The following is a 57,671-nucleotide window of genomic DNA, read 5'->3' on the forward strand; positions in this document are numbered from 1 at the left end:
GCGGAGGTCGGCGCCTACGCGGAGGCGCTGCGCGCCGCCGGGTGGCAGGTGGAGGCGGACACGGGCCGGTGCGCGCACGTGCGGGTGCCCGGCTCCGGCCGGGGGTGAGCCCGGACCGGGCCTCTACCTGCCCGATGACCAGCCCCCATTGCCTCCCTCCCGCGAAGCGCGCACCGGCCACGTCACCCCGCCGGGACGCCTCCCGGCCGCCGCCCCCGGAAGCCGCGCCGAACCCCCGGAACGCGTCGGGACACGGCCCTGGGGCCGGGCGCACACGCAGCACTCCAGCCGCACACGAGGCGGTGCCCCTCCCCGCCGGGGGAGGGGCACCGGTCCCGCACGCGCCGCCCCGGGCGGGCGCCTCCGGGAGAGGGCGGGGGAGTGCGGTCCCCGCTCAGGCCGCCGCGGCCCGGATGTCGCGGGGCTCCGCCTCGGGAAGCCCCCGCCCGCACCGGCCGCACTCGGACCGGCGCCGCACCAGGTAGGCGGCGGTGGCCACGCCCAGGGCCGTCCCCCACAGCCCCATGGAGGAGAACACCACCACGTGCACGGTGCTGGAGCTCAACATCGACCCGGCCCCTCCGGCAAGGACCTCGGTGACGCTGCTGCGGCCCATCGCCACCAGGGCCACCGCGACCAGCGTCGCGGGCACCACCGCCAGCGGCACCGGCACCCGGCGCCCGGCAAGGCCCGCGGTCCACCGGGGGAACCGCACGCCCCAGCGCTGGACCAGCCCCAGCATGAGAACGGCGCCGACGATGCCGGCCGACCCCAACCCCACGCCGATGACCAGCGTGAACGGGTCGGCGGAGAGCACCGCGAAGTCCTCCCGGCTCATCCCGACCGGGACGCCGAACAGCCACGGGATCCTGATGGACGGATAGACCAGGGCGGTCGCCGCGCCCACCGCCACCGCGATCCGACCCACCCTCAGCGCCCGCGCCCGGGTCCCGCGCTCCACGGCGGCCGACCACCGGGGGCTCCTGCCGCACCGCGCGCAGGAGCGGCGCCCCGCCCGGCGGCACGTGAGGGCCGCGAGCACCCACACCCCCACACCGGCGGTGAAGAACAGGCCGGTGAGGCTGTCGGGCGCCAACAGCGCGGTCACCCAGGTCTGGACCAGGCCGGGCACGATCCAGCCCACCACCGGCATGATCATCGTGTAGCCGAACAGGGCCAGCAGGTTGCCGTCCACGAACACCAGCAGGATGAGGACGGCCAGGGCCCAGGCGCCCGCCTGGGCCGTACGGGGCCCGCCGCCCCGGAGCATCAGCACGGAGCACACGACGCCCACCGCGCCCATGGCCAGTACGAGGACCACCGGCAGGGCCTCGCCGCGCCCGGCGAAGAGCGAACCGAACCCCTCCTCATCGGCCACGCTCAGGGGCAGCACCCCCGACAGCCAGCCCAGGCCCAGCGCCAGGGCCGCCGCCGACCACGCCAGCGCGGCCCAGGGCACCGCCGTCGCGCGGTCGTGCCGTTCGTGCCCCGGATCTGCGGGGGGTGCGGGAAGGGGTGGCAAGGCGGTCATGGCGTGCTCCCGGAGTGGTGCGGAGTGGATACCTCCACCCTGGCGCGCGCACCCCCGGGCACACCTCCCCCACGAGCGGGAGCGGGCTCCCCCCTGAGGGGGAACCCGCTCCACCGCCACCGGCCCGGTCTCCGGCTCGGGCGCCCCGGGGGCGCGCCCGGACCGCCCGCCGGCGGTCTAGGCCGACGCCGCCCGGTAGGCCTTCTCCAGGGCCGAGGCGAACACCTCGACGGGCTGGGCGCCCGAGATCCCGAAGGCCCGGTCGATCACGAAGAACGGCACGCCGTTCCCGCCGAGGCGCTGCGCGGCGGCGCCGTCCTCGCGCACCTGCGCGGCGTAGTCGTCGCCCTCCAGCACCCGGCGGGCCTCCGCGGCGTCCAGGCCGATCTCCACGGCCAGCTCCACCAGGGTGGCGGTGTCGGAGAGGTCCTTCGCCTCCACGAGCTGGGCGTGCATGAAGCGCTCGTGCGCCTTCGTGCCCAGCCCCCGGCTCTGCGCCAGGTGGACGAGCCGGTGCACGTCGAAGGTGTTGACCATGAACCCGTTCTCGAAGTCGTACTCCAGTCCCACCTCCGCGGCGACCTTCTCCACCTGCGCGGTCATGGCGCGCACCTGCTCGCGCGAGGCGCCCGTCTTCGCGGCCAGGGCGTCACGGACCGGTTCGCCGCGCCCCCGCGGGTAGGAGGGGTCGAGCTGGAAGCTGCGCCAGAGGACCTCGACCTGGTCGGCGTGCTCGAACTGCTCCAGGGCCGTCTCGAAGCGCCGCTTGCCGATGTAGCACCACGGGCACACGATGTCGGACCACACCTCGACCTGCACGGACAATCCCCTCACTCACCAGCACGTTCCGTCCGAGCACGCCGGCGCGTCCTCGGTTCCCAGCGACACCAGTCCGGTGACCGCGTCCAGGGGGAGCTCCTCCTCGGCGGGCCGGTCCGCCTCCCGCGGCTCGGCCCCCTGCTCCGGGCTGCTCACGCTCACGACACCCCTTGCATACTTATTGTGCGTAACAACATTATCAGTCAGTATGAGGTGGGCCCAGGCCAGGCACAAGGAGGCACATTGACGTCCCGAACGCACACCGGTGTTCCCTCCACCGGGCACACCGACGAACGCGCCCCCGAGGACTGCCCGGTCCGCGAGGTCCTGGACCGGGTCGGCGACAAGTGGAGCGTGCTCGTCATCGTCATGCTGGGGCGGCGCACCCACCGCTACAGCGAGCTCCACCGCGCCATCGACGGCATCAGCCAGCGCATGCTCACCCTGACGCTGCGCGCCCTGGTCCGCGACGGCCTGGTCGACCGCACCGCGCACGCCACCGTCCCTCCCCGCGTGGACTACGCCCTCACCGACCTGGGCCGCACCCTCCTGGAACCCCTCAACGCGCTGGACCGCTGGGCGATCCTGCACCGCGACGACATCCGCGCCGCCCGCGAACGCCACGACCGCGCCAGGGACCCCCGCCCGGACGGCACCTGACCCCCCGCCCCTCCCGGGCGCGCCGGACCCCGGCACGGGTCCGCCGCGCTCAGCCCTCCATCGCCCATCCCGGCAGGGGCTCGGTGCGCTCGGCCCACTCCGCGGGAACCCGGCCGCCCGGCAGGCCCGCGCCCAGGATCCCGCCGACGATCGCGCAGGTGGTGTCCACGTCGCCCCCGGCTGCGGCGGTCGCCCACATGGCCGAGGCGAAGCCCGACCGGTACCGGGCCGCCGCCCACAGGGTGAAGGGCACCGTGTCCAGGGCGCTGACCCGCGAACCGTTGCCCAGGGCGCGGGCCGCCCCGACCGGATCGGCGGTCACCAGCAGCAGGCGCGCACCGCGCACCGCCTCGCGCATCCGCCCCGGCGGAAGGCGCTCGAGCACCCCGTCCAGCAGGGGCCCGGGCGCCGCCGCCCCGCCCCCCGCCACCAGGGACGCGGCCACCGCCACCGCCACCGCGCCGTCCACCGCCTCGGGGTGGGTGTGGGTGACGCGCGCCGTCACCGCCGCCTGCACGGCCGCCGCGTCCGGGTCACCGGCGAACCAGGCCCCCAGCGGGGCCACCCTCATCGCCGCCCCGTTGCCGAAGGAACCCGACCCCCCGAACAGCCCCGCGGCCAGATCCCGCCAGTCACCGCCCTCGCGCACCAGGCGCAGCAGGCGCCCCGTCGCCGGACCGTACCCCCGGTCGAAGTCGTGGTGGCGGGCGAAGGAGGACGCCAGCCGGTCGGGGTCCACCGCCCCGCCCCGGAGCACCTCGGCGTGGACCGAGGCCGCCATCTCCGTGTCGTCGGTCCACTCCCAGGGCCCCGGGGGCAGCTCGCGCTCCTCCAGGAAGCGCAGGTTCGCGGGAACGAAGAACTGGGAGCCGAAGGCGTCGCCGACGGACAGTGCGGACAGGGAGGACAGGGCGCGCGCCCGGCGCGGATCAGGGATCGTGTGCATCACCGGCCATCCTGGCCGACCCCGCCACCGCTGTCCACGCACCGGCCCCGGCGCCCGGCGCCCGGTGTGACCGAACACCCATCCGCGCCCCCGCGCCGCCCGCACCCGCCCCGGGCTGGCCCTTCTCCGCCCCCGGCACGAATCACGCACCCCCCACCTGCGGTGACAGCACATCGAAACAACCGCGACACACGAGGCTGACCCGCGGGTAACACCCTGCGGGTTGCCTGAGAGGCGTCCGACCCCGCAGCAGGAGGAGCCGCGCACCATGGAAGAACTCGTCGTCATCGGCAACGGCATGGTCGGCCACCGACTCGTCGAGGCCCTCCACGACCGCGACAGCGACCACCGCTGGCACGTCACCGTCGTGGGCGAGGAGCCCCGCACCGCCTACGACCGCGTCGCGCTCTCCTCCTACTTCGACGGCGCCAGCGCCCAGGACCTGTCCCTGGGCGACCTGTCCGGACCCCACGTGGACGTCCACGTCGGCGAACGCGCCACCGCCCTGGACCGCGAGGCCCGCACCGTCACCACCGCCTCCGGCCGCACCCTGGGCTACGACCGGCTCGTCCTGGCCACCGGATCCACCCCCTTCGTGCCCCCCGTCCCCGGCCACGACCTGCCCGGCTGCCACGTCTACCGCACCATCGAGGACCTGGACGCCATCACCGCCTCCGCCCGCCACGCCCGCACCGGCGTGGTCATCGGCGGCGGACTGCTCGGCCTGGAGGCCGCCAACGCCCTGCGGCTGCTGGGCGTGGAGGCCCACGTCGTCGAACTCGCCCCCCACCTGATGCCCGCCCAGATCGACGAGGGCGCCGGCGGCCTGCTCCGCAGACTCGTCACCGACCTGGGCGTGCACATCCACACCGGCGCGGCCTCCACCGCCGTCGAGGCCGGCGCGGACGGCCGCGTCCGCAACCTCCTCCTGGGCGACGGCACCCGCCTGGACGCCGACCTGGTCGTGTTCTCCGTGGGCATCCGCCCCCGCGACGACCTCGCACGCGCCGCCGGCCTCCGGGTCGGCGAACGCGGCGGCATCGTCATCGACGACACCTGCACCACCTCCGACGACCGCATCCACGCCATCGGCGAGGCCGCCGCCCACCGCGGCACCGTCTACGGGCTCATCGCCCCCGGCAACGCCATGGCCGAGGTCGTCGCCGACCGCCTCCTCGGCGGCGGCGCCACCTTCACCGGCGCCGACACCTCCACCAAGCTCAAGCTCCTGGGCGTGGACGTGGCCAGCTTCGGCGACGCCCACGGCCGCACCGACGACTGCCTGGACGTGGTCGTCAACGACGCCGCCGGCGGCCGCTACGCCAAACTCGTCCTGTCCGACGACGCCACCACCCTCCTGGGCGGCATCCTGGTCGGCGACGCCTCCGCCTACGCCACCCTGCGCCCCATGGTCGGCTCGCCCCTGCCCGGCGACCCGCTCACCCTCATCACCCCCGAGGGCGGCGCGGCCCTGGGCACCGACGCCCTCCCCGACTCCGCGCAGATCTGCTCCTGCAACGCCGTCACCAAGGGCGCCCTCACCGACGCCGTCCACACCCAGGGCGCCTGCGACGTCGCCGGCCTCAAGGCGTGCACACGGGCGGGCACCAGCTGCGGGTCGTGCGTGCCCATGCTCAAGCAGATCCTCTCCCAGGCGGGCATCGAGCAGTCCAAGGCCCTGTGCGAGCACTTCACCCAGTCCCGCGCCGAACTCCTGGAGACCGTCCGCGCCACCGGCACCACCACCTTCTCGGCCCTCATCGAGAACCACGGGACCGGCCAGGGCTGCGACATCTGCAAGCCCGCCGTCGCCTCGATCCTGGCCTCCCTGGGGGGCGGGCACATCCTCGACGGCGAACAGGCCACACTCCAGGACACCAACGACCGCTACCTCGCCAACATGCAGCGCAACGGCACCTACTCGGTCGTGCCCCGCATCCCCGGCGGCGAGATCACCCCCGACAAGCTCATCGTCATCGGGGAGGTCGCCCGCGACTTCCAGCTCTACACCAAGATCACCGGCGGCCAGCGCATCGACCTGTTCGGCGCCCGCCTCGAACAGCTCCCCGCCATCTGGACCCGCCTGGTCGAGGCCGGGTTCGAGTCCGGCCACGCCTACGGCAAGTCCCTGCGCACCGTCAAGTCGTGCGTGGGCACCACCTGGTGCCGCTACGGCGTCCAGGACTCGGTGGGCCTGGCCATCCGCCTGGAGGAGCGCTACCGGGGCCTGCGCTCGCCCCACAAGCTCAAGTCCGCCGTCTCCGGGTGCGCCCGCGAGTGCGCCGAGGCCCGCAGCAAGGACTTCGGGATCATCGCCACCGACCAGGGCTGGAACCTGTACGTGGGCGGCAACGGCGGCTTCACCCCCCGCCACGCCGAACTCCTCGCCTCGGACCTGGACGAGGAGACCCTCATCCGCTACATCGACCGGTTCCTGATGTTCTACATCCGCACCGCCGACCGCCTCCAGCGCACCGCCCCCTGGATCGAGGCCATGGACGGCGGCCTGGACCACGTGCGCGACGTCGTCGTCCACGACACCCTGGGCATCGCCGAGGAGCTCGAGGCCGCCATGGAACGCCACGTGCACTCCTACACCGACGAGTGGGCCGCCGTCCTGGCCGACCCCGCCAAACTCGCCCGGTTCGAGTCCTTCGCCAACGCCCCCGGCACACCCGACCCCACCATCAGCTTCACCACCACACGCGACCAGCCCGTCCCGGGCGCCGCTCTCGACCTCGGCATGCCCGCCCCCCGCCCGCAGGAGGCCACCCGATGACCGCCACCACCACCCACGCCCCGCCCGCCCTGTGGATCGACGCCTGCCCCGCCCACCGCCTGGGCGCCGACGACGGCGTGGCCGTCCTGCTGCCCGACGGCCGCCAGGCGGCCCTGTTCCGCACCCGCGACAACCGCCTGTTCGCCGTCGACAACATCGACCCCTTCACCGGGGCCGCGGTCATCTCGCGCGGAATCGTCGGCGACCGCCGTGGCGAGCCCACCATCGCCTCGCCCATGCTCAAGAATGTGTTCTCCCTGCTGACCGGACAGAGCCTGGAGGACCCCCAGGTGCGCCTGCGCACCTGGGCCGTCCGCGACACCGGCGCCACCGTCCAGATCAGTGCCCGCGCCGAAGAGGAGTCACCTTGAGCACATCCGCGTCCGCGCCGTCCTCCCACACCCCGCCCCCCGCCGCGGGTCCCCACCGGGACCGCGCGAGCGGGGCCGGCGGCACGGGGGCGGAGGCCGGCGCGCCCGCGACCACCGCGCCCCTGGCCGGGTTCACCGTGGCCGTCACCGCCGCCCGCCGCGCCGACGAGCTCAGTGCCCTGCTCCAGCGCAAGGGCGCCCAGGTCATCGCCGCCCCCGCCCTGCGCATCGTCCCGCTCAGCGACGACCAGCGCCTGGCCTCGGTCTCCGACGAACTCGCCCGCCGCCCCGCCGACGTCGTCATCGCCACCACCGGCATCGGCTTCCGCGGCTGGATCGAGGCGTGCGAGACCTGGGGCACCGTCGAACCCCTCCTGGCCAGCATGCGCTCCTCGCGCCTGCTGGCCCGCGGTCCCAAGGCCAAGGGCGCCATCCGCGCCGCCGGGCTCACCGAGGAGTGGTCCCCGCCCTCGGAGTCCTCCGCCGAGGTCCTGGACTACCTCCTCGAACAGGGCGTCACGGGCCTGCGCGTGGCCATCCAGCTGCACGGCGAACCCCTGCCCGACTTCACCGCGGCCCTGCGCCTGGCCGGCGCCGACGTCGTGGAGGTCCCCGTCTACCGGTGGACCCAGCCCGAGAACGTCGCCCCCCTGGACCGGCTCATCGAGGCCGTCACCTGCGGGGGAGTGGACGCCGTCACCTTCACCAGCGCCCCCGCCGCCGCCGGCCTGCTGGCCCGCGCCCGCACCACCGGCCGCACCGGCCCCCTGGTCGAGGCCCTGCGCGGCGACGTCCTGGCCATGTGCGTGGGACCGGTCACCGCCCGCCCCCTCATGGCCCACGACATCCCCACCGTGTGGCCCGAACGCGCCCGCATCGGCGCCCAGGTCCGCAAGCTCGCCGAGGAGCTGCCCGCGCGCTTTCCCACCCTGGGCGTGGCGGGACACCGGCTGCGCCTGCGCGGCCACGCCGTCCTGGTCGACGGCACCGTGCACACCCTCTCGCCCACCCTGATGCGCCTGGTGCGCGAACTCGCCCGCCGCCCCGGCCAGGTCCTGGACCGCACCCGCCTGCTCACCTGCCTGGGCGAGGACGCCGACGCGCACGCCGTGGAGACCGCGGTGGCACGCCTGCGCACCGCGCTGGGCGACGCCAGGATCATCCAGACCGTCGTCAAACGCGGCTACCGCCTGGCCCTGGACACCCACGACTGCGCGCCCGAGCTCTGAGCCGCCCAACGGCGCGCCCCACCGCACACGCACTCCCACACCCGAGAGCCATGAACAGACACCCCACCCTGCTGCTGGCCGTCCACGGCACCCGCAACCCCCACGGCACCGCCGTGGCCCACTCCCTGGCCCTGCGCGTGGGGGAGCTGACACGGCGCCCCACCCGCCTGGCCTTCGCCGACGTGCTCGCCCCCACCGTCGGCGAGGTGGCCGCCGACACCCCGGGGCCCCTGGTCGTCGTGCCCGCCTTCCTGGCCTCGGGCTACCACGTGCGCACCGACATCCCCGACCAGCTCCTGCGGGCCGGGCGCGCCGACGCCGTCCTCACCCCCGCCCTGGGCGCCCACCCCGCGGTGCTGGACACCGCCGTGCGCCGCCTGGCCCAGGCCGGGTACCGCCCCGGGGACGCCGTCGTGCTGGCCTGCGCCGGAACCACCGACCCGCGCGCCGGCGCCGAGCTGTCCCGGGCCGCCGCCCGCCTGGCCCGGCGCCTGGGAGCCCCGGTCACGACCGGTTTCATCGCCACCGGCCGCCCCACCGTCGCCGAACAGGTCGCCCGCCTGCGCGCCCGGGGCCACCGACGCGTCGCGGTGGCCAGCTGGCTGCTCGCACCGGGCCTGTTCCACGACCGGCTCGCCCTGGCCGGGGCCGACGCGGTGGCGCGTCCGCTGTGCCCGGACCCGGCCGTCGCCCACGCCGTGGCCGACCGCTACCACCGCGCGACCCTTCCCCAGCACGCCTGAGCGGCCCCCGGGCGGGGCGGCCCGCCGGCCGGCCCCGGCCCGGAGGCCGCAGGAGTCGAGCGCCGGCCCCGCACCGGCAGGGGCCCGACGGGGGAGGGCACCGGCCGTACCGCCCCCGGCCGACGAACGGCCCGGCCCGCACCGCCGGGCCCCGCCCCTCCACAGGCGCCCACGCCGCTCCGCACCGGACCGCCCAGCCCGGGCGCCCTTCCGCGCACCCCGGCCGCCCACCGGGTTCCCCACCCGGCTCAGGAGCCCTGCGCGCAGCCACCGGTGTACACCCCCCGAACCCCGGATGGCCACAACCGGCAACCCGTGCGCAACACCGGGCCCCCGCGGGAAGACCACCCCTGGGACACCAGTCCGCACCAGACCGCAGCGCCCACGAGGACGGCCATGTCCGCAGTACCCGCCCCCGCACCCGACTTCCACGACCCCGCCGCCGACCGGTCCATCGGCGCGATGCTCGGCGCGCCCGTGGCCGCCGCGCTGGTGGGCGCCCCCGCCGCGCTGACCCGCGGGTTCACCGAGGCCTCCGCGCGGCTTCCCCGCCTGATCCGGACCGCGCTGACCGAGCTGACCGCCACCGCGCGCACCCCCGCCCCGCCCGCGGACCCCACCGAACAGGCCTGGGCGCAGGTCCTGCGCAGCACCGCCCGCACCGGCACCCCGCCCGGGTCGGCGCCCGCCCTGGAGCACACCACCGCCGACGACCCCCTGGGCGCCTCCTGGCGGGCCCTGACCCGCACCCCCCGCCCCGCCCACGACCCCGCGAGCGGGTCCTTCGCGTGCGCCCACCTCGTCGACGCCGTCTGGTCGGCGTACACCGCCGCCGGGGACGACGCCGCCATGCACACCGGCGCCCTGGCCGGAGCCCTGTGGGGCGCCTCCGCCGTGCCCCTGCACGCCCTGCGCCGCATGTCCGAGACCCTGGACCCCCACGCCCTCACGACCGCCGCGCTGACGGCCGTACACGGCACCCGCCCCGGCGCCTGGCCCGAACACCCCGTCCTGCTCCAGGAGCCCCGCCGCCTGCCGCCCTTCGCCGTCCCCCACCCCCTGGACCCCCAGGTGCTGCTCGGCAACCTCGACCACCTGCGCCACCACCCCGAGAGCGTGGACGCGGTCGTCTCCCTGTGCCGCACCCACCCCCAGGACGCCCCCCACCTGCCCAACTCCGACTGGGTGAGGGTGTGGATGCACGACCGCCCCACCGCCAACGCCAACCTGCACTTCACCCTGGACGAGGCCGCCGCGACCGTGGCCGCCCTGCGCGCCGAGGGCAAACGCGTCCTGCTGCACTGCTGGGCGGGCGCCTCGCGCACCCCCGCCGTGGCCACCCGCTACGCCGTCGCCTCCCTGGGCGCCCCGCCCCTGCCCACCCTGGCCGCCATGATCCGCGCCGTGGGCGGACACCTGGACAACCCCTCCCTGTCCCAGGCCGTCGCCCAGCTCAGCGGGGTGCACCTGCCCGACCCCGCCCTGCGCCTGTTCCCCGACGGCGTCCCGCCCCGGCGCCCCGAACTGCCCGAACCCCACATCACCGGGTGACAAGTTCCACAAACCCCCGCTTTCCGGTACCGTTACCCTCGCGTTACCCCTAAGCTCTGCGCCCAGACCCCGTGCACCGCCACCGGCGGTCCCGGCTCCGCGCCCGTGCCACGCCCTCCCGCACCCGTCCGGGGCGTCGCACACACCCCGCACCAGGAGCGGGCCGCCACGCCCTGTTCCCGTTCGTAAGGACTCCGCCGTGGGCAAACACGAGCCCCAGACCCCGCCGGTCGAAGACGACCGCACCGACGCCCCCGCCGTCGGCCCCCGCGTCGCCGCCAAGCGCAGCCGACGCAAGCGCACCATGATCCTGGCCTCGGCCACGGGTCTGACCCTGCTCGTGGGAGGGACCGCCACCGCGGCCGTCATCGCCTCCGGCGCCGACCCCGAGACGGCCGCCAACGCCGCCGGGATCCCCGAGGCCGACCCCGACCCCCTGGTCGCCGAGGACGCCGCGCCCCAGGCGGGGGAGGACGCCCTCCAGCGGGCCCAGGAGGCCGTCACCTCCGCCACCCAGAGCACCAGCACCGACGCCTCCGACGTCCTGGAGGAACCCGAGGAAGAGGAGGAGGCCGAGGAGCCCGAGGCCGACACCGGCGGCGGGGGAGGCGAGGCCTCCGGCGACGGCGGCACCTGCCAGGCCTCCTTCTACGGCGCCGACCTGGCGGGCAACTCCACGGCCAACGGCGAGACCTTCGACCCCAGCGCCATGACGGCCGCGCACAAGACCCTGCCGTTCAACACCCAGGTCCAGGTCACCAACCCCAGCAACGGCAAGTCGGTGACCGTGCGCATCAACGACCGCGGCCCCTACATCGACGGCCGCTGCCTGGACCTGTCCACGGCCGCCTTCGACCAGATCATCGGCACCGGGGCCGGTGTCGGCCAGGTTGAATGGCAGGTCGTCGGCTAGCCGACCCCTCCACACGGACCCCGTGCGCCCCGCCCCGACACCCCGGGGCGGGGCGCACCCGTCTGCGCCCGACCGCCACCGCAGCAGACGCTGCGGATCCGACGGCCCCGCCACCGCCCGCGGCGGTCCCGCGGGACCGCCGCAGCAGAAGGGCCCCGGCTCAGTCCTGCCAGGTGAAGTCGAAGGTGGCGGCGTCGCCGGTGTGCTCGACGTAGGTGACGGTGTAGCCGCCCACCTCGGCGGAGTCCCCGGGCACCAGAACGGCCTCCTCCGACTCCCGGTACGCCCGCTCCTGCACGCTCACCCGCACGTCGGCCTCCTGGTCCTCGGCCAGGAGGATGCGGTACCCGATCGTCGTGTTCCCCTGCTCCCACAGGTCGCCGGTGCCTTGGTCCCCGCTGACGGTGACCTCGCAGTCCCGGCTCTGGCAGGAGGTGGTGGCGGACCTGACCCCGCTGCCCGACGTCACCTCGCACGAGGCCGAGGACGCCAGCACCAGCAGCGCGTTCGCACCGATCACCGCAAGACTCCGCGGGAACACCATGGGGATCCACTCCTTCCGGGCCGCCGGTGCGGACACCTCTTCCGGTGACCGATCCGCGCCGACCACCGGTGAGGACGCCCCCCGCGCCCCTCCGGTTCCCCCGACCCGCGTCACGTTCGCATCACCGGCCCCGGTGGGGCCGCCTCGGAAGGGGCCGGTCCCCGGCCGGGCAAGGGCGCGCCCCGACACCCCGTGGCGGGGCACACGCGCGTGTGAGACCCCACACGTCACCTCGACGTGGAACAATCCCCAGCACCCACCCACCACCGACACACAGGGAGCAGGGGCGTTGTTCCGCACCACCACCGGCTGGGTCGTCTCGCCCACCGACCTCGTCGACACCCTGGAGTGCGACCACCGCAGCGCCCTCAAGACCGCGCTGGCCGCACGCCTGGAGGGCGCCCCCGCCCCCGACAAGGTCGACCCCCTCGTCGCCCACCACGGCCACGTCCACGAGCAGGCCGAACTCGACCGGCTCACCGCCCTGTTCGGCGAGGTCGTGCGCATCGAGGAGCCCCGCGCCGACGACGCCTCCCTCGCGGCCGCCGCCACCGCCACCGCCCAGGCCATGGCCGCCGGGGCGCCCGTCATCTACCAGGGCAGCTTCCACCACCCCCTGACCGCGGCCACCCCCACCGCCCCGGCCGTGGCCTTCCACGGCCGCGCCGACTTCCTCATCCGCTCCGACCTGGACCCCGCCACCGGCGAGCGCCGCGACCCCGCACCCGACCCCTGGTCCTACGAGCCCTGGGACACCAAGCTCGCCCGCCGCCCCGGCCCCGGCGCCGTCGTCCAGCTCGCCGCCTACGCCCACGCCGTCGCCGTGGCCACCGGCCGCACCCCCGACCGCATGCACCTGCTCACCGGCGACGGCCACACCCACACCCTGGACACCGCCGACTTCGCCCCCATCCTCACCACCGTCACCACCCGCCTGCTGGACCGGCTCGCCCAGCCCCCCGCCCTGCCCGCCCCCACCTGGGGCGAACCCCGCCCCGGCTGCGAGGGCTGCGGCTACGGCACCTGGTGCTCGGGCGGGCGCACCGCCGCCCGCCACCTGTCCCTGGTCGCCGGGCTGCGCACCGACCAGGCCGCCAAACTCACCGACGCCGGCCTGGACACCATCGACGCCCTGGCCGGCGCCGGCGACGACCAGCGCCCCGCCACCCTGCCCCGCCGCTCCTTCGACCAGCTGCGCGCCCAGGCCGCCCTCCAGGTCCGCCAGGACACCACGCGCACCCCCCACAACCCCCAGGGCACCGTCACCGCCGAGGTGTTCTCACCCGACGGCCTGGCCGCCCTGCCCGCCCCCAGCCCCGGCGACGTGTTCTTCGACATGGAGGGCTACCCCTACCACTCCCGCGACGGCGGACGCGGCCTGGAGTACCTGTTCGGCGCCACCACCGAGGACGAGCACGGCGCCGAGACCTTCCACACCTTCTGGGCCCACGACCGCGCCCAGGAGAAGAAGGCCCTGGAGGACTTCGTCGACTTCGCCTGCGCGCGCATCGACGCCGACGAGAACGCCCACGTCTACCACTACGCCTCCTACGAGGTGGACCGGCTCAAACACCTCAGCTCCGAGTTCGCCACCCGCGAGGAGGAGGTCAACCGGCTCCTGCGCGAGAACCGGCTCGTGGACCTGTACACGGTGGTCCGCAAGAGCCTGCGCGTGTCCCAGCGCTCCTACTCCATCAAGTACCTCGAACCCCTCTACCTGGGCGCCGCCCGCTCCGGCGACGTCACCACCGCCACCTCCAGCATCGACGCCTACGCCGCCTACCTGCGCGCCGCCGAGCACGGCGACCACGACCGCGCCGCCCGGGTGCTCGCCGACATCGGCGCCTACAACCGCGACGACTGCCACTCCACCGCCCGCCTGCGCGACTGGCTGGAGGACCACCGCGTCCGCCAGGGCATCACCGACCGGCCCCCCGTCCAGCTCGAACTCACCGAGGAGGAGGCCGAACGCGCCCGCAAGCGCGCCGAGAAGCTCGCCCGCCACGCCGCCCTGACCGAACCCCTCCTGGCGGACCTGCCCGCCACCGCCGAGGAGCGCGGCGAGGAGGACCGCACCCGCGCCTCCCTGGCCGCCCTGGTCGGCTACTACCAGCGCGAGAACCTGCCGCCCTGGCGCGAGCACTACCGCCGCACCAGCGCCCCCCTGACCGACCTGGAGGCCGACACCGACTGCGCCGTGCCCTGGCAGGTCCACACGGGGGAGTGGGCCGAACCCACCGGCCGCCAGCGCAAGGCCCGCCGCGAGCTGTCCATGCGCCTGGACGCCGCCCACCCCCACCCCTTCACCACCGGCCAGGACGTCCACCTGCTCTACCCCGGCGCCCCGGGCAGGCCGGCCACCGCCGTGCCGGCCAACGTCGCCCGCGCCGACGCCGACACGCTCACCGTCACCGAGACCAGCGACCCCGACGACACCCGCTCCCGCGCGCCCGTGGCGGTCCTGCCCGGCTCGCCCGTCAACCCCCAGCCCAAGGACGGGGCGCTGGAGTCGGTCGCCCGCACCGCCGTCGCCGCCCTGCCCCGGTGGCCCCACCACCCCGGCCTGGACGTGCTGCGCCGCGTCCCGCCCCGCCTTCGCACCCCCGGCCCCCTGCCCTCCCCGGACGAGCACGGCGGCGACCTCATCGCTGCCACCATCGCCGCCGTGGACCGCCTGGACGGCTCCTACCTGGCCGTGCAGGGCCCGCCCGGCGCCGGAAAGACCTACCTGGCCGCCCAGCTCATCACCCACCTGGCCCGCCAGGGCCGCAACGTGGGCGTGTGCTCCACCAGCCACAAGGCCGTGGAGAACGTCATGGGCGCCGCCCTGCGCGCCGCCGAACAGGCCGGGGTGTCCCTGGCCGCCGCCAAACGCGCCAAGGGCCGCGGCAAGGACGCCGTCGACCCCGACCTGCCCTGGGACCAGCCCACCAGCCCCCAGGCGCTGATGGGCTGGCGCGCCAAGCGCACCGCCGACAACCAGCCCGTCCTGATCGGCGGCACCGCCTGGGCCCTGTCCAACGCGGCGATGATCGCCGACCCCCTGGACGTGCTCATCATCGACGAGGCCGGCCAGTTCGCCCTGGCCGACACCCTCGCGGTCTCCGCCGCCGCCCACAACCTCGTCCTGCTCGGCGACCCCCAGCAGCTGCCCCAGGTCGTCCAGGGCACCCACGGCGAGGGCGCCGACGCCTCCGCCCTGCAGCACCTCATGGCCGGACGCCAGATCATCGACCCCGCCCGCGGCTACTTCCTGGACCAGACCCGCCGCATGCACCCCGACGTGTGCGCGACCGTCTCGGCCCTGTCCTACCAGGGCCGCCTGCACGCCCACCCCTCCACCGCCGAACGCGCCCTGTCCGCCCTGGACCCCGGCGTGTACACCCTGCCCGTCACCCACCACGGCCGCACCACCCACAGCCCCGAGGAGGTCGAGGCCGTCGTCGCGATCGCCACCCGCCTGGTCCAGGACAAGCTCACCCCCGGCCCCGGCCTGGAGCCGCGCCCCCTGACCGGCGAGGACATCCTGGTGGTGGCCCCCTACAACCTCCAGGTGCGCGCCCTGCGCCGCGCCCTGGCCGCCGCGGCCCGCACCGACCCCGCACTGGAGGGGGTGCGGGTGGGCACCGTCGACCGCTTCCAGGGACAGGAGGCCGCCGCCGTCATCTGCTCGATGACCACCTCCAACGCTGCAGAGGCCAGCCGCGGCACCGCGTTCGTCCTGGACCGCAACCGCCTCAACGTCGCGCTCTCGCGCGCCCAGCTCCTGGCGGCCGTGGTCCACTCGCCCGACCTGCTCACCACGGCCCCGCGCAGCATCGACGAACTCCGGCTGCTGGCCTCCTTCACCGGCCTGGTCGGGGGCGCCCGCCCCTGGCCCCCCGCGCTCTGAGGGCCCGCCCTCGGGTTTCGGACGCCCCCCAGGTGGAGTACGTTTTACACAGCACCGCACTCGACCCGGCGCGCCCGCGCCCGGGCGGATGCGGGCCGTCCCCGACGGACCCACCCACCCCGCGCCCCCGGGCCCGGGCATGCCCCCGTCCGTCGACGCCCTGGCCCGCCGCCCCGTTCTCGAAAGGCACCACGGCCCCCGTGTCTGACCGTCCCTCCGCCCCTGGCGGTGGCCGCAACACCAGCCACCCCACCGGCATCCGCGTCGTCGTCGCCGTCCTCGCCCTGTTCGCCCTGGTGTTGGGGCCCGTGGGCTACCTGATGGGCGTCGACGCCCACTCCCACGCCGGCTCGGCGGCCGAGTGGTTCACCCTCGCCTTCGGCGCCGCCGTCGGCATCCCCCTGCTGGCCGCCGCCGTGGCCACCGTCGCCGGGGACCGCAGAGCCGCCCTGTGGGCGCTGGCACTGCTCGCCTGGCCCGTGGTGTTCGTGTCGGCCATCCACCTGACCCCGCTGGGCGGGTAGGCTCCGACTTCCCGGCCGCGCCCGCCCGCGAGGACCCCGGGCCGGGTGCGGCGACCAGCGAACCCACCCCACCAAGGACAGGCGCGTGTCACCCAAGAAACGCAAACGCCGCAAGGACCGGCCCACCGCCCCCGTGTCCGCCGCCGCCCCCCGCACGCGGGAGGCCGACGCGCCCCCGGCGCGCACCGAGGGCAGGATCAGCCGCACCCCGGTGGTCGTGGCCGACCCGCCCGACCGCAGGATCACCCTGCTGTGGGTGGTTCTGACCCTGGTGTGGGCCCTGGGCACCTTCCTGGCCCTGGCCAACCTGCTGTTCACGGCCATGGACCTGCAGGACGCCGCCGTGGCCGCGGCCGACCCCACCGCCCCGGCGCCGCAGGAGGCGATGGACGCGGTCGGCAACGCCCTGGTGTGGGTCCTGGTCCTGGCCCTGGGCGTCCCGGCGGGCGGCGCTGTCACCGCCCTGGTGCTGCGCCGCAGGATCGCCGCCATCGGGTTCACGGCCGCCCTGGTCCTGTCCGCGGCGCCCCTGCTGTGGGTCATGCCGCCCGCCGAGCTGTGGGACGCCCTGCGCGCCCACTTCGGCGGCTGAGCCGTGGCCCCCGACACACCGCCCCCGCGCGCGGGACCGGACCGGCGGCGCTGAGGACACCCGGTACACCAGCCACCACCCCCGCACGCCCCCGTGCGTCGCGGTGCCGCCCGCACCCGCGCCTGGGCCATCATGGATAACCGTGAACACACCCACCCCCTCCCAGGACCCCGAACCGGCCGACGAGGCCGCCCTGCCCGCGACCGTGCGCGCCCGCCTGGAGCGCGTCACCCACAGCGTCCTGGTGGACACCCGCGCCCTGGCCCGGGTCCGCGAGCGCTTCGACGACGAGCAGGCCCGGGCCCTGGGCCGGTACCTGGCCAGCGCCCAGTCGCCCAACACCCTGCGCGCCTACCGCGCCGACTGGACCTCCTTCACCGCCTGGTGCCTGGCCGAGCACCGCCAGTCGCTCCCGGCCGACCCTGTCGACGTGGCCGTCTACCTGGCCGCCTGCGCCCAGGCCCGCACCGAGGACGGCTCCGGGTGGGCGCTGGCCCCCTCCAGCATCGAACGGCGCTCCGCGGCCATCGCCGCCGTCCACGGCGCCCACGGCCTGGAGACGCCCACCCGCGCCGAGGTGGTCCGGATGACGCTGCGCGGCATCCGCCGCACCCGCAGGAGCCGGCCGCGCCGCAAGGACCCGGTGGTGCTCTCCACACTGGAGTCCCTGCTCGCGGTGCGCCCCGCCGACGGCTTCCCCGGCGGGGTCTGCCGCCGCAGGGACACGGTGCTGCTGCTGACCGGGTTCGCCGGTGCGCTGCGCCGCGCCGAGCTGGCCGCGCTCACCTTCGACGACGTGGCGGTGCGCACCGACGCCTCCACCGGCACCCCGGCCCTGGTGGTGCGGCTGGGCTCGACCAAGACCGACCAGGAGGGGCGCCACGGCCAGGTCGTGGCGCTGCCCCGGGGCCGCCACCGCCACACCTGCCCGGTGTGCGCGCTGGCCGACTGGTCCCAGGTGCTGGAGGCGCGCCGCGACGGCGGGCCGCAGGCGGTGCGGGCCCTGGTGGAGGGGACGGCGGCCACGGCCTCGCCGGCGCACCGGTGCCAGGGCTGGCGGGGCACCGACCTGGCCGACGGCTCCGAGCGCCCGCTGCTGCCCACGGTCACCCGGCACGGCCGGGTGGGGGAGCGGGCGATGTCGGGGCGGGCGGTGAACGAGCTGGTCAAACGCTACGCCGAGCGGGCCGGTCTGGACCCCGACGACTTCGGGGGCCACTCCCTGAGGGCGGGGTTCGCCACCCAGGCGGCCCTGGGCGGGGCCACCGACCGCGAGATCATGCGCCAGGGCCGGTGGACCAACCCGCGCACCGTGCACGACTACATCCGCACCGCCAACCCGCTGGAGGACAACGCGGTCACACGACTGGGGCTGTGAGCCTCCCGGGGCCCTTACGCCCCTGGCGTCTCAAAACGTCAACAAACCCACCAGCAGCACATGAAATCACCCGTTAAAGTGCGATCCTTCCCTGATGAGACATTAGGTTGGTTGCGTAAGAAAGGGGACGGACCCATGGTCGACGAGTTTCGCAGGGCGTTCCAGCAGCTGATCGACGCCTCAGTCGCCACGGACCCCCGCCACTTCCCCCCGGCGGTGCACACGGTCTACGTACTCGCCTCCCGCATCCCCGCCTCCGAGCGCGAACTCGCCCTGGAGGCCCTGGCCCCCCTCCTCTCCGGGGACCACGCCGCCCCCGGCATCATCGCCGACCTGTCGGTGGTCGCCGGAGCCCTCGTCGAGATGGGCACCGACCCCGGCCCCACCGGCCCCGAGGTCCTGCACCGCCTGCGCACCATGGGCAAGGGCGCCATCGTCTTCGTCCGCGCCTGGGAGCGCACCGGCGGCGGCCCGCCCCCCGACCCCGACTCCGTGACCGCCGACGCCGAGGCCCGCGTGGCCGCCGAACTCGGCACCGACGCCCCCAACGCCACCATGTGCTGGTGGACCATCCGCCGCCACGGCCTGGCCGCCCGCACCATGCTCGGCGAGGCCTCCGTGCGCGCCCTGGTACGCCGCACACCCTCCCTGCACGCCGAACTCATGGCCATCGCCAACCAGCTCAGCGACCTGCTCAACGAGTTCGACGAGGTCCGCGCCCTGCTGCGCATGACCGAGGCCACCAGCGCCCTGGTCATGGACCGCCACTCCCAGCGCGCCTTCCGCGTCCTCTTCGACGGCATCGGCGACAACTTCCAGCTCCACACCCTGCTCGCCGACGCCCTCGTCGGCCCCCGCGGCCAGGGGCTGGCCGGGGACCCGCCCGACCCGCGCTGGGTCGCCGCCTTCCGCGACAGCGACCCCGACCCCGCCGCCCAGACCGTGCGCGGCTGGTGGAACCTGGTCGCCCACGACGGCACCTGGGTCTGGAACGAGGGCGTGCCCGCCGAGATCCCCACCGTCGACGGCGAACCCGTCCTGGTCCTGGACGAACAGCCCTACCCCCGCTCCTGGAACGCCGGACGGCGCCACCCCCAGGTCCGCGGATGGCTGGAGGTGGAGTCCGAACTGCCCCGGGAGGAGGCCGCCCTGTGGTGGAAGCGCGTCGCCCCGGCCGAACCCGCCATCCCCAGCGACGACGAGGGCGAGCACACCCCCATCCCCGAACCCGTCCTGGCCGTGGACGAACCCGAGCCCGGGCGCGTGCGCGGCTTCCTGGCCGAGGAGGCGCCCGCACCGGCCCCGACCCCCGCCGCACCCCCGGCCGAACCGTGGACCGAGCCCTTCCCCGTGCCGCCCCTGCCGACGCCGGACACCCGGCCCCCGGCCGGGCCGCGCCCCACGGAGCCCGCACCGTCCGCCGACCCCGCGCCCGAGCCCCCCGGCCGGGCCGGCCGGCGCCCCGGGACCCCCGGCACCGGGATCCTGCCGCCCCTGCCGCCCGGGGTGTCCAAGAGCGCCAACTGGGGACCCACCTGGCGATGACCCCGCGCCCGGCTCCGGCACACCGGCCCCCCGAGGGGGGAGGGGCACGGCTCCGCACCCGCCGGGGGAGTGCGCACCCGCCGCCGGACCGCGCCGCACCGGGAACGCCCCCGGACACCGCGGCGCCACCGTCCGCGGGGTCGGACGGGGGCGCCGCGGGCAGTACGGGCAGGGGGGCTCAGGCGCGGTGCCGGGGGGCGTGGGGGGCCGAGTGCGCGCCCGCGCGCGGAGCGCGGTCCTCGTCGTCCTCCTCGTAGAGCCCGTCGAAGTACACCTCCTCCTCGCTGGGGCCCTCGGGCTCGCGGCGCCAGCGCCCGCCCACGAACAGGGGGGCGAACAGCACGAGCGCGAGCGGGACGAACACGCCCAGGGGGAGCAGGACCAGGGCGCCCTCGGCGCCGGGGACCTGGGGCAGCCGCTCCAGCAGGGGCATCCGCACCAGGGACAGGGCGGTCAGGGCGCCCAGGACCAGCGCCGCGCCGAAGGGCAGCATCGGCGTCAGCCGCGGGGGGACCGCGAGCAGCGCCACCAGGACGCCCACGCCCACCAGGCCCGCGACCGCCACCGGCCCGGAGCCCTGCAGGGCTCCCAGGCCGGCCGCGTGCAGGCCGCGCAGGTGGGCGAAGGCCCATCCGCACACCAGGACCAGCACGGGACCCAGGATCAGACCGGACAGGAAGCCGACGAAGTGTCGCACGGGGGTGCTCCTCTCAGGGGTTGCGCAGCACCCTAGCGACAAAAAACAAGTTCAGCACCAAATCACACAAATGACCGCATCTCGGACACCAGTGGTCGCGTCGGCCCCCACCCCGCCCACGAGGCCGCAGGACCCACCGAAGCGGACCACAGGCACCGGCAGGACCACGGACGCGGGCCCAGGAGCGGGGCGGCGGTACGCACCCGCGACGAACACACCACCCGCACCCGAACACCCCGGCACCCCACAGGCGGCGGAGGCCGCCGCCCGCACCCGGACGACGGCCCCCGCCGCACACCACAGGGCCGGCCACCACAGGCCCCGCACCCCCTCAAGGGGCCGCGGGATCGCGCCTGAGCCCCTCCGCCCCGGGCCGGCCCGCCAGCTCCAGCACCCGGTCCGAGGGCCTGGACCCCCACCGGCGCCGGAACGCGTACGCCACCAGCGCCACCACCACCGAACCCACCGACGCCCACAGCGCCTGGCGCTGGTCGGGGATCACCACCATCGCCACGAAGATCGTCACCAGCCCCGCCAGCACCACCCACGTCAGATACGGGAACGCCCACATCCGCAACGACAGGCGCTCGGGCTCACGACGGCGCACCCGCCCGCCCAGCACCAGCTGGGAGGCGCAGATCGTCAGGAACAGGATCAGCAGGATCGCGCCGATCGAGGCCACCAGGAACGGGAACACCCGGCCCGGCCACAGGTAGTCGGCCACCGCCGCCGCATACCCCACCACCGTGCCCAGCAGGATCGCCCGCACCGGCACACCGCGGCGGTTCACCCCCCGCAGCACCCGCGGGGCGTCCCCCTGGCGCGTGAGCGTGAACAGCATCCGCGAGGAGGTGTACATCGCCGCGTTCAGCACGCTCAGCACCGCCACGAAGACCACCACCTCCATGATCAGCGCCGCGCCCGGCACCCCCACGTGCTCCATCACCGCCACGAACGGGCTCAGGGCCGGGTCCACCGTGTGCCAGGGCAGCACCATCACCACGACCACGATCGAGGCCACGTAGAACAGCCCGATCCGCCACAGCACGTTGGTCACCGCCGAGGCCACACCCCGCTCGGGCTCGGCGCTCTCGCCCGCCGCCACGGTGATGATCTCCACCCCGCCGAAGGCGAACAGCACCACGACCGTGGCCGCCAGCACCGCCACCCACCCCTGGGGCGCGAACCCCCCGTGCTCCCACAGGTTGGAGACCCCCGACCCGTCCGAGCCGCTCCACAGCCCCAGCGCCCACAACCCGCCGATCAGCAGGAACGCCACGATCGTGGCCACCTTGACCAGGGAGAAGAACGACTCGGTCTCGGCGAAGAAACGCACCGACACCAGGTTGGCCACCGTCATCGACAACAGCACCAGCAGCGCCAGCGCCCACCCGGGCACCCCCGGCACCCACCGGCCCAGGATCGCCGCCCCGGCCACCGACTCCGCGGCCACCAGCACCGCGTACATCCACCAGTACACCCAGCCGATCGTGAACCCCGCCCAGGGGCCGAACGCCAACCGGGCGTAGTCGGAGAACGAACCCCCCGCGGGGACCGCCACCACCATCTCGCCCAGGGCGCGCAAGGTGAGGAACACCAGGGCGCCGGCCAGCACGTAGGACACCACCGCCGCCGGCCCCGCCATCCGGATGACCGCACCGGAGCCGATGAACAGCCCCGCGCCCACCGACCCGCCGATCGCGATCAGCGCCATGTGGCGCCGCCTCAGCGAGTGCGCCAGCCCCGCGCCCGTGTCGCCTGTCTCCTTGGCCGCCCCACCGGGCGGCGTCACACTGCTCGTCACCAGCCCCACACTAGGAGCAGCACCGGCCCCCCACGTGCACCGACCCCACAATAAACAGCCCATGACCCCACGAATGTGGTCGGCGCGACACCCCCGCCCCCTCCGCCCGGGGGAGCGGCCCCACCCGCCTCACCCCCCGGAGGGAGGCGCACCACCACCCGCCTGTGCCACGATCACCCACGTGCACCACCTCACCCCGCTCCTGCACCCGCTCACCAGCGCCCACACCTACCGCCGCTGGGCCCACCTCGTCATCGGCGGCGCGCTCCTGACCCCCTACGCCATGGCCGCCCTCGTCCTGGCCTCGCTCCTGGCCCAGAACGGCCGCACCGTCGACGTCGGCGCATCCCCCGGCCCCGCCGTCTGGGTCCTGACCGCCGCCCTGGCCCTGACCGCCGTCGCCGCCACCGCCCGCATCCCCGGCGTGCGCAACGCCCAGATCCACCTGGCCCGCGCCCTGCTGCGCGGACCCCTCACCGAGCGGCCCGCACCCGCCGCCACCTGGCGCAGCACCGCCCGCACCAGCGCCTTCCTGTGCCTGCACATGGTCCTGGGCCTGGCCGTGTGCCTGCTCACCATGACCGCCCTCACCGAAGCCGCCCTCCTGGCCGCCGCGCCCCTGGCCCCCGGCCCCCACACCACCGCCCAGGGCCCCCTGACCTTCACCGGCCACGGAGAACTCACCCGCACCCAGCTCCTGGCCGGCCCCCTGCTGGGCCTGCTCCTGCTCGCCGCCCTCCTCTACACCGTCGCCCTGGCCGGCCACCTGCTCGCCCTGGCCGCACCCCGCCTGCTGGGCCCCTCGCCCACCGAACGCCTGGCCGCCGCCCAGGCCCACGCCCACACCCTCGCCGAACGCAACCGCCTGGCCCGCGAACTCCACGACTCCCTGGGCCACGCCCTGTCCGTGGTCACCCTCCAGGCCGCCACCGCCGCACGCCTGCTCGACACCGACCCCGAGTTCGCCCGCCAGGCCCTCACCCACATCGCCGACCAGGCCCGCACCGCCACCGCCGACCTCGACCACGCCCTGGGCCTGCTGCGCGAGGACACCGCCGCCCCCCGCACCACACCCCCCGACCTGACCCACCTGCCCCACCTGGCCCACGCCACCCAGCACACCGGCACCGACCTGACCTGCCACGTCAGCGGCGACCCCGCCCGCGTCCCCGCCCTGCTCTCCCGCGAGACCTACCGCATCAGCCAGGAGGCCCTCACCAACGCCCTGCGCCACGCCCCCGGCCAACCCCTCACCCTGCGCCTGCAGACCACACCCACCAGCCTCACCCTCACCGTCACCAACCCCCTGCCCCCCACCCGCACCCTCCGCCGCCCCCGCGGCGGACGCGGTATCACCGGCATGCGCGAACGCGCCCACCTGCTCGGCGGCACCCTCACCGCCCGCCCCCACGACCGCACCTGGCAGCTCACCCTGCACCTGACATGGAAAGAACAACCGTGATCGGCATCAACCTGGTCGACGACGAAGCACTCATCCGCGCCGGCCTGGCCGCCCTCATCGACGCCGAACCCGACATGGAGGTCACCGGCCAGGCCGCCGACGGCTCCGAGGTCCCCGACCTCGTGCGCCGCACCCGCCCCGACCTGGTCCTGATGGACGTGCGCATGCCCCACCTGGACGGCATCCAGGCCACCCGCACCCTGCACACCACCCTCACCGACCCGCCCCGCGTCATCGTCCTCACCACCTTCGACAACGACGACCACGTCTGGGACGCCCTGCGCGCCGGAGCCGTCGGCTTCCTCCTCAAGCGCACCCCGCCCGAGGACATCCTCGCCGCCCTGCGCATCGCCCACCGCGGCCAGACCCTGCTCTTCCCCACCGCCCTGCGCCACCTGGCCGCCACCCGGCCCGCCGCCCCCACCCCCGCCGCACGCGCGGTCGCCACCCTCACCGAACGCGAATCCCAGACCCTCACCCTCATGGCCCAGGGCATGACCAACGCCGAGATCGCCGACCGCCTCTTCCTGGGGGTGCAGACCGTCAAGACCCACGTCTCCAACACCCTCACCAAACTCGGCGCCCGCGACCGCACCCAAGCCGTCATCGCCGCCTACGACGCCGGACTCATCCGCCCCAACACCGGCCCCTGACCCCGCCCGACACCACGACACACCCACCCTTGCGCAAACACAGGGTGATAACACTGCTACGTTCAGTCATCAAAAGGTTCTGGACGCGACAGCCACACGGGGGAAGCATGCCAACCGCGTCAGCGATCGACATCGACCACATCAGCAGCCTGTACCGCACCCACCGCGACGACCTCGCCCGCGTACGCGACCAGATGCGCGCCCACCACCAGGCCGCCGACCCCCCCATGACCCCCCAACTCGACGACATCGAAGCAGAAATCACCTACCTGCTCCTGCGCGAGCACACCCCCGCCCACACCGTCGAGATCGGCACCTACTACGGCTGGTCCACCACCTGGATCCTGTCCGCCCTGCGCGACAACGGCACCGGCCACCTCTACTCCTTCGACATCATCGACCACGCCCCCCGCCACGTCCCCCCACACCTGGCCCAGAACCGGTGGACCTTCACCAAGGGCGACGTACGCGCCAAGATCGCCCACATCCCCTCCGACACCGACTACCTGTTCATCGACGCCGCCCACAACGGCTGGTTCGCCCGCTGGTACCTGCACCACCTCCTGCCCGCCCTGCCCGCCCACATCCCCGTCAGCATCCACGACGTCTTCCACCAACGCCACGCCCTGCCCTTCACCGAAGGCGCCATCGTCCTCAAATGGCTCACCACCAACACCACCCCCTTCTTCACCGCCTCCAGCGCCCGCGCACCCCACACCCACCAGGCCATCCAGGACCTCAAACGCGAACTCGGCCTGGACGAACCCGTCCGCACCGGCCACCACAACCCCATGATCTACTTCCGCCTCCCCGTCCTGCCCGGCCACAACCCCCACCCCCACCGCCCACCCCAGCAACGCCCCGCCCCCCACGAACAGACCGAACCCCACCCCTCCGACAGCCCCTGACCCCGCACACGAAAAAACGGGGGGCGGGCCACCGGCCCACCCCCCGCACACCCCGCTCACCCCGCCCCGTCGGCCTCCACCGCCCGCGGCGAACCCCCACCACCCTCCACAGCCCGCTCACGCACCGCCACCACATCCGCCGCATCGGCCACGATCCGCGAGAAGTTCACCGGCTGGTCCAGACTCACCATGTGCCCCGCCCGCGGCACATTCACCAACCGCCCGTCCGCACACGCGTCGAAGAACTGCTTCTCATGGATCCGGAAATGGTCCCGCGCACCGTTGATCAACCACACCGGCCCCTTGTACGAGGCCAGCGCCGACAACGGATCCATCTCCGAGACCGCGTCGATCACCGCCGTGGCCGCCTCCACCGCCAGGCCGCCGTCCAACACCGCCTCCGCCGCACCATCACGCAACGTCAACCGGTGGAACCGCTCATTGAGCGTCGCCCCCTTGTCCGGCAGCCGATCCATCAGCACCGCCGGAATCCGGTACACCTGCGCCAACGACTGCGCCGGCTTGGCCGTACAACTCGCCGCCACCAACCCCGCCACACGACCCGGCGCCGCACCCGCAGCCGCGATCGACACGAAACCGCCCAGACTCAACCCCACCAGCAGAGCCCGACCGCCCACACCGTCGATCGCCTCCAGCACCGTGTCCACCGCACGCCCCAGCGAGAACTCCTCACCCCGCCGCGACCCGTGCCCGGGAAGATCAGGGGCCACCACCGTGCACCCCTGCCCCTCCAACAACTCCACCTGCGGACGCCACATACTCCCCGACACCCGCAGACCATGCACCAGAACGATCGGCACACCCATGACCCGTCCCCTTCCCTACGCCCGGTACCGCACCGTCACCGGCGCATGGTCGGACCACCGGGCCCCGTGCTCGGCCGCCCGCTCCACCCGGGCCGACTCCGCCCGCACCGACAACCCCGGCGTGCACACCTGATAGTCGATACGCCACCCCGTGTCGTTGTCGAAGGCCCGCCCCCGGTAGGACCACCACGAGTACGGCCCCTCCTGATCGGGGTGCAGCGCCCGCACCACGTCCACATAACCGGCCTCATCGAAGACCCGCCCCAACCACTCCCGCTCCTGGGGCAGGAACCCCGCACTCTTCCTGTTCCCCCGCCAGTTCTTCAGATCCGCCTCGGTGTGCGCGATGTTCCAGTCACCGCACACCACCAGATCGCGCCCCTGCCCCTCCACCTCCTTGCGCCGCCGCACCAGATACGGCAGGAACGCCTCCATGAAACGCTCCTTCTCCTCCTGACGCGGGGTGCCCACCTCACCCGAGGGCAGGTACAGGCTCGCCACCGTCACCGCCCCCAGATCCACCTCCACATACCGGCCCGACCCCTCGAACTCGGCCTCACCGAACCCCACACGCACAGCATCGGGCTCCACACGCGAATACACCGCCACACCGGCCCGCCCCTTGGCCTGCGCCGGAACCAACACCACATGCCACCCCTGCGGCGCCACCACCTCCTGCGGCAACTGGGAGGCCTCGGCCCGCGTCTCCTGCACACACACCACATCGGCCTCGGTGGCCGACAACCAGGACACGAAACCCGGATCCTTCTTCGCGGCGGCCCGCAGGCCGTTGACGTTCACGGTGGACACAACGAAAGTCGACTGATTCACGCCCACAGAGTAGCCACCCCCGCACCCCCGCAGCTCCCCTGCGCCCACTCACCCCACCACCTCACCACCCCCCAACCGCCGCAACACCCCATAGGTACGGTTGGCCCCCGCCGCCTCCCGCTGCGCACGGTCCGTCACCTGGATGTAGGCCTGCGACGACGACAACGACGCATGCCCCAGCAAACGCATGATCTCGGTGACCGACGCCCCGTCCTCCGCCAACCGCGTCGCGAACGTGTGCCGCAACGCGTGCACCAGCGTCCCCCGCGCCACCCGGTCGTGCACACCCGCATGCCTGTAGCACTGCTTGACCAGGTACTGCAGCCCACCCCGGCGCAACCCCTCACCCCGGTTGTCCACCAGCAGCGGATCCGACCCCCGCACCACCCCGAACCGCGCCCGCCGCGACTCCAGATAGGCCTCCAACAACACCTCCAACGGCACCTCGATGGGCAGCGACCTCTCCCCACCGCCCTTGCCCACCACCCGGATACGCCGCTCCCCGGCACGGCCCCCCACCGACTCCACCCGCAACGACAGCATCTCCGCCGAACGCATCCCCGTCAGCAGCGCCAGCGCCAACACCGCCAGATCCCGCTCCGGCCACGGATCCCGCGCCTTGCGCGCCCCCCGCGCCAACGCCTCCAACAACCGCTCGGGGGTATCCTCACCCATCAGCGGCTTGGGCACCGAGGGCCGCACCCGCGGCCGCGGCACAGCCGACATCGGATTGCCCGCCACCACCCGCTCCGACACCCAGAACGCGAAGAACCCGTTCCACGTCGACCACGCCCGCAGCACACTGGAGGCCGCACGCTCGGCCGCGAACTCCGCGAACGCCCCCCGCAGCACCGTCGCATCCAGGTCCGACCACACCACCGCACCCGGATCCACACCCCGCACCCTGCCCACACACGCCAACACCCCCAGCAGGTCACGCCGGTAGGCGGCTACCGTGTGGGGGGAGGGCTTGGCGGCACGCCGCGCCACCAGGTACTGCTCCACGGCCTCGACCACGGACCCCTGTTCAACATCCATGACCACAGCATCCCCGATACCGCGGGCACTTCCACCCCCGCACCCCGGGTGTCCGCACCCGTTCCACACCCCCGCCTTCCGCCCCGGCGGGGGAGCGGCCCACCCCCGCCTCACACCCCCGCCCACGGCACAGAAAACGGGGGCACAGGAAAAACCCCGCACCCCCGCAGAACCCGCCTCACCCCCCGCCCACCACCTCCCGCACCCCCCGCGCCACCTCCACGTCCTCACGCGCGTGCACCACCAACGTCCGCACCGCAGCCCCCGCAGCACTCACCTCACCCTCCACACCCACACCCTCGTTCGCCCCCGCATCCACCTCCACACCCAAGAACCCCAACCCCTCCGCCACACGGGCCCGCACCAGCGCCGACCCCTCACCCACACCACCGGTGAACACCAACGCGTCCAACCCGCCCAACGACGCCGCCATCGCCGCCACCCCCGCACGCAACCGGTGCACATACACCCCCACCGCCAGCACCGCCTCCGCGTCCACACGCCCCAACACCTCACGCATGTCCGCCGACCCCGCCAACGCCAACACCCCCGACTCGTGCTCCAACGCCTCCGCGATCTCCTCCACCGCCAACCCCGCATGCTGGTGCAGCCACAACACCATCCCCGGATCCACACTCCCCGACCGCGTCGCCATCACCAGCCCCTCCAACGGCGTGAACCCCATCGTCGTATCCACACCGCGCCCCTCCAGCACCGCCGCCAACGACGCCCCCGCCCCCAGATGCGCCGTCACCACACGCCGCACACCACCGGCCACCTCCACCGCCCGACGCCACGCATACGCGTGCGAGAGCCCGTGGAACCCGAACCGCCGCACCCCCCACTCACGCCGCCACCGCTCCGGCACCGCATACGTCGACGCCTCCTGCGGCATCCCCGCGTGAAAGGCCGTGTCGAAACACGCCACCGCCGGCAGCCCCGGCAGCACCCCCTCGACCGCCTCGATCCCCGCCAACGACTTGGGCTGGTGCAACGGCGCCAGATCCCCCAACGCCCTCAACCGCCCCACCACCCGCGCATCCAACCGCACCGGCGACACGAACTCGCGCCCCCCGTGCACCACCCGGTGCCCCACCGCCTCCACCGCCGGAAACCCCTCCAACACCGCCCGCACCGCACCCCGGTCCCACACACCGCGCCGCACCGGCACCGACTCCGACGCCAACACCTCCTCCCGCGGCCCCACCACACTCAACTTCAGACTCGAGGACCCCGCGTTGACCACCAGAACACGCATCAGTACGGCCACACCCACTCACGCACCTCCACCGGATCCTCACCGAACTCCCGCGTGTACGCCCGGTGCCGCAGACGCTCGTCCACCATCCGCTGACGCACCCCCGCCGCACGCCCGCCCAACCCCGCAACCCGGTCGATCACATCCATCACCAGGTGGAACCGGTCCAGGTCGTTGAGCATCACCATGTCGAACGGCGTCGTCGTGGTGCCCTCCTCCCGGTACCCGCGCACATGCAGGTCCCCGTGCCCCGCACGCCGGTACGCCAGCCGGTGCACCAGCCACGGATACCCGTGGAACGCGAAGACCACCGGCGTGCCCACCGGGAACAGCGCCTCGTACTCCGCATCGGGCAACCCGTGCGGATGAGCGCTCGGCGGCTGCAACCTCATCAGGTCCACCACATTGACCACCCGCACCCGCAACTCCGGGAACAGCTGCCGCAACAGGTCCGCCGCCGCCAGCGTCTCCAACGTCGGCACATCACCCGCGCACGCCAACACCACGTCCGGATCCTCACCCGCGCCCGTGCTCGCCCACTCCCAGATCCCGATCCCGCGCGTACAGTGCGCCACCGCCTCCTCCACCGACAAGAAGTCCAGAGCAGGCTGCTTGCCCGCCACCACCACGTTCACGTAGTCCCGCGAACGCAGACAGTGGTCGGCCACCGACAACAACGTGTTCGCGTCCGGCGGCAGATACACCCGCACCACCTCCGCCGGCTTGTTCAGCACCACATCCAGGAACCCCGGATCCTGGTGCGTGAAACCGTTGTGGTCCTGACGCCACACATGCGACGTCAACAAGTAGTTCAACGACGCGATCGGCCGCCGCCACGCCAGCCCCCGCGTCACCTTCAACCACTTCGCATGCTGGTTGAACATCGCATCCACGATGTGCACGAACGCCTCGTAGCAGTTGAACAACCCGTGCCGCCCCGTCAGCAGGTACCCCTCCAACCACCCCTGGCACAGGTGCTCACTGAGCACCTCCATCACACGCCCGTGCCGCCCCAGGTGCTCGTCCGAGGCCAGCACCTGCGCCTGCCACACCTTGTCCGAGGCCTCCAACACCGGCGCCAACCGGTTCGACGCCGTCTCGTCCGGCCCCATGATCCGGAACGAGTCCGGGTTGCGGCGCAGCACATCACGCAGGAAGTGCCCCAGCACCCGCGTCGCCTCACTGCTCTGCTTGCCGTTCCCCGACACCCGCACCCCGTACTCGCGAAAGTCCGGCACCACCAGGTCCCGCAACAGCGACCCGCCGTTGGCATGCGGATTCGCACTCATCCGCCGCGCCCCCGCCGGCGCCCACTCCCGCACCTCCGCCACCGGGGCCCCCGACCCCCCGAACAACTCCTCCGGCCGGTAGGAGCGCATCCACTCCTGCAGCATCCGCCGGTGCTCGGCGTTGGCACGCACCTGCCCCATCGGCACCTGGTGCGAGCGCCACGTCCCCTCCACCGCCACCCCGTCGACCTCCCGCGGCCCCGTCCACCCCTTGGGCGAACGCAGCACCACCATCGGCCACACCGGACGCCCCTCCAGACCCGAGGACCGCGCCACCCGCTGGATCCGCGCGATCTCCTCCAACGCCTCGTCCAGCACCTGCGCCATACGACGGTGCATGTACACCGGATCATCACCGGCGACCACCAGCGGCCGGTACCCGAACCCCTCCAACTGCTTGAGGAGCTCCTCCTCCGGGATCCGCGCCAACACCGTCGGATTCGCGATCTTGTACCCGTTCAGGTGCAGGATCGGCAGCACCGCCCCGTCCCGCACCGGGTCCAGGAACTTGTTGGAATGCCAGCTGCCCGCCAACGGCCCCGTCTCGGCCTCACCGTCACCCACCACGCACGAGACCACCAGATCCGGGTTGTCGAAGGCCGCACCGAACGCGTGCACCAGCGAATACCCCAGCTCACCGCCCTCATGGATCGACCCCGGCGTCTCCGGCGCCACATGGCTGGGCACACCCCCCGGGAACGAGAACTGGCGGAACAACCGCCGCATCCCCTCCTCGTCCCGCGTGATGTGCGGATACACCTCGGTGTAACCGCCCTCCAACCACGCGTTCGCCACCGCCGCCGGCCCCCCGTGCCCCGGACCCATCACGTAGACCATGTCCAGGTCGCGCTCCCTGATCACCCGGTTCAGGTGCGCGTAACAGAAGTTCAGCCCCGGGGTGGTGCCCCAGTGCCCCAGCAGCCGCGGCTTGATGTGCTCGGGCCGCAACTCCTCCCGCAGCAGCGGATTGTCCAGCAGGTAGATCTGCCCCACCGACAGGTAGTTCGCCGCACGCCAGTACGCGTCGACACGCCGCAACTCGTCATGGTCAAGGGCCATACCGTGTGCCTCCCCACAAGGCGGTGCCGTGAGCGGCCGGGGCGGACCCACGGCCTCCGGGACAGGACCCGCCCGCCACCCGCGCACCGGACGGACACGCCGCGAACCCACCGGCGCCCCGGCGCCACCACCCGCTCAGATCTCCTGGCAGCGCCTGCCCAGATACCGGACCGGGAAACGCCCGCCGCATGCACCTGTACGAGGACACCCTGACCGTCAGGAAGGCGTTCGACGCCGGCCGAGCACAGAGCACCAGGACCCCCACGGCAGGGGAGGGGCCGCGCCGGGAACCCGGCGCCGCACACGGTCCTCCGCGTGCGGCACCGGCAGAGGAGGGGGCCGCGCCCCGGGGAAGGGCCCGACCGGGGCAGGAGCTGCCCCGGCCTCACCCCCGCCAGGCCCGCGTGGCCGCCGACTGGGCACGGCGCACCCCCGTGGTGGGGGAGAGGGGCCTCCACTCCTCCCAGAACGCGGCCACCTCCTCGCAGCGGCGCACCATCCACGCGTGGCGCTCGGCCCACGCCGGACGCACCCCGTACGCGGCGAAGAACGCCTCCAGCGCCCCGACCTCGCCCGGATGGTAGGTGCGCACCACCCACTCACACCAGGCAAGGTCCTCCACCGGCGCCCCCGGGTGCGCCCACTCCCAGTCCAGGACGGCCGCCACCCTCCCGCCGCAGGGCTCCATCAGGACGTTGTTGGGACCGAAGTCCCCGTGCACGAACACCTGCCCCGGCAGCGGCCCGGGACCGGGAAGCAGCGCGGGGTCCAGGGCGTGCACCAGGCGCAGCACCCGCCCGCAGGCGGCCATGACCTGCTCGGCGCACCCTCGCGCCCACAGGTCCTTGGCGTGGACGGCCTCGACGAACGCGGTGCGCAGGGGCGGGACCGTTCCCCCAAGGCCCTCGGAACCGCGGCCGTCGGCGCCCGGCGCGGGGTCCAGGAGCGCGGGAACGGGCACCGAACCGGCAGCGGCGCGCAGGGCGAGGGCCTCGGTGTCCCGGCGCCGCGCGGCGCCGGGGCCGAGGTGGTGTTTGACCACGACGCCGCCACTCCTTCGGGTGTCGTTGGTGTAACTGTGCGTGAGTCCTGTCATGGGTGGCTCCTGTGGCGGGGGGAGGGGCGGCCGCGGTGCGACCTGACGGCCGAGTGCGCGGCAAGGGCGGGGGAGGCGGGACCGGGGTCCGGGCCCGCGCGGCGCCGGGGTTGCGGGCGGGGGCCCGGGGAGCGCGGAGGGGACAGGGACCGGTCGAGGCGACGAGGGGGTGGGGGCCGGTCGAGGCGACGGCCGACCAGGAGATCACCACAAACCACTCAGGTGTCTGCAAAGTTCACCAAAATCATGCATAACACGGTTTATGCATCAAACATGGAGAGGTCGGACTCGACCCTGCGGGGGACGGCCTCCAAAACCTGCACACCGGGGCCTGCACGCGGGGCCGCTCGACCCCAGGACACCGCACCGCCAGGACCGCCCGACACCCGGAGCACCGCACCGGGCGGCCCCGGGGGGCGTCGACGCCCTGACATGCGGCCGACCCCGGACCGGGCCGGCCGTCCACAGGCCCCGAACGACCCTTGCCGCACACCCAACGACCTGCGGATACTGGGATTCGGGGGCGGCACGCCCCGGCAACGAGGCCGCAGGCGCCCCCGGATCCACGCTAACCCGCCACGCCGCGCCCGCACCAGACCGGCACAGGACCTGTGGACGGACGACAGCCCGGAGAGCTCGCCCCGGAGCACCCGGCGCACCGACGGCGACGACGCCCAGTGCCCACGGGCCCGATACGCCGCCGCCGCGCCCACGCGAGGCGAGCGCACACGGCCCGCCCGGCGCAGCGGCGGCCGGAAACGCGAAAAGCCCGCACACGCGGGCATTCCAACCCCTTCCCACCATCCTGCCCATATCGCCGATAATGCACATTATGTCAAGTTAGAGCTCTCGAGCCCCCGTCGGGGCGGAGTCACCCGGCCCATGGCGAGTTCGAATGAGCCGCTGAGCCGCCCCCACCGATCCCGGTCCCCTGCCGCACCACCACCCCGCGCCCGGCCGCGCTCCACACCACCCCCACGACGCCCGCCGCCCCCGGCCCGCTCGCCGGAACCGCCGGCCCCGCACACCGCCCGCACCCGCCGAACTCCCGCCCCCCACACCGCACCAACAGACGCACAAAACCCGACAAGCTCGGCCGTTCACCCCCACCACCACGCACACACCACCTATTCTGCGCACATGCTCATCCGAACCCTGTGCCGCAGCTGCCTGGGCAGCGGTACACGCGTGGCACTCCTGGCCCACCTCACCCTCACCGGCCCCGACTCCCCCGCCCACACACACGACCCCGACCACCCCGCACCCGACCTCGGGGACCAGGCCCTGGCACCCCACCCCTGCCCCCACTGCGACGGCACCGGCCACCACCTGCTCGCCGCCACCACACGCCCCCCACCCCCGAAAAACGCGATTTAACCACCCACCGGATACCGACATGTATACGTAACCACCGGGCACGCCCCACGAAACACCCCGACACCAGCCTCCTAGGTGCACCCCCACCCCCGACCCCCTAGGAGATGGGCACACGTGGCACGCACCCGCCCGCGCACAACACCCCTGGCCGCCACCGCACTCGCCCTGGCCCTGACCGCCACCGCCTGCGCCCCCACAGGAACCGGAACCGACGACGACACCGTCACCGTCGGCCTGCTCCACTCACTCTCGGGCACCATGGCCATCAGCGAGGTCACCGTCCACGACGCCGTCCAACTCGCCATCGACGAGATCAACGCCGACGGCGGCGTCCTGGGACGCCAGATCGAACCCATCGTCGAGGACGGCGCCTCCGACGAGGCCACCTTCGCCGAACGCGCCCAAAAACTCCTCCAGTCCGACGGCGTCGCCACCGTCTTCGGCGGCTGGACCTCCGCCTCCCGCAAGGCGATGCTCCCCGTCTTCGAACGCAACGACGGCCTGCTGTGGTACCCGGTCCAGTACGAAGGCCTCGAAGCCTCCCCCAACATCGTCTACACCGGCGCCACCACCAACCAGCAGATCATCCCCGCCCTGGACTACCTGCGCGAAGAAGGCCACACCAGCCTCTACCTCGTCGGCTCCGACTACGTCTTCCCACGCACCGCCAACCAGATCATCACCGCCTACGCCCAGGCCCACGACATGGACGTCATCGCCCAGGAGTACACACCCCTGGGCCACACCGAGTACTCCACCATCACCGACGACATCGCCCGCACCGCACCCGACGCCGTCTTCAACACCCTCAACGGCGACTCCAACGTCAGCTTCTTCCAACAGCTGCGCTCGGCCGGGGTCAGCGCCCAGGACACCCCCGTCCTGAGCGTCAGCGTCGCCGAGGAGGAGATCGAGGGCATCGGCGCCGACAACATCACCGGCCACCTCACCGCCTGGAACTACTACCAGAGCACCCCCACCGACACCAACACCGGTTTCGTCGAGGCCTTCACCGACGCCTACGGCGAAGAACGGGTCACCTCCGACCCCATGCAGTCCGCCTACAACGCCGTCCACCTGTGGAGGGCCGCCGTCGAGGAAGCCGGCAGCTTCGAGGTCGCCGACGTCCGCCAGGCCCTGGACGGCACCACCTTCGAAGCCCCCGAAGGCACCATCACCATCGACGGCGCCACCCAGCACGTCGTCAAGACGGCCCGCATCGGCCAGGTCAACGACCAGGGCCTCATCGACGAGATCTGGTCCTCCCCCCAGCCCATCACCCCCGACCCCTACCTCGAAGGCTACGACTGGGCCGCCGCCCTCACCGGCTGAGACCACCGCCCGGCGGCCGGGCCCCGACCCCTGCGGGCCCGCCCCGGCCGCCCCCGACCCCACAAGGAGCCGCGGTGGACGCCCTCGTCAACCAACTCCCCACCGGACTGGCCATCGGCGCCGTCCTCCTCCTGGCCGCCCTGGGCCTGAACTTCACCTTCGGCCAGATGGGCGTCATCAACATGGCCCACGGCGAATTCATCATGGTCGGCGCCTACACCGCCTACGTCCTGCACGCCTGGGCCGGCCTGGACCCCACCTGGTCCCTCATCGCCGCCCTCCCCCTGGCCTTCACCCTCACCGGCACCCTGGGCTGGCTCCTCGAACTCGGCCTCATCCGCCACTTCTACGGGCGCCCCCTGGACACCCTCCTGCTCACCTTCGGCATCGGCATGATCCTCCAACAGGCCGCACGCGACACCTTCGGCGCACCCAACGTCGACGTCCCCGCACCCGGCTGGCTCACCGACGGCACCACCCTGCCCGGCGGCATCCGCCTGCACCACTCACGCCTGTTCATCCTCGCCCTGGCCCTGGTCTGCGTCCTGGCCATCGCCCACTACCTGCACCGCACCCACCAGGGGCGCCAGATGCGCGCCGTCATCCACAACCGCGACCTGGCCGGCGTCAGCGGCATCAACACCCGCAAGGTCGACGCCACCACCTTCTTCATCGGCTCCGGCCTGGCCGGTGTCGCCGGGGTCGCCCTCACCCTCATCGGACCCACCGGCCCCACCCTGGGCGCCAACTACATCGTCGACGCGTTCCTCGTCGTGGTCATCGGCGGCCTGGGCCGGCTCCGCGGCACCGTCCTGGCCGCCTTCGCCCTGGGCATCCTCAACGCCACCGCCCAGGCCTGGACCGACGCCTCCCTGGCCAAACTCCTCGTCTTCGCCGCCATCATCGCCTTCCTCCAGGCCCGCCCCCAGGGACTGTTCACCGTCAAGACAAGAGCGCTGACATGACCCCCACCCCCACGCCCGGGCGGCGCACACCCCTGGCCCGCCTGCGCGGCCCCGCCACCTTCCTCGCCCTGCTCGCCGCCGCCCTGCTGCTCCTCCCCCACCTCCTCGAACCCTTCCGCCTCAACCTCCTCACCCAGTACCTGTGCTACTCCATCGTCGCCCTGGGCATCGCCCTGGCCTGGGGCCGCGGCGGCATGCTCACCCTCGGCCACGGCGTCTACTTCGGCCTGGGCGCCTACGCCATGGCCATCCACCTGACCCTGGCCGCCACCGCCGCCGACCCCCTCACCCGCGGCCAACTCCCCCAGTTCATGACCTGGTCCGGGCTCACCGAACTCCCCTGGTTCTGGCAGGCCCTCACCCACCCCGCCGCCGCCGTCACGGCCGCACTGCTCCTGCCCGCCGCCCTGGCCACCCTCCTGGGCTGGTCCGTGTTCCGCCAACGCGTACGCGGCGCCTACTTCGCCCTCCTCAACCAGGCCCTGGCCGCCGCCTTCGTCATCCTCCTCATCGGCCAACAACACCTCACCGGCGGCTCCAACGGACTCACCGACTTCCCCGTCTTCGCCGGCCACAGCCTCTACACCCCCACCGCCCAGACCACCCTCTACACCCTCACCGTCCTGACCCTGGCCGCCACCTACCTGCTCCTGCGCCACCTCACCCACAGCCGCTACGGCAGACTCCTCATCGCCATCCGCGACGGCGAGGACCGCGTCCGCTACCTCGGCTACGACCCCACCTGGGCCAAAACCCTCGCCTACGCCCTCTCCGCCACCGCCGCCGGCGCCGCCGGAGCACTCTTCGTCCCCGTCATGGGCATCATCTCCCCCACCCTCATCGGCGTCGTCCCCTCGATCATGATGGTCCTGGCCGTGGCCATCGGCGGCCGCCACTCCCTCGCCGGAGCCGCCGCCGGAGCCCTCATCATGAACACCGCCCAGACCACCTTCTCCGAAACCTTCACCGGAGGCTGGACCTACCTCCAAGGCGCCCTGTTCGTCGTCGTCATCGCCCTGGCCCCCCACGGCCTGGCCGGACTCGCCCACACCGCCCGAGCCGCCCTGCTCCGCCCACGCACCCCCGCGCCCGCCCAGGAGACCGCCACCGCCGGGAGCACCCCATGACCCTGCTCGACATCCGCGACCTCACCGTCACCTTCGGCGCCTTCACCGCCCTGGACCACATCGACCTCACCCTCGACCACGGCGAACTCCGCTTCCTCATCGGCCCCAACGGCGCCGGAAAAACCACCCTCATCGACACCATCACCGGCCGCACCCGCCCCACCAGCGGCACCATCACCTTCAACGGCCACACCCTCAACAAACGCAGCGAACACCACATCGTCCGCGCCGGCATCGGCCGCACCTTCCAGACCAGCGTCGTCTTCGAACACCTCACCGTCGCCGACAACGTCGACCTGGCCGCGTCCTTCCGCCTGCGCCCCTGGCAACTCCTGCGCCGCCCGCGCACCCCCCACCCCGAGGTCCCCGACCTCCTCGAACGCGTCGGCCTGACCCCCCACACCCACGCCCTCGCCGGCACCCTCTCCCACGGCCAACGCCAATGGCTGGAGATCGCCATGCTCCTGGCCCAACACCCCCGGCTCCTCCTGCTGGACGAACCCGTCGCCGGCATGAGCGCCGCAGAGCGCACCCGCACCGGCGAACTCCTCACCCAAATCGCCGCCGACCACACCGTCGTCGTCATCGAACACGACATGGACTTCCTGCGCCGCTACGCCCGCCAGGTCACCGTCCTGCACGAAGGACGCATCCTCACCCACGGCGACCTGGCCACCGTCCAGAACGACCCCCGCGTCCAAGAGGTCTACCTCGGCCGCACCCCCCAGGAGACCCGCCCGTGAACACCCCCCACCTGAGCATCCACGGCCTCCACGCCGGCTACGGGCGCGCCCGCGTCCTGTTCGACATCGACCTCACCATCGACACCGGCACCATCGCCTGCGTCATGGGCCGCAACGGCGTCGGAAAAACCACCCTCCTCAACACCATCGCCGGACTCCTCACCCCCACCGCCGGCACCATCACCCACAACGGCACCGACATCACCCGCCACCCCCCGCACACCCGCACCCGCAACGGCCTCGCCTACGCCCCCCAGGGCCACGCCACCTTCGCCCCCCTCACCGTCGCCGACAACCTCCACCTCGCCCACCGGGCCACACGACGAGGCGGCCCCGAACTCATCGACGCCGCCCTGGACCGCTTCCCCCGCCTGCAACCCCTCCTGCACCGCCGCGCCGGACTCCTGTCCGGAGGCCAGGCCCGACAACTCGCCATCGCCCGCGCCCTGGTCACCGACCCCACCCTGCTCATCCTCGACGAACCCACCGAAGGCATCCAGCCCTCCATCGTCGCCGAGATCGAACAGGCCATCACCCACATCGCCGCCCAGGGCATCACCGTCCTGCTCGTCGAGCAGTACCTCGACCTGGCCCTGCGCCTGGCCGACACCGTCACCGTCATCGACGCCGGACGCATCGTCCACAGCGGCGACCGCGCCGACCTCACCGACGACACCGCCCACGCCCTCATGGCCATCTGAGAACCCCAAACCGGACTTTCCCCAGCCTTTCCCACCAGCGGGTTCACCACCCGGCCCCGCCGTGATCGACTCGGCGACGGTGCGCCCCACCCGGCGCACCACACCCGAAACACCACGCACAAGGGGGCACCACCCATGGGCCGCATCACCACACGCGACAACGTCGGGATCCACTACAAGGACTGGGGCAGCGGGCGCCCGGTCGTGTTCATCCACGGATGGCCGCTCAACGCCGACGCGTGGGAGGACCAGATGAAGTGGGTGGCCGACAACGGGTTCCGCGGCATCGCCCACGACCGGCGCGGGCACGGCCGCTCCGACCAGCCCTGGGACGGCTACGACTTCGACACCTTCGCCGACGACCTCGACGAGCTCATGAACCAGCTCGACCTGCAGGACGCCACCCTGGTCGCGCACTCCATGGGAGGCGGCGAACTCGCCCGCTACATCGGCCGCCACGGCACCCGCAGGGTCCGCCAGGCGGTCCTGCTCTCCGCCGTCCCGCCCATCATGATCAAGTCCGACACCAACCCCGAAGGCGTCCCCGAGGACGTCCTCACCGGCATCAAGAACGGCATCCTCACCGAACGCTCCCAGTTCTGGAAGGACACCGCCGAGGGGTTCTTCGGCGCCAACCGCCCCGGCAACAAGGTCACCCAGGGCAACAAGGACGCCTTCTGGTTCATGGCCATGCACCAGTCCATCCAGGCCGGCGTCACATGCGTCGACGCCTTCGGCTACACCGACTTCACCCAGGACCTGCGCAGCTTCGACGTCCCCACCCTGGTGGTGCACGGCGACGACGACCAGGTCGTCCCCATCGACGCCACCGGCCGCAAGTCCGCCAAGATCATCGCCGACGCCACACTCAAGGTGTACGAGGGCGGCTCCCACGGCATCGCCCTGGTCCCCGGCGACAAGGAGAAGTTCAACCGCGACCTGCTCGAGTTCCTCAAGAGCTGACAGGCCCGCTCGGCCCGCGCCGCGGCGCGGGCCGAGCGCCTCCTACGGCAACCGCAACCACCCCGTGCGCACCTGCCAGGAGCCCCCCGACTCCAACCGCTCCACCACCGCGCGCTCCAACCGCGTCCGCCTCGGCGCACCCCCCACATCCACCCGCGCCATGCCGAACACGAACCGGAACACGTCCGACTCCCCCGGCACACCCGCACCCACCAGCGTGAAACGCCGCTGGAACCCCACGATGTTGGACCCCTCCCCCAGCACCGGGCCCCACTGCGGATCCAGCAACCACGACGTACACGTGGCCACCACCGGATCGATCCCCAAACACTCCCGGGCGAACCCCCGCGCCCGCCCCAGCGCCTCCTGCACCGCCACCGGGTCCAACCCGCCCGTGGGAATGTGCAACCGCAGCACCGGATCACCCACACCCATCCCCGGACCCAGCCCCCGCGCCTCCTCGGGCGCATACCACTCCACCCCGCCCTGGTTCCCCAACAGGGCCGGCTCGAACTGCAACCCGCCCACCCAGAACAGGCGGCCCCGGAACTGCGCCGCCACCCACGACGCCGTCTCCAGCGACAGCCGGCCGAACATCCGCCGCGAACGCCCCATCTGCACACCCACGTCCGCGAGCGTGGCCGCCGTCACCGACCGCTCCACACCCCGCGCACCGTGCGAGGCGAACTGCGCCCCCACCATCGCCGCGAACGCCCACAGCGACGCCACCCGCACCCGCGGATCCTCCACACCCACCAGCGAGGGCCAGTCCCGCCACTGCCCCGCCGCCAGCTCCGCATCGGCGCACAACCGCCGGTACATGCACTCCACCACGTACCACAGCTCCGGCGGCCACACCCCCCACGGCCCGCCCGACCCCGGCCACAACCCCTCCACCTCGGCCCGGTCCACCGCCTCCAGGGCGAACAGGTCCAACACCCGCGCCGCCTGCGCCCCCGAGGGCACCACCAGCGCCCTCACCGGCTCCGGCAACAGCGCAGCCTCCTCCAACCACGCACGCTCACCAGCACCCAGCCCGAAACGCTCCGCAACAGCACCACTGTCCATCCCCACATCATGGCCGAACCGCCACACCCGGCGCGAGTGAGGCCAGGCTCACAGGTGGGCATAGGGTTGACGTAACCCGGCGATACCAACAAACCCACCGAAACCGAGGAAGACCACCGATGCCCGTGCCCGACCCGGCGCACCACGTACGCGACTGGCTCGCCACCTACGACACACCCACCACATCGGTGGCCCACCTCCTCTGCGACCGCCACGACCCCCACACCGTCGCCACCACAGAAATCGGCCCCACCCTCACCGCCACCACCCTCACCTACGGCGAACTCGCCCACCGCTCCCGCGCCCTGGCCACCGGACTCGCCGACCTCGGCATCACCACCGGCGACCGCGTCGCCACCCTCCTGCCCAAAGGCACCGACCTCACCGTCACCGCCCTCGCCGTCTGGCGCCTGGGCGCCGTCCTGGTCCCCCTCCTCTCCTCCTTCGCCCCCTCCGCCATCAACGAACGCCTCACCAACTCCCGCGCACGCCTGGTCGTCTGCGACGACGAATACCGCACCAAACTCGACCCCACCCCCCACACCACCCCCACCTGGGACATCGCCACCACCGGCACCCACCCCCTACGCCCCGGCGACCACACCCTCACCACCCTCACCCAACACACCACCACCCCCACCGTCACCGACACCCCCATCGGCGGCCACGGCACCCTCGCCATCCTCTACGTCTCCGCCAACGTCGGCCCGCCCCGCGGCGTCCCCGTCCCCGCCCGCGCCCTGACCGCCATGCACGCCTACCACCACTACGGCCTCGGCGTCCGCGACGACGACGTCTACTGGAACACCGCCGACCCCGGCTCCGCCTACGGCCTCTACCACGGCCTCATCTCCCCCCTCCTGGCCGGACACGGCTCCCTCGCCCTGCGCGCGGGATTCTTCGACCCCGAACTCACCCTCGACGTCCTGGGCCTGTACGGCGTCACCAACCTCGCCGCCGACCCCACCACCTACCGCACCCTGCGCGCCGCCACCAAGACCCTGCCCCCCGAAGTCATGGTCCAACGCCTCACCAGCGCCGGCGAACCCCTGGCCCCCGACGTCATCGACTGGGTCGCCGACGTCTTCGGCGTCCCCGTACGCGACCACTACGGCCAGACCGAACTCGGCTGGTGCATCGGCGTCCCCAACGGCGACACCCCCGCCACCCCCCTCGTCCCCGGCGCCATCGGCCCCGCCCTGCCCGGCTGGAACATCCAGGTCCTCGAAGCCGTCTCCGACGACCCCGCCCCCCTTGGCACCTACGGCCGCATCGCCATCGACCTCGCCAACAGCCCCCTCGCCTGGTTCGAGGGCTACCTCGACAACGAGGCCGCCTCCCAGGTCCGCTTCACCCCCGACCACGCCCACTACCTCACCGGCGACACCGGCATCCAGGACCGCGACGGCCAGATCTTCTTCTCCACCCGCGACGACGGCGCCATCCGCACCCACGGCTACCGCATCGGCCCCACCGAGGTCGAGGCCGTCCTCAACGACCACCCCGCCGTCGAGGAGTGCGGCGTCTACTCCATCCCCGACGAGATCGCCGGACAGCTCATCGGCGCCCGCATCGTCCCCGCCCCCGGGCACACCGCCACCCCGCGCCTGGCCGACGACCTCAAGGAATGGGTACGCACCCGCTTCGCCACCCACGCAGCCCCCCAGGTCGTCGACTTCGTCGACGAACTCCCCCGCACCGCCTCCGGCAAGATGCGCCGCTCACGCCTGCGATGACCCCGCCGGGCGGCCCGGCACAGGACCGGGCCGCCCGGCGTGCACGCCCCCGAGAACCACCGCGAACCCACACAGACCCCCACCCCCAAACCACCCCAGACACCCACCAACCCTCACTTTTGATAACTTGACTTATCGAAACTCAAAAAACAGGCGTCCACCCCACCCCCGGAGCCCCCGTGACAGCCCAGCCGACCCCCCACCCCACCGACGACCCGACCCAGGCAATCGCCCTCCGCAACCACCACACACCCGCCCTCCCCGACACCGCACTGACCGCATCCGCAGCCGCACGCGTGGCAGACGGATGGGCCGCCTCCACCCGCACCGGCTACGCCCGCGACTGGCACACCTTCACCACCTGGTGCTCACACACCTCCCGCACCCCCCTCCCCGCCACCGCCGAAACCCTCGCCTCCTACACCGACCACCTCGCCACCACCGCAGCCGCCCCCACCACCGTCGACCGGGCCCTGGGCGCCATCGCCTCCCGCCACGCCGCCGCCGGACACGCCGTCTCCACCAAGGCCGCCCGCCTCGTCCTGCGCTCCTACCGCCGAGAATGGGCCGCAGCCGGAGGCCGCCGCAAACAGGCGCCGGCACTCTCCGTCGAAGAACTCCGACAGATGCTCGACGCCGCCCAAGAAGGCCTGACAGGCCTACGCGACCGCACACTCCTCCTCCTCGGCTACGCCATGATGGCCCGCCGCTCCGAACTCGCCGCCCTGAACACCACCGACCTGCGCCAGGTCCCCGAAGGCCTCGAAGTGTTCGTGGCCACCTCCAAGACCGACAAGGACTCCGCCGGCACCACGGTCGCCATCCCCTACGGCACACACCTGCTCACCTGCCCGGTACGCACCACCACCGCCTACCTCGCCGCCCTGGCCGACGCCGGGGTCACCGAAGGACCGCTGCTGCGCTCGATCGACCGCCACGGACGAGCGGCCGGAACCGCCGATTCGGCCGGACGCGGAACAGGCCGCATGTCCGGAGCCGGGATCAACCTCGTGGTCAAACGCCTCGCGGACAAGGCCGGCATCGAGAACGTCACCGCCCACTCCCTACGCTCCGGACCCGCCACCGCCGCAGCCGCCGCCGGCGCCCCCCGCGCCTGGATCGCCCGCCAGGGCCGATGGTCCGAAGCCTCCACCGCCGTCGACACCTACATCCGCCCCGCCGACGCCTGGCGCGACAACCCCATCCGCAAAGTCGGACTCTGACCCCCGCCCCCACCCGGGGGCACACCGGGTAAGGCCGAAAGGGGCAACCGCCCGGCGAGGCCCCTGGGCGCCGCCCGGATGCGATGGCCGGCGCTGTTCGGTTGCACCTCCGCGCAGACGCGGTCTTCAAGGCGACGGAACGCGGCTGGCCTCGAGGACCGCTTCGAGCTGCTCGCGCATCCATGCTGCGAGGGATCCCTCGCGGTGCAGTGCCCAGCCGATCATCGCGCCGTGATAGGCCGTCTCGAGAAGCTTGGCCAGGGCAATGACGTCGGTGCTGTCACGGAGCTCACCCTCGGTTACCGCTGCCTGCAGGTGGCGCTCGAGTGCCGCGCGTAGCCGGCGCGCGCCACGCAGGGTCTCCGCGTGGAAGTCGGGTTCGACGAGGTCCAGCTGGAGCATCGCCACCGAGTTCGCAACCCCCTCCGGGGTCATGTCCGGATCCACCGCGCCGACCAGGCCCTCGACGACCCGGTCCAGCGGCGAAGGGTGTTCGGCCTTCTCAACCGGGAGAACCCACCGCTCCACGCCGCGGCGGTCTGCGGCGAGCAGCAGCTTACGCTTGGTGCCATAACGCTGGACCAGCGTGGCGGGAGCAAGGCCGACCTCGCGAGCCGCCGCGGCGAGTGTGAGCTTGGCTGGGCCGACACGATGGGCGAGCGCGAGAACGCCGTCCAGGACGTCCTCGTCGGAGACAGTGCGCGGACGTGGCATCTATTCGACGGAGGGTTGCGCGGCCTCGGCGTCGGCCAAACGCGCCTCCGCATCGACTACACCCCAGTCCGGGTACTCTCCGTCGACGTCGGAGAAGCCGTAGGTGTGCATGAGCTCCCACGAGCCGAGGCATTGCCCGGCGAAGCGGGCCCGATCGGGGTCGGCGGCAAGGGCCGCGATCCCACGGCCGAGCAGGTGGGGGGTCTCTGAGTAGCGGAAATAGCCGCCGTGGGCATCGGCAGCGTCGCGCCAGGTGGCCTCGGTGACGCCGAAGTGTTCGAGCATGGCCTCAGAGCGCAGGAAGCCGGGGGTCACCGACAGCGCGGTCGCACCGTACGGGCGCAACTCGGCCGCCAGCGAGAAGCCGAGCCGCACGACCGCCTCCTTGACGTGGTCATAAGCGACGACGCCACGGAACGGGACGCCGGCCTTGCCGTCGCCGACCTCCACGACCAGCCCGTCTCCGGTCTCGATCAGCAGCGGCAGCGCGTAGTGCGCGGTGATCAGATGCGTCTCGATCCCGTTGCGCACGATCCGCAGCGTGTCCTCAAGCGGATGTTCCCACACACCCTTGACCCAGCGCGTGTACGGGTCGCCGCCCCAGACGTCGTTGACGAGCACGTCCAAGCGGCCGTGCTCGGCGCGGATCCGGTCCATCAACGCCGCGACATCGGCACTCTGGGAATGGTCGCAGCGGACGGGGATCCCGGTCCCACCGGCGGCGTCGACTAGTTCCGCGGTCTCTTCGATCGTCTCCGGCCGGTCCATCTCCGAACGCCCGTCGCGAGTACTGCGGCCGCTGCCGTAGACGGTGGCTCCGAGCGCTCCGAGCTCGACAGCGATCGCGCGGCCACAGCCGCGAGTGGCGCCGGCGACGAGGGCGACCCGGCCGCTGAGGGGAGGCGTGATACTCATGTGGACGATTATAACCAAACGAACGTTTATATTGCCATTCGGAACGCTCAGGGGGAGATCTTCCCGTGTGCACAGTGCGGACGCGCCGCCATGGTCCACCTCGACCTGCAAGAGGTGCGACCGCTCGGAAAGGGTGGTCGAGATGGAGCGGGGCCGCGGCGCTTCTCCAACCGGGGCACCCCGTCGTCGATGAACAGGTCGGCGTTGTCGGCATAGCCCACCTCCAAGGCCCGGGGGTCGCGCCGGCGGACGAGAGGCCCCGCAGCGGACCGGCCGAAGGAGCCGAATGCCATCATCTGCACATGGTGATGGAGCCGATGCCCGACTACGACGACTTGATCTGGCTCTTCGAGGACGAGCCGATCTATCGGTATGCCGAGGACGAGAAGGCGACCGGGTACGAGTACGGCTGGCGCGAACTGTGGCCGTACACGTCGGTGACCTTCAAGACCACTCGGTCCGGCTATGAGATCGCGATGGAAATCGAACCGGGATACGAGGTTGTCCGCCTGCGGCTACACGCCGAGAGCGACGGCACCGGACTGTTCGACCTCAACCTCGTCGGCGTGCGAACGGTCGGGGTGGAACGAACAGGTGGCCGCGAGTTCCTCCGCGTCGACTTTCCCGACGACGCCCCGGCGGCGACGCTATGGCTACGCATGAAACCGGACGTAGCGCTCCTGTGGTCATACGACGCGAACTCGTCCTGAGGAGGAGCACCGGCACGACCCCTGGCTACACGGCATCACACCCACACATAGTCGTCATCGGTCACAGCACCCCACCCCGCGTCGGCCACCACCGCACGCGGAGACGGCAACGCCGCCAACGCCGCCCCCACCGGCGGGAACAACGGCAGCGCACCAACCGCACGAAAATCCACCCACTCCACCACACCCACCTCGAAACCGCCGTCCCGCTGCTCGTCGTACTCCTCCACCGCCAACACCTCCCGCACCGCCTCACTCACATGCAACCGGTACAACAGGTGCAGCTTGCGCGGAGAGGGCGTGGGCCCCGGACGCGTCACCCGCTGATCCACCACCCACAACAGCTCCGGCGCCCCCGCCTGCCCCTCCCCGAGCCACAGCTCCTCGCCCAGCTCGCGCCACAGCGCGACCAGCAGGTCCTCACCGGGCTCGACGTTCCCGCCCGGAGGCGTGTAGTGCACGGAACCGGGCCGGTCCCTGCGGATCAGCGCGACCTCCTCACCGCAGAACACCAGCGCCCCGACACGGATCTTCACACGCGAGAACCCCTCGGAAGCACTCACCGCGAAGCCCCGCCGAACGGGAACCCGGCGCCCTCCGGACCCCGGAACACCGCCTCGCGCACCCCGCCCGGACAGGCCCCACGCCCCGCCGGCGCGATGCCGCGCCCGGCGACCCCGGCCTCCGGGTCGTCGACGAACACCGTGCTCATCACACGGCCCGCACGTTCGGGACAGACCTCCACGAACACGCGCCGGTGCCCGGCCGACTCCCGCACCGCCTCCGTCTCACCGTCCCCGTACACGGGCGGCGAGCCGAACAGGCGCTCGTACCACGCCGGGGCGGCCTGGTGGTCGGTGACGGGGATTCCCGCGTACAGGTCAAGGGCCATGCCGAGATCCTAGGGACTCCCCTCCCCCGCCACCATGGGCGGCCCCGCACCACCGCGGCGCCGGGAGGCGCTCAGGGCACGAGCTCGTCGATGCGCGCGGCCAGGGCCATGTCCTTGTCGGTGAGAGCGCCCTCGGAGTGGGTGCTCAGCGCCAGGTGCAGCGTGTCGTAGCGGATGTCGATGTCGGGGTGGTGGTCCACCTGCTCGGCGGCCTGGGCGATCTCGTTGACCAGGGAGACGGCCGCCGGGAAGCCGGGCAGGCGCACCGTCCGGCGGATGACGGGTGCGTCGGGGTCCAGCTCCCAGCCGGTGAGCCTGGTCAGGCCGTCACGGACCTGGTCCTCGGTGAGCTTCATGCGGATCCTCTCCCCTGCCCGCGCACGGCGGACGGTCTGCTGCGCCCGGTACGCGGGACGGCCGGGACCGACCGTCCCGCGTACCGCTTCCGGCGCCGTTGGGTGAACACCCGGTCGCCCCGGGTACACATGGATGTGTTCGCAGGAGGCTACGTACCCCTCGGAGAGCCCCTGTTCACACAGAGCTCTCGCCACGGAAGTGATTTTTGGTATTCAGTGCGGCGCAGCCGCCCCTTTGTTCTGTTTGTCTGATTTTTGAGAGAAGTGCCCATCTTTACGACGTAGATTTTTTGTCCGTTTCGCGTTATCAAGCTGAGGCCCACGCCCTGACCTGCGAAGATGTCCTCACACACCCTCTCATCAGCCTTTTCAGCCCTTTCAGGCTTGCGTAATCCCCCGCGGAGCGGTTCACTCTGGGAAACCCCGGCCCTCCCCCACCCCGGCGGACGCTTCCCAGCCACGCCCGCCTCTCCCCCGGAAGCGAGCCCATGCCCCACGAGAAGCGCCGGTCGCTTCGCGCCCGCATGATCACGCTGGTCCTGATCCCCAGCACCGCGCTGCTGCTCCTGTGGGCTGCCTTCACCGCCGTCCTGGTCACCGACATCCGCGAACTGCGCACCACCGCCGCCCTCACCGAACAGGTCGCCACCCCCGTCATCACGGTCATCGGCGAACTCCAGCGCGAACGGCGCGCCACCATGGACTCCGCCAACGGCACCGAGCGCACCGCCCACCGCCTGCGGACCACCCGGCAGGAGACCACCGAGGCCGTCGAAGCCCTCCGCCTGCGCCTGCGCGCCTTCGACGAGGACGACCTGCCCGAACAGGCCCTGAACTTCCAGCGCTCCCTCAACCGGCTCGAGGCCCACCGCCAGAGGGTCGACGCCCTCTCCCCCGGCGAACGCACGCTGGAGGAGGCCGCCACCGCCTACACCGAGATCATCGAGAGCGGACTGCGCGTGTGGGACGCCCAGGTCGAGCGCGCCGACTCCGCCCAGGTCCCCCACCTGCGCTCCCTGACCTCCCTGGCCCGCACCCGCGAACTCCTCAACCAGCAGGACGCCGTCCTGGCCCACGCGGTCGCCACCAACGCCTTCCCCGCCGAGGCCCACGCCGAGTTCGCCGCCGCCGCCGGGGCCCAGCGCTACACCTGGGGCCGGGTGGGCGCCGAACTCAACGACCAGGACAGTCAGCACTACCTCCTCCTGGAGTCCTACTCCGCCCTGCAGAGCGTCTACCAGCTCCAGGAGAGCATCATCAGCATGCCCATCCGGGGCGAGAACACCGTCCCGGTCAACGCCACCGCCTGGCGCGGCGCCGCCGAGGCCGTGGACCTGCGCATGCGCGGTGTGGAGGAGGCCCGGACCGAGCAGGTCGTCGCCTTCAGCCACACCCAGTCCGCCGAACTGCGCAACAGCGCCCTGCTCATCAGCGTGCCCGCCCTCGTGGCGGCGCTGGCCTCCTCCGCGGTGGCCGTGGGCGGCACCCAGCGCCTGGGACGCCGGCTCCAGCACCTGCGGGTCCTCACCCTGGAACACGCGCAGGTGCGCCTGCCCGAGGTGACCGCCCGCCTGCGCGCGGGCGGCAGCGTGGACGTGGACGCCGAGGTCCCCAAACTGCGCGTGCGGGTGCGCGACGAGATCGGCCGGATGGCCGAGGCGTTCAACGACGCCCAGCGGGCCGCGGTCGCCGCCGCCGTGGAGGAGGCCCAGGTCCGCGCCGGGGTGCGCGCCATGTTCCGCAACATCGCACGCCGCACGCAGTCGCTCGTCCACCGCCAGCTGGGGCTGCTGGACACCCTGGAACGGGGCGAGACCGACCCCGAGGTGCTGGAGGCGCTGTTCCGCATCGACCACTTCAGCACCCAGCTGCGGCGCAACGCCGAGAACCTCATGCTGCTGAGCGGGGACACCCCCGTGCGCCGCGGACTGGGCCCGGTACGGCTGCACGAGGCGGTGCGGGCCGCCGCCAGCGAGATCGAGGACTACGCGCGGGTACGCATCCTGGCGCTGCCCGCGGTCGCGCTGCGCGGCGACGTGGGGACCGACACCGTCCGGCTGCTCGCCGAACTGCTGGAGAACGCGACCTCCTTCTCCCCCCCGGGGACGGAGGTGACGGTCCGGGGCCGCGAGGACGACCGCGGCCGCCACGTCCTGGAGGTGGAGGACCGCGGACTGGGCATGACCGACGCCCAGCTGGACTCGGCGAACGTGCTGCTGGCCGACCCGCCCCGGTTCGACCTGGCCCGCATGCGCGAGGACTCGCACCTGGGCCTGTTCGTGGTCGCCACGATCGCGGCCCGGCACGACTTCGAGGTGACGCTGCGGGACTCCCCCCACGGGGGGACCCGGGCCGTGGTGTCCATCCCCCGCCGGGCCCTGGCCGCGCCCGGGGACGGCCCCTCGCCGCTGCAGGCCACCGGGCCGCACCGGCGACCCGTCCCCGGCGCCGGAACGGCCGACCCGACCGCGGAGCCCGGCGGGGTGCTCACCGAGGTCGCGGCGGCCCCCGCCCCCTCCGAGCCGCAGGACCGGGGCACCCCGGCCGGCGAGGGGGCCGCCGACGGTGCCGGGGACGGGGCGGAGGACACCTACATGGGGCTGCCACGGCGCCGGCGCAAGCACGTGGCGCCCCCCCAGGAGGCGCCCGCGGCGGCGCAGGACACGGGCGGGCAGCGTTCGCTGTCGGACATCCGGTCCATGATGAGTGCCTTCCAGTCCGGGACCCTGCGCGGGCGCGCGGAGTCCGAGGAACTGGGTGAGGGTGGCGCGCGCGGTGCGCGCCCCGGTGAGAGGTCGGAAGGGTGATGTCGATGTCGGCGGGCACTACGGCGGGAGACCGGGTCACCGGTGGAGAAGAGGTGGGCGGGGAGTCCCCGGCCAGGACCCTGGACTGGCTGCTGGGCGACCTGGTGGACAGGGTGGCCGGTGCGCGCGACGCCCTGCTGCTGTCCGCGGACGGCCTCCTGCTGTCCTCCTCCCCGGGGCTGGTCCGGGAGGAGGGGGAGAGGCTCGCGGCGATCGCGTCGGGGTTCGCCAGCCTGGCCCGGGGGGCGCGTTCGCAACTGGGGGCCTCGGAGGTGCGTCAGACCGTCGTGGAGATGGACAACGTCTTCTTCTTCGTGCTGGCCGCGGGCCGGGGCGCCTCGTTGGCCGTGGTGGCCGAGTCCACGTGCGACATGGGCCAGGCCGCGTTCGAGGTGAACCGCCTCGTGCGCCAGGTGGGGCCGCACCTGTCGGCGCTGCCCCGCCGCGGGCACGGGAGGTCGTGAGGCGGGGGCCGGTGCGCCGCGACGGCGCACGGCCCGTGCCGTCGAGGAGGAGTGGGAGTGAGCGCGGTGCCGCCTGGCGAGGAGTTCCCCCGGGAATGGTCGTTCGAGTCGAGCCTGATCCGGCCCTACTCGCTGACGGGTGGGCGGACACGGCCCTCGCGCTCGGACTTCTCCATGACGTCGCAGGTGGTGGCGGTCCCGTCGGGAGCGCCGCCGGAGGTGGACCCGGAGCTGGAGCTGATCCTGTCGCTGTGCGCGCGTCCGCTCTCGGTGGCGGAGGTGGCCTCGCGGTCGGGTTTTCCCCTGGGCGTGACCAGGATCCTGCTGGCCGACCTGTTGGACCAGGGGTACGTGATGGTGCATACCTCGGACTGGGAGCGGAACAGGCCCGACGCGGCGACGCTGCGCGCGGTACTGGACCGTATCCGGGAGTTGTGAGGGTGGAACGGATGGGCCTGAGAGGCCGGATGGGGTGGATGGGGCGTTGGTCGTGATGGAGGCCGAGGGGGCAGGGCCTGTCCCCGACACCCTGAAGATCGTGGTGGCCGGGGGTTTCGGGGCCGGCAAGACCACCTTGGTGTCGGCGTTGAGCGAGGTGGAGGCGCTGCACACCGAGGAGGTCATGACCTCCGAGAGCGTGGGAGTGGACGACCTGGAGGGCGTGGAGGGCAAGACCACGACGACGGTGGCGCTCGACTTCGGACGCATCACCTTGGACGAGTCGACGGTGGTGTACCTGTTCGGGACCCCCGGGCAGCGCCGGTTCTCGTTCATGTGGGAGGAGCTGGTCGAGGGCGCTCTGGGCGCTGTGGTGCTGGCCGACACGCGCCGGCTGGCGGACTCCTTCGACGCGATCGACTTCTTCGAGTCGCGCGGGGTGCCGTTCGTGGTGGCGGTGAACTGCTTCGACGGGCACCGCACGCACCGGGCCGACGACGTGCGGGTGGCGTTGGACCTGGAGGAGCGTGTGCCGTTGCTGCTGTGCGACGCGCGGGACCGGGAGTCGGTCAAGGAGGTGGTGGTGGAGCTGGTGTCGCTGGTGCTGCGGTTGGAGCTGTCGGGGGCCTGAAGGCGGCCCGGCTCGGGCCGTGACGGGCGCGCCGGCCGGGCGTGCCTGCGGCCCGGGCGCGCGCGAGGGGCTGCCGGCAGCCTCCCGGGAGGGCCGTCCGCCGTACGGGCCCCGGGGTGGCAGGTGCACGCGGACGTGGTCATCGGCTCGACCCCGGGCCCCGCCGTGGGGGAGGCCCCGGCCTCCCCCACGGGCCCGCCCCGGGCGGGCGCCGCTACCGGGCCGCGCCCCGGCGGTCCACGGGCACGATCATCGGCGTGCCGGTCTCGGGGTCGGGGATGATCCGCACCGGGAGCCCGAACACCTCCTCCACGAGCTCGGCGGTGACCACCTTCGCCGGGTCGCCCTCGGCGACGATGGCGCCCTCCTTCATCACGATCAGGTGGCTCGCGTAGCGGCACGCGTGGTTGAGGTCGTGCAGGACGGCCACCAGCGTGTAGCCGCGCTCGGCGTGCAGGTCGGCGCACAGGTCGAGCATGTCCATCTGGTGGGCGATGTCCAGGTAGGTGGTGGGCTCGTCCAGCAGCAGCAGCGGGGTCTGCTGGGCCAGGACCATCGCCAGCCACACGCGCTGGCGCTGCCCCCCGGAGAGCTCGTCCACCGACCGGTCGGCCAGAGCGGTGACGCCGGTGGCGTCCATGGCCTCGGCCACCACCGCCTCGTCCTGGGCCGACCACTGGCGCAGGAACCCCTGGTGCGGGAACCTGCCCCGGGCCACCAGGTCGGCGACCCCGATGCCGTCGGGGGCGATGGAGGTCTGCGGGAGCAGCCCCAGCCGGCGCGCGACCTCCTTGGCCGGGTAGGAGCCGATGACCTGCCCGTCCAGGTGGACGTGCCCGTGCGCGGGCTTGAGCGTGCGCGACAGGGCCCGCAGCAGGGTGGACTTGCCGCACGCGTTGGGGCCCACGATCACCGTGAAGGAGTTGTCGGGGATCGACACGGCCAGGTTCTGGGAGATGACGCGCTGCTCGTAGGCGAGGGTGAGGTCCCGGCCGTTGAGGCGGGAACCGGTGTCGGCTGGAGTGGTCATCGTTCTCTCTCGGTCTCGCTCAGGCACGTCCGCCGCGCCATTCGGTGTACAGCAGCCAGATCAGGTAGCTCCCGCCGATGACGGCGGTGACCACGCCCACGGGAAGCTGGGTGGGGGCCAGGGCGCGCAGCGCCACCAGGTCCGCGACCGCCAGCAGGGCCGCTCCCGTGAGCGCGGAGCCCACCAGGGTGGTCCCGCCGGCGCGGGTCAGGCGCCGGGCGATCTGGGGCGCGGCCAGGGCCACGAAGCCGATGGGGCCCGCCACCGCGATGGCGGCGCCGGTCAGCGCGCTGGCGGCCGCCAGGGCCCAGATCTGGGTGGAGCGGATGGGCACCCCGAGACCCTGGGCCGTGTCGTCGCCCAGCTCCATGAAGCGCAGCCGCTGCCCCAGGGACAGGAGCACGGGGGCCAGGACCGCCAGGGAGATCCACACGGCGGCGACCTCGGCCCAGCCTCGCGAGTTGAGGCTGCCGATCATCCAGATCTGGGCGCCCAGGGCGTCGGTGAGCTCGGCGCGGGTCAACAGGTAGTCGCGGACCGACCCGAGCATCGCGGACACGCCGATGCCCACCAGGACCAGCCGGTACCCCTGCACGCCGTTCTTCATGGCCAGGAGGTAGACGATCGCGGCGGTGAGCAGCCCCCCGGCGATGGCCCCCAGGGACACCGCCAGACGGCCGGCGCCCAGGACCAGGATGACCAGGACGGCGCCGGTGGCGGCCCCGGACGTGAAGCCGATGATGTCGGGGCTGCCCAGGGCGTTGCGCGACAGGCTCTGGAAGACCGCGCCCGCGATGCCCAGGGCCGCGCCCACGCCGATCGCGGTCAGCGCGCGGGGCAGGCGCACGCCCTGGACGAAGAAGACGTCGAGGCGTTCGCCGTAGCCCAGGATCGCGCCGGGCACGGCCGCCAGGGAGATCTCGTAGTCCCCCACCGTGACCGTCACGGCCAGCGCGAGGACGCCGACCAGGACCAGGGCCAGGCACACGGCCACGGTGCGCGGGCGCACCAGCAGGGAGAGCCGTTCGCCGAACAGGCGCACGGCCAGGGCGCCGCGCGGGGTGGCGCGGCCGGTCGGGGTGGGGCGCGGCGGCGCCAGGGTCTTGCTCACAGCTGGGCCATCCTTCTGCTGCGGACCAGGGCGATGAACAGGGGCGCCCCGACGAAAGCGGTGATGATGCCGACCTCCAGTTCGGAGTGGGGCAGGACGACGCGGCCGACCACGTCCGCCGCGGTGAGCAGGATCGCGCCCAGGACGGCGGCGTAGGGCAGCAGCCACCGCTGGTCGGGGCCGGTGATCATGCGCGCGGCGTGGGGGATGATCAGGCCCACGAACCAGATGGGCCCCGCCGAGGCGGTGGCCGCCCCGCACAGCAGGACCACGGCCAGGGCCGTGGCTGCGCGGATCAGGGGGATCCTGGCGCCGAGGGTGGCCGCGAGGTCGTCGCCCAGGGCGACCGCGTTGAGGGAGGGGCCCAGGCACAGGGTCAGGACCACCCCGGCGACGAGGAAGGGGGCCACCTGCCAGAAGACGTCGAGGTCGCGTCCGGCGAGGGAGCCCACCTGCCAGAAGCGGATCCGGTCGAAGACGAAGTCGTTGAGGACGATCACCCCGTAGACGATCCCCTGGAGCACGACCGCGACCGCGGTGCCGGCCAGTGCCAGGCGGACCGGGGTGGCGCTGGCGCGCCCGCGCGATCCCAGGGCGTAGACGGCCACGGCCGCCACGGCGGCGCCGATGAACGCGGGCCACACGAACGCCGACCCTCCGGCGCCGAACGCGAAGACGGCGATGACGACGGCGGCGGCGGCCCCGGAGTTGATGCCCAGGAGGCCGGGTTCGGCGAGGGGGTTGCGGGTCAGGGCCTGCATGAGGGCGCCGGCCAGGCCCAGCGCGGCGCCGACGAAGATGCCGATGACCGTGCGGGGCACGCGCAGGCTGCGGATGACGTCGTGGTCGTAGCTGCCGTCGTAGGCGGCCAGGGCGGCCCAGACGTCGGCGACGGGGATGGGTTTGGCTCCGACGGTGACGCTGAGCAGGGCGCACACGGCGAGGACGCCGAGGGCCAGGAGCAGACCCGTGGGTCGAAGGACACGCCTGGTGAGGGTGGGGCGCGTGAGGGTGGGCGCGCGCAGGGCCACGGCTTCCCCGTTCGTTGTGGCGTGGGTGGTGGGTGGGGCCGCCCTGTCGGGCGCGGCCCGGCGGGGCGTGGTTCGCGGAACCGAAAAGCCCAGGGGACAGGTTAGCCTTACCTTCATCCTGTTCGCACGGAAGGGCCCCTCATGGTTTCGCTCCCGCGCACCGCACGCACCCTGGTCACAGTAGCCGCCCTGGGCTCGCTCCTGGCCTGCGGGTGCTCCCCGCAGCCCCCCGCGCCGGAGGAACCGGAGGGCGGGACCCGCACCGTGGAGGCGGCCAACGGGTCCGTGGAGATCCCCGCCACACCGCGCAGGATCGCCGTGCTGTGGCGCCCCACGCTGGCGGCGGTCACCCTTCTGGGCCACGACGTGGTCGCGACCATGGGCACGCCCGGCGGGGAGGACCAGGGGCTGGCGCCGTTCCTGCCCGGGGGCGCGGACGGCGGCGGGCACGCCCTGGTGACCAACTCCCCCTCCGAGGAGGACGTCGACGTCGAGGAGCTCGCCAACGCCGCACCGGACCTGATCATCGGCGTCAGCACCCCGGTGGGCGCGCAGGCGGGCATGCTGGAGAGCCTGGAGGCGATCGCGCCGACGGTGCTGCTGGAGTGGGAGGGCACCGGGTCCTGGCGCGGGCACCTGGACGAGGTGGCCGGGGTCCTGGACGCCTCGGAGGAGGCGGGGCGGGCCCTGGAGGCGTACGAGGAGGCGGTGGCCTCCGCCCGCGGGGAGATCGAGGCGGCCGGCGTGGACCCCGCCGCGACCGAGCTGTCGCTGGTGCGGTTGCAGAGCGGGAGCGAGATACGCCTGGAGACGGCGGAGTCCTTTCCCGGGCAGGTCGTGGACGACCTGGGGTTCGCCCGCCCGGAGGGGCAGCTGGAGGGCGAGGGCCCGACCGACTACATCGCGCAGAGCTACGAGAACCTGGACCGGGCGGACGGGGACGCCGTCTTCGTCATGGCCGGGTCCGGGTACCCCGACGCGCCGCGGACCTTCTCCGAGGGGGTGTGGTCGAACCTGGACGCCGTGCGCGAGGAGGCCGTGTACCGGGTGGACCACGACCACTGGGGCGCGGCCAACCACTACGCGGCGCTGCGGATCGTGGAGGACGTCAGGGCGGCCCTGACCGGGGAGGCCGAGCCCGCCCTGTGAGGCCGCCGCCCCGGCGCGGAGGGCTCAGCCGGTCCCGGGGGACATCTCCCGGGCGGCCCGGAGCAGGGCCTCCAGGCCCCGTGCGACGGCGGGCCGGCCGCCGCTGCCCCGGCGCACGCAGGCGACCAGGCGCCGCGAGGGCGCCGGCGCCCCCGCCAGGGGGAGGCGCCTGACCGCGTGCTCGGGCGGGACGGGCGCCAGGCGGGGCAGCAGGCACACGCCGAAGCCGCGGGCGACCAGGGCCGTGACGGCCACCCATTCCTTGGCGTGGTGGGCCACGCGGGGCGAGAACCCGGCGGCCGAGCAGGCCGCGTGCAGCAGGTGGTACCGGTCGACGCGCTCGGCGCAGGACGCCCTAGGCGAGGAGGTCCCAGGCCATGCGCAGGAGCAGGGCCAGGACGACGACGAGCAGGACCGCGCGCACGAACCCGGAGCCGCGCCGCAGCGCCATCCGCGCGCCGATCTGGGCGCCGATGATGGTGCAGACGGCCAGGCTCAGCCCCAGGAGCCAGTCGACGTGGCCGCCGAAGGCGAACACGGTGAGCGCGCCGAGGTTGGTGCACACGTTGACGATCTTGGCCGAGGCGGAGGCGGAGACGAAGTCCATGCCGACGACGGCGGTGAAGGCGATGATGAGGAAGACGCCGGTGCCGGGGCCGATGAGGCCGTCGTAGAGGCTGACGCCGACCCCGGCCAGTGCGGTGACGGCCAGCAGCCGGTTGCGTGTGCGCAGGCGCGGGTCGGGGGTGGCTCCCATGGCGGGGCGGAAGTAGACCAGCAGGGCGACCCCGGCCAGGACGACCATGATGACGGGTTTGAGGACCTCGGCGGTGAGGGCGGCGGCCATGGCGGCGCCGACCCCGGACCCGAGGAGGGCGAGCGCGGCGGTGGGCAGGACGACGCGGCGGTCGACGGCGACCTTGCGGGAGTAGGCGATGGCGGCGGAGACGGTGCCGAAGACGGCGCCGAGCTTGTTGGTGCCCAGCAGGGTGGCCAGGGGGGTGGTGGGCGCGGCGACGAGGAGGGCGGGCAGCAGGAGGAGGCCGCCTCCCCCGACGACGGCGTCCACCCAGCCGGCGGCGACGGCGACCCCCATGACCAGGGCGAGGATCTCGGGGTCCATCTACCGCACGCGTTCGGGGAGAGAGGTGATCATGGGTTCTTTTCAATGAGGAAGAGCGGGAACCCGGTGAGTTTATCCAGCCCGTACCGGTGCATTCGGGGCGGTCGACTACCGTAAACCCCTTAC

The 57,671-nt window shown here is 73.3% G+C and carries 54 protein-coding genes; 30 read left to right on the forward strand and 24 right to left on the reverse strand.

Features of this window, described 5'->3' with window-relative positions; translation table 11 throughout:
- Window positions 1–394: 394 nt before the first annotated feature.
- From ACFQBR_RS07565 to ACFQBR_RS07575, 3 genes are all read right to left on the reverse strand, one after another.
- The gene (locus ACFQBR_RS07565; protein WP_344180456.1) at window positions 395–1,531 is read right to left on the reverse strand and encodes a hypothetical protein; all 1,137 of its coding nucleotides are present in this window, start codon (window positions 1,529–1,531) and stop codon (window positions 395–397) included.
- Between the two features lie 177 nt (window positions 1,532–1,708).
- A complete protein-coding gene (locus tag ACFQBR_RS07570) occupies window positions 1,709–2,350 on the reverse strand; it encodes a DsbA family oxidoreductase (protein WP_267949972.1) in 642 nt (213 codons plus the stop codon).
- 15 nt (window positions 2,351–2,365) lie between these two features.
- On the reverse strand, window positions 2,366–2,512 hold the full coding sequence (locus ACFQBR_RS07575) for a hypothetical protein (protein ID WP_344180458.1): 147 nt from the start codon (window positions 2,510–2,512) through the stop codon (window positions 2,366–2,368).
- Between the two features lie 81 nt (window positions 2,513–2,593).
- Between ACFQBR_RS07575 and ACFQBR_RS07580 the strand changes: the two genes are divergently transcribed.
- A complete protein-coding gene (locus ACFQBR_RS07580; RefSeq protein ID WP_344180460.1) occupies window positions 2,594–3,010 on the forward strand; it encodes a winged helix-turn-helix transcriptional regulator in 417 nt (138 codons plus the stop codon).
- 49 nt (window positions 3,011–3,059) lie between these two features.
- On the opposite strand, the gene ACFQBR_RS07585 is transcribed toward ACFQBR_RS07580, so the two are convergent.
- Window positions 3,060–3,956: an ADP-ribosylglycohydrolase family protein gene (locus ACFQBR_RS07585; RefSeq protein ID WP_378552580.1), complete on the reverse strand. Its 897-nt coding sequence runs from the start codon at window positions 3,954–3,956 to the stop codon at window positions 3,060–3,062.
- Window positions 3,957–4,224: 268 nt separating this feature from the next.
- Here ACFQBR_RS07585 and nirB point away from each other — a divergent pair, with 268 nt between their 5' ends.
- The 6 genes from nirB (at window position 4,225) to ACFQBR_RS07615 (ending at window position 11,542) form a co-directional block, all read left to right on the forward strand.
- Window positions 4,225–6,735: a nitrite reductase large subunit NirB gene (gene nirB, locus ACFQBR_RS07590; protein WP_344180464.1), complete on the forward strand. Its 2,511-nt coding sequence runs from the start codon at window positions 4,225–4,227 to the stop codon at window positions 6,733–6,735.
- On the forward strand, window positions 6,732–7,106 hold the full coding sequence (gene nirD, locus ACFQBR_RS07595; protein WP_267949967.1) for a nitrite reductase small subunit NirD: 375 nt from the start codon (window positions 6,732–6,734) through the stop codon (window positions 7,104–7,106). The genes nirB and nirD overlap by 4 nt, the downstream gene beginning before the upstream one ends.
- Before the next feature lie 122 nt (window positions 7,107–7,228).
- On the forward strand, window positions 7,229–8,335 hold the full coding sequence (locus ACFQBR_RS07600) for a uroporphyrinogen-III synthase (protein WP_344180538.1): 1,107 nt from the start codon (window positions 7,229–7,231) through the stop codon (window positions 8,333–8,335).
- Window positions 8,336–8,385: 50 nt separating this feature from the next.
- The gene (locus ACFQBR_RS07605) at window positions 8,386–9,078 is read left to right on the forward strand and encodes a sirohydrochlorin chelatase (RefSeq protein WP_378552584.1); all 693 of its coding nucleotides are present in this window, start codon (window positions 8,386–8,388) and stop codon (window positions 9,076–9,078) included.
- A 396-nt stretch (window positions 9,079–9,474) separates the two neighbouring features.
- Window positions 9,475–10,629 carry a dual specificity protein phosphatase family protein gene (locus tag ACFQBR_RS07610; RefSeq protein ID WP_344180468.1) on the forward strand — a complete coding sequence of 385 codons (1,155 nt, stop codon included), beginning with the start codon at window positions 9,475–9,477 and terminating at the stop codon, window positions 10,627–10,629.
- Window positions 10,630–10,828: 199 nt separating this feature from the next.
- Window positions 10,829–11,542: a septal ring lytic transglycosylase RlpA family protein gene (locus ACFQBR_RS07615; protein WP_344180470.1), complete on the forward strand. Its 714-nt coding sequence runs from the start codon at window positions 10,829–10,831 to the stop codon at window positions 11,540–11,542.
- Between the two features lie 160 nt (window positions 11,543–11,702).
- On the opposite strand, the gene ACFQBR_RS07620 is transcribed toward ACFQBR_RS07615, so the two are convergent.
- A complete protein-coding gene (locus ACFQBR_RS07620) occupies window positions 11,703–12,086 on the reverse strand; it encodes a hypothetical protein (RefSeq protein WP_344180472.1) in 384 nt (127 codons plus the stop codon).
- Between the two features lie 289 nt (window positions 12,087–12,375).
- On the opposite strand from ACFQBR_RS07620, the gene ACFQBR_RS07625 reads away from it, so the two are divergent.
- From ACFQBR_RS07625 to ACFQBR_RS07645, 5 genes are all read left to right on the forward strand, one after another.
- A complete protein-coding gene (locus ACFQBR_RS07625) occupies window positions 12,376–15,978 on the forward strand; it encodes a TM0106 family RecB-like putative nuclease (RefSeq protein WP_344180474.1) in 3,603 nt (1,200 codons plus the stop codon).
- 200 nt (window positions 15,979–16,178) lie between these two features.
- Window positions 16,179–16,502 carry a hypothetical protein gene (locus ACFQBR_RS07630; RefSeq protein WP_267949961.1) on the forward strand — a complete coding sequence of 108 codons (324 nt, stop codon included), beginning with the start codon at window positions 16,179–16,181 and terminating at the stop codon, window positions 16,500–16,502.
- Between the two features lie 85 nt (window positions 16,503–16,587).
- A complete protein-coding gene (locus ACFQBR_RS07635; RefSeq protein WP_267949960.1) occupies window positions 16,588–17,094 on the forward strand; it encodes a hypothetical protein in 507 nt (168 codons plus the stop codon).
- 142 nt (window positions 17,095–17,236) lie between these two features.
- Window positions 17,237–18,472, forward strand: a complete 1,236-nt coding sequence (locus ACFQBR_RS07640) for a site-specific integrase (RefSeq protein ID WP_344180476.1) — start codon at window positions 17,237–17,239, stop codon at window positions 18,470–18,472.
- A 135-nt stretch (window positions 18,473–18,607) separates the two neighbouring features.
- On the forward strand, window positions 18,608–20,017 hold the full coding sequence (locus tag ACFQBR_RS07645) for a hypothetical protein (RefSeq protein ID WP_352982618.1): 1,410 nt from the start codon (window positions 18,608–18,610) through the stop codon (window positions 20,015–20,017).
- A gap of 178 nt (window positions 20,018–20,195) precedes the next feature.
- On the opposite strand, the gene ACFQBR_RS07650 is transcribed toward ACFQBR_RS07645, so the two are convergent.
- Both ACFQBR_RS07650 and ACFQBR_RS07655 read right to left on the reverse strand, forming a co-directional pair.
- Window positions 20,196–20,714 (reverse strand): hypothetical protein, encoded by a 519-nt coding sequence (locus ACFQBR_RS07650; RefSeq protein ID WP_344180480.1) that lies wholly within the window; start codon window positions 20,712–20,714, stop codon window positions 20,196–20,198.
- Between the two features lie 331 nt (window positions 20,715–21,045).
- Window positions 21,046–22,428, reverse strand: a complete 1,383-nt coding sequence (locus tag ACFQBR_RS07655) for an amino acid permease (RefSeq protein WP_344180540.1) — start codon at window positions 22,426–22,428, stop codon at window positions 21,046–21,048.
- 271 nt (window positions 22,429–22,699) lie between these two features.
- Here ACFQBR_RS07655 and ACFQBR_RS07660 point away from each other — a divergent pair, with 271 nt between their 5' ends.
- The 3 genes from ACFQBR_RS07660 to ACFQBR_RS07670 all read left to right on the forward strand — a co-directional run bounded on the left by ACFQBR_RS07660 (window position 22,700) and on the right by ACFQBR_RS07670 (window position 25,541).
- Window positions 22,700–23,980, forward strand: coding sequence for a sensor histidine kinase (locus tag ACFQBR_RS07660; RefSeq protein WP_378552590.1), 1,281 nt, complete (start codon window positions 22,700–22,702; stop codon window positions 23,978–23,980).
- Window positions 23,977–24,633 carry a response regulator gene (locus ACFQBR_RS07665; RefSeq protein ID WP_267949955.1) on the forward strand — a complete coding sequence of 219 codons (657 nt, stop codon included), beginning with the start codon at window positions 23,977–23,979 and terminating at the stop codon, window positions 24,631–24,633. The genes ACFQBR_RS07660 and ACFQBR_RS07665 overlap by 4 nt, the downstream gene beginning before the upstream one ends.
- 107 nt (window positions 24,634–24,740) lie before the next feature.
- Complete coding sequence (locus ACFQBR_RS07670; RefSeq protein ID WP_267949954.1) at window positions 24,741–25,541, forward strand: class I SAM-dependent methyltransferase; 801 nt, start codon at window positions 24,741–24,743, stop codon at window positions 25,539–25,541.
- 56 nt (window positions 25,542–25,597) lie between these two features.
- Here ACFQBR_RS07670 and ACFQBR_RS07675 read toward each other — a convergent pair whose 3' ends face one another.
- The 6 genes from ACFQBR_RS07675 to ACFQBR_RS07700 form a co-directional block, all read right to left on the reverse strand.
- Window positions 25,598–26,368: an alpha/beta fold hydrolase gene (locus ACFQBR_RS07675; protein ID WP_344180484.1), complete on the reverse strand. Its 771-nt coding sequence runs from the start codon at window positions 26,366–26,368 to the stop codon at window positions 25,598–25,600.
- Between the two features lie 15 nt (window positions 26,369–26,383).
- A complete protein-coding gene (locus ACFQBR_RS07680; protein ID WP_378552593.1) occupies window positions 26,384–27,178 on the reverse strand; it encodes an exodeoxyribonuclease III in 795 nt (264 codons plus the stop codon).
- A gap of 69 nt (window positions 27,179–27,247) precedes the next feature.
- Entirely contained in the window at window positions 27,248–28,237 is a 990-nt protein-coding gene (locus tag ACFQBR_RS07685; RefSeq protein ID WP_267949951.1) for a tyrosine-type recombinase/integrase, read from the reverse strand.
- 178 nt (window positions 28,238–28,415) lie between these two features.
- Window positions 28,416–29,495, reverse strand: a complete 1,080-nt coding sequence (locus tag ACFQBR_RS07690; protein ID WP_378552826.1) for an acetate/propionate family kinase — start codon at window positions 29,493–29,495, stop codon at window positions 28,416–28,418.
- Window positions 29,495–31,843 carry a phosphoketolase family protein gene (locus ACFQBR_RS07695; RefSeq protein WP_344180489.1) on the reverse strand — a complete coding sequence of 783 codons (2,349 nt, stop codon included), beginning with the start codon at window positions 31,841–31,843 and terminating at the stop codon, window positions 29,495–29,497. Before ACFQBR_RS07695 ends, ACFQBR_RS07690 begins: the two co-directional genes overlap by 1 nt.
- Before the next feature lie 385 nt (window positions 31,844–32,228).
- Window positions 32,229–32,939 carry a phosphotransferase family protein gene (locus ACFQBR_RS07700; protein ID WP_344180491.1) on the reverse strand — a complete coding sequence of 237 codons (711 nt, stop codon included), beginning with the start codon at window positions 32,937–32,939 and terminating at the stop codon, window positions 32,229–32,231.
- A 1,140-nt stretch (window positions 32,940–34,079) separates the two neighbouring features.
- Between ACFQBR_RS07700 and ACFQBR_RS07705 the strand changes: the two genes are divergently transcribed.
- The 7 genes from ACFQBR_RS07705 to ACFQBR_RS07735 all read left to right on the forward strand — a co-directional run bounded on the left by ACFQBR_RS07705 (window position 34,080) and on the right by ACFQBR_RS07735 (window position 40,147).
- Window positions 34,080–34,316, forward strand: coding sequence for a hypothetical protein (locus tag ACFQBR_RS07705; protein ID WP_267949948.1), 237 nt, complete (start codon window positions 34,080–34,082; stop codon window positions 34,314–34,316).
- Between the two features lie 114 nt (window positions 34,317–34,430).
- Window positions 34,431–35,648 carry an urea ABC transporter substrate-binding protein gene (gene urtA / locus ACFQBR_RS07710; RefSeq protein ID WP_344180493.1) on the forward strand — a complete coding sequence of 406 codons (1,218 nt, stop codon included), beginning with the start codon at window positions 34,431–34,433 and terminating at the stop codon, window positions 35,646–35,648.
- 74 nt (window positions 35,649–35,722) lie between these two features.
- Window positions 35,723–36,613, forward strand: coding sequence for an urea ABC transporter permease subunit UrtB (gene urtB / locus ACFQBR_RS07715; protein WP_267949946.1), 891 nt, complete (start codon window positions 35,723–35,725; stop codon window positions 36,611–36,613).
- A complete protein-coding gene (gene urtC / locus ACFQBR_RS07720; RefSeq protein ID WP_344180495.1) occupies window positions 36,610–37,740 on the forward strand; it encodes an urea ABC transporter permease subunit UrtC in 1,131 nt (376 codons plus the stop codon). Before urtB ends, urtC begins: the two co-directional genes overlap by 4 nt.
- Window positions 37,737–38,483 (forward strand): urea ABC transporter ATP-binding protein UrtD, encoded by a 747-nt coding sequence (gene urtD, locus ACFQBR_RS07725; protein WP_344180497.1) that lies wholly within the window; start codon window positions 37,737–37,739, stop codon window positions 38,481–38,483. The genes urtC and urtD overlap by 4 nt, the downstream gene beginning before the upstream one ends.
- Window positions 38,480–39,184 (forward strand): ABC transporter ATP-binding protein, encoded by a 705-nt coding sequence (locus ACFQBR_RS07730; RefSeq protein ID WP_344180499.1) that lies wholly within the window; start codon window positions 38,480–38,482, stop codon window positions 39,182–39,184. The genes urtD and ACFQBR_RS07730 overlap by 4 nt, the downstream gene beginning before the upstream one ends.
- 135 nt (window positions 39,185–39,319) lie before the next feature.
- Window positions 39,320–40,147, forward strand: coding sequence for an alpha/beta fold hydrolase (locus ACFQBR_RS07735; RefSeq protein WP_344180501.1), 828 nt, complete (start codon window positions 39,320–39,322; stop codon window positions 40,145–40,147).
- 42 nt (window positions 40,148–40,189) lie between these two features.
- On the opposite strand, the gene ACFQBR_RS07740 is transcribed toward ACFQBR_RS07735, so the two are convergent.
- Window positions 40,190–41,215 carry an acyltransferase domain-containing protein gene (locus ACFQBR_RS07740; protein WP_344180503.1) on the reverse strand — a complete coding sequence of 342 codons (1,026 nt, stop codon included), beginning with the start codon at window positions 41,213–41,215 and terminating at the stop codon, window positions 40,190–40,192.
- A 119-nt stretch (window positions 41,216–41,334) separates the two neighbouring features.
- On the opposite strand from ACFQBR_RS07740, the gene ACFQBR_RS07745 reads away from it, so the two are divergent.
- Together ACFQBR_RS07745 and ACFQBR_RS07750 are read left to right on the forward strand one after the other, a co-directional pair.
- On the forward strand, window positions 41,335–42,951 hold the full coding sequence (locus ACFQBR_RS07745; RefSeq protein ID WP_344180505.1) for an AMP-binding protein: 1,617 nt from the start codon (window positions 41,335–41,337) through the stop codon (window positions 42,949–42,951).
- A gap of 179 nt (window positions 42,952–43,130) precedes the next feature.
- Window positions 43,131–44,174, forward strand: a complete 1,044-nt coding sequence (locus ACFQBR_RS07750; RefSeq protein ID WP_344180507.1) for a site-specific integrase — start codon at window positions 43,131–43,133, stop codon at window positions 44,172–44,174.
- Window positions 44,175–44,300: 126 nt separating this feature from the next.
- Here the strand turns inward: ACFQBR_RS07750 and ACFQBR_RS07755 are convergent, their stop codons facing one another.
- Together ACFQBR_RS07755 and ACFQBR_RS07760 are read right to left on the reverse strand one after the other, a co-directional pair.
- Window positions 44,301–44,888: a TetR/AcrR family transcriptional regulator gene (locus tag ACFQBR_RS07755; RefSeq protein ID WP_344180509.1), complete on the reverse strand. Its 588-nt coding sequence runs from the start codon at window positions 44,886–44,888 to the stop codon at window positions 44,301–44,303.
- Window positions 44,889–45,803: an SDR family oxidoreductase gene (locus ACFQBR_RS07760; RefSeq protein WP_267949937.1), complete on the reverse strand. Its 915-nt coding sequence runs from the start codon at window positions 45,801–45,803 to the stop codon at window positions 44,889–44,891.
- 302 nt (window positions 45,804–46,105) lie between these two features.
- Between ACFQBR_RS07760 and ACFQBR_RS07765 the strand changes: the two genes are divergently transcribed.
- Window positions 46,106–46,513 (forward strand): hypothetical protein, encoded by a 408-nt coding sequence (locus tag ACFQBR_RS07765; protein ID WP_344180511.1) that lies wholly within the window; start codon window positions 46,106–46,108, stop codon window positions 46,511–46,513.
- A gap of 35 nt (window positions 46,514–46,548) precedes the next feature.
- Here the strand turns inward: ACFQBR_RS07765 and ACFQBR_RS07770 are convergent, their stop codons facing one another.
- From ACFQBR_RS07770 to ACFQBR_RS07780, 3 genes are all read right to left on the reverse strand, one after another.
- Window positions 46,549–47,049: an NUDIX domain-containing protein gene (locus ACFQBR_RS07770; protein WP_344180513.1), complete on the reverse strand. Its 501-nt coding sequence runs from the start codon at window positions 47,047–47,049 to the stop codon at window positions 46,549–46,551.
- A 23-nt stretch (window positions 47,050–47,072) separates the two neighbouring features.
- Window positions 47,073–47,405 (reverse strand): VOC family protein, encoded by a 333-nt coding sequence (locus ACFQBR_RS07775; protein WP_344180515.1) that lies wholly within the window; start codon window positions 47,403–47,405, stop codon window positions 47,073–47,075.
- Window positions 47,406–47,476: 71 nt separating this feature from the next.
- Window positions 47,477–47,761, reverse strand: coding sequence for a 4a-hydroxytetrahydrobiopterin dehydratase (locus ACFQBR_RS07780; RefSeq protein ID WP_267949933.1), 285 nt, complete (start codon window positions 47,759–47,761; stop codon window positions 47,477–47,479).
- A 488-nt stretch (window positions 47,762–48,249) separates the two neighbouring features.
- On the opposite strand from ACFQBR_RS07780, the gene ACFQBR_RS07785 reads away from it, so the two are divergent.
- From ACFQBR_RS07785 to ACFQBR_RS07800, 4 genes are read left to right on the forward strand one after another with little or no spacing between them, the layout of a single operon-like run.
- Complete coding sequence (locus ACFQBR_RS07785; protein WP_378552609.1) at window positions 48,250–50,568, forward strand: sensor histidine kinase; 2,319 nt, start codon at window positions 48,250–48,252, stop codon at window positions 50,566–50,568.
- A complete protein-coding gene (locus tag ACFQBR_RS07790) occupies window positions 50,568–51,032 on the forward strand; it encodes a roadblock/LC7 domain-containing protein (RefSeq protein WP_267949931.1) in 465 nt (154 codons plus the stop codon). Before ACFQBR_RS07785 ends, ACFQBR_RS07790 begins: the two co-directional genes overlap by 1 nt.
- A 57-nt stretch (window positions 51,033–51,089) precedes the next feature.
- A complete protein-coding gene (locus ACFQBR_RS07795) occupies window positions 51,090–51,470 on the forward strand; it encodes a DUF742 domain-containing protein (RefSeq protein WP_267949930.1) in 381 nt (126 codons plus the stop codon).
- 55 nt (window positions 51,471–51,525) lie between these two features.
- The gene (locus tag ACFQBR_RS07800; RefSeq protein WP_267950376.1) at window positions 51,526–52,101 is read left to right on the forward strand and encodes a GTP-binding protein; all 576 of its coding nucleotides are present in this window, start codon (window positions 51,526–51,528) and stop codon (window positions 52,099–52,101) included.
- A 214-nt stretch (window positions 52,102–52,315) separates the two neighbouring features.
- Here ACFQBR_RS07800 and ACFQBR_RS07805 read toward each other — a convergent pair whose 3' ends face one another.
- From ACFQBR_RS07805 to ACFQBR_RS07815, 3 genes are read right to left on the reverse strand one after another with little or no spacing between them, the layout of a single operon-like run.
- On the reverse strand, window positions 52,316–53,131 hold the full coding sequence (locus ACFQBR_RS07805) for an ABC transporter ATP-binding protein (RefSeq protein WP_267949929.1): 816 nt from the start codon (window positions 53,129–53,131) through the stop codon (window positions 52,316–52,318).
- Window positions 53,132–53,150: 19 nt separating this feature from the next.
- A complete protein-coding gene (locus ACFQBR_RS07810; RefSeq protein ID WP_344180519.1) occupies window positions 53,151–54,242 on the reverse strand; it encodes a FecCD family ABC transporter permease in 1,092 nt (363 codons plus the stop codon).
- Complete coding sequence (locus tag ACFQBR_RS07815; RefSeq protein ID WP_344180521.1) at window positions 54,239–55,273, reverse strand: FecCD family ABC transporter permease; 1,035 nt, start codon at window positions 55,271–55,273, stop codon at window positions 54,239–54,241. Before ACFQBR_RS07815 ends, ACFQBR_RS07810 begins: the two co-directional genes overlap by 4 nt.
- A 141-nt stretch (window positions 55,274–55,414) precedes the next feature.
- Between ACFQBR_RS07815 and ACFQBR_RS07820 the strand changes: the two genes are divergently transcribed.
- Window positions 55,415–56,422, forward strand: coding sequence for an ABC transporter substrate-binding protein (locus ACFQBR_RS07820; protein ID WP_344180523.1), 1,008 nt, complete (start codon window positions 55,415–55,417; stop codon window positions 56,420–56,422).
- Between the two features lie 24 nt (window positions 56,423–56,446).
- On the opposite strand, the gene ACFQBR_RS07825 is transcribed toward ACFQBR_RS07820, so the two are convergent.
- Window positions 56,447–56,743, reverse strand: a complete 297-nt coding sequence (locus ACFQBR_RS07825; RefSeq protein ID WP_344180544.1) for a LysR substrate-binding domain-containing protein — start codon at window positions 56,741–56,743, stop codon at window positions 56,447–56,449.
- A 34-nt stretch (window positions 56,744–56,777) separates the two neighbouring features.
- Window positions 56,778–57,545 (reverse strand): sulfite exporter TauE/SafE family protein, encoded by a 768-nt coding sequence (locus tag ACFQBR_RS07830; RefSeq protein ID WP_344180525.1) that lies wholly within the window; start codon window positions 57,543–57,545, stop codon window positions 56,778–56,780.
- Between the last annotated feature and the right edge of the window lie 126 nt (window positions 57,546–57,671).

Source organism: Nocardiopsis tropica, from assembly GCF_042660575.1.
GTDB lineage: Bacteria > Actinomycetota > Actinomycetes > Streptosporangiales > Streptosporangiaceae > Nocardiopsis > Nocardiopsis tropica.

Coding starts and splice junctions, on each gene's coding strand:
- ACFQBR_RS07585 (WP_378552580.1), bottom strand. CDS start 3,956: ATGCACACGATCCCTGATCCGCGCCGGGCGCGCGCCCTGTCCTCCCTG.
- ACFQBR_RS07700 (WP_344180491.1), bottom strand. CDS start 32,939: ATGACAGGACTCACGCACAGTTACACCAACGACACCCGAAGGAGTGGC.
- ACFQBR_RS07775 (WP_344180515.1), bottom strand. CDS start 47,405: ATGGCCCTTGACCTGTACGCGGGAATCCCCGTCACCGACCACCAGGCC.
- ACFQBR_RS07690 (WP_378552826.1), bottom strand. CDS start 29,495: ATGCGTGTTCTGGTGGTCAACGCGGGGTCCTCGAGTCTGAAGTTGAGT.
- nirB (WP_344180464.1), top strand. CDS start 4,225: ATGGAAGAACTCGTCGTCATCGGCAACGGCATGGTCGGCCACCGACTC.
- ACFQBR_RS07705 (WP_267949948.1), top strand. CDS start 34,080: ATGCTCATCCGAACCCTGTGCCGCAGCTGCCTGGGCAGCGGTACACGC.
- ACFQBR_RS07790 (WP_267949931.1), top strand. CDS start 50,568: ATGTCGATGTCGGCGGGCACTACGGCGGGAGACCGGGTCACCGGTGGA.
- ACFQBR_RS07735 (WP_344180501.1), top strand. CDS start 39,320: ATGGGCCGCATCACCACACGCGACAACGTCGGGATCCACTACAAGGAC.
- nirD (WP_267949967.1), top strand. CDS start 6,732: ATGACCGCCACCACCACCCACGCCCCGCCCGCCCTGTGGATCGACGCC.
- ACFQBR_RS07565 (WP_344180456.1), bottom strand. CDS start 1,531: ATGACCGCCTTGCCACCCCTTCCCGCACCCCCCGCAGATCCGGGGCAC.
- ACFQBR_RS07610 (WP_344180468.1), top strand. CDS start 9,475: ATGTCCGCAGTACCCGCCCCCGCACCCGACTTCCACGACCCCGCCGCC.
- ACFQBR_RS07830 (WP_344180525.1), bottom strand. CDS start 57,545: ATGGACCCCGAGATCCTCGCCCTGGTCATGGGGGTCGCCGTCGCCGCC.
- ACFQBR_RS07780 (WP_267949933.1), bottom strand. CDS start 47,761: ATGAAGCTCACCGAGGACCAGGTCCGTGACGGCCTGACCAGGCTCACC.
- ACFQBR_RS07695 (WP_344180489.1), bottom strand. CDS start 31,843: ATGGCCCTTGACCATGACGAGTTGCGGCGTGTCGACGCGTACTGGCGT.
- ACFQBR_RS07605 (WP_378552584.1), top strand. CDS start 8,386: ATGAACAGACACCCCACCCTGCTGCTGGCCGTCCACGGCACCCGCAAC.
- ACFQBR_RS07760 (WP_267949937.1), bottom strand. CDS start 45,803: ATGAGTATCACGCCTCCCCTCAGCGGCCGGGTCGCCCTCGTCGCCGGC.
- ACFQBR_RS07800 (WP_267950376.1), top strand. CDS start 51,526: ATGGAGGCCGAGGGGGCAGGGCCTGTCCCCGACACCCTGAAGATCGTG.
- ACFQBR_RS07655 (WP_344180540.1), bottom strand. CDS start 22,428: ATGGCGCTGATCGCGATCGGCGGGTCGGTGGGCGCGGGGCTGTTCATC.
- ACFQBR_RS07785 (WP_378552609.1), top strand. CDS start 48,250: ATGCCCCACGAGAAGCGCCGGTCGCTTCGCGCCCGCATGATCACGCTG.
- ACFQBR_RS07620 (WP_344180472.1), bottom strand. CDS start 12,086: ATGGTGTTCCCGCGGAGTCTTGCGGTGATCGGTGCGAACGCGCTGCTG.
- ACFQBR_RS07645 (WP_352982618.1), top strand. CDS start 18,608: ATGGTCGACGAGTTTCGCAGGGCGTTCCAGCAGCTGATCGACGCCTCA.
- urtC (WP_344180495.1), top strand. CDS start 36,610: ATGACCCCCACCCCCACGCCCGGGCGGCGCACACCCCTGGCCCGCCTG.
- ACFQBR_RS07765 (WP_344180511.1), top strand. CDS start 46,106: ATGGTGATGGAGCCGATGCCCGACTACGACGACTTGATCTGGCTCTTC.
- ACFQBR_RS07745 (WP_344180505.1), top strand. CDS start 41,335: ATGCCCGTGCCCGACCCGGCGCACCACGTACGCGACTGGCTCGCCACC.
- ACFQBR_RS07675 (WP_344180484.1), bottom strand. CDS start 26,368: ATGGGTGTGCCGATCGTTCTGGTGCATGGTCTGCGGGTGTCGGGGAGT.
- ACFQBR_RS07755 (WP_344180509.1), bottom strand. CDS start 44,888: ATGCCACGTCCGCGCACTGTCTCCGACGAGGACGTCCTGGACGGCGTT.
- ACFQBR_RS07685 (WP_267949951.1), bottom strand. CDS start 28,237: ATGGATGTTGAACAGGGGTCCGTGGTCGAGGCCGTGGAGCAGTACCTG.
- ACFQBR_RS07670 (WP_267949954.1), top strand. CDS start 24,741: ATGCCAACCGCGTCAGCGATCGACATCGACCACATCAGCAGCCTGTAC.
- ACFQBR_RS07740 (WP_344180503.1), bottom strand. CDS start 41,215: ATGGACAGTGGTGCTGTTGCGGAGCGTTTCGGGCTGGGTGCTGGTGAG.
- ACFQBR_RS07820 (WP_344180523.1), top strand. CDS start 55,415: ATGGTTTCGCTCCCGCGCACCGCACGCACCCTGGTCACAGTAGCCGCC.
- urtD (WP_344180497.1), top strand. CDS start 37,737: ATGACCCTGCTCGACATCCGCGACCTCACCGTCACCTTCGGCGCCTTC.
- ACFQBR_RS07805 (WP_267949929.1), bottom strand. CDS start 53,131: ATGACCACTCCAGCCGACACCGGTTCCCGCCTCAACGGCCGGGACCTC.